This is a genomic window from Roseomonas sp. USHLN139, from assembly GCF_037145735.1.
Lineage (GTDB): Bacteria > Pseudomonadota > Alphaproteobacteria > Acetobacterales > Acetobacteraceae > Pseudoroseomonas.
The window spans coordinates 1-57173 of sequence record NZ_JBBCWY010000004.1; the positions used below are offsets into that span (position 1 = coordinate 1).

Here is a 57173-nt window from a genome sequence, read left to right on the forward strand (position 1 = left end):
ACGACAGCGCTCTGCTCATCACCACCGGCCTCCTCCCGGCCAACAGGGTGAATCAGATTTCCAGCCGCCCGGGAATCCCCGTCCGAGTCAAACAGGTCGGATCATGCTCTAGGAGGCGGCCCGACTTGCTGGTCGCTCCCTCGGCCTGCAGCCGCCGGACCGTCTCCACGCCGGAGCCGGTATCAGCAAACAGCTCGAACACCCGCTGGACGCGGGCTGCCTCGCCCTCATTCACCACCAGCTTCCGGTCTTGCACGTCATAGCCGAGCGGTACCTTGCCCCCCATCCACATCCCCCTCGCGCGGGAGGCGGCAAACTTGTCGCGAATCCGTTCACCAATGACCTCCCGCTCGAACTGCGCGAAGGACAGCAGGATGTTAAGCGTCAGCCGGCCCATGGAGGTGGTGGTGTTGAAGGACTGGGTGATCGAGACGAAGGTCACGCCATGAGCGTCCATCACCTCGACCAGCTTGGCAAAGTCCATCAACGAGCGAGACAGTCGGTCGATCTTATAGACGACGATGATGTCGACCAGGTCGCGCCGGATGTCATCCAGCAACCGCCCGAGTGCCGGCCGCTCCAGGGTTCCGCCCGAGAAGCCGCCGTCATCATAGCGATCGCGGACCAGCACCCAGCCTTCAGCGCGTTGGCTGGCGGTATAGGCCTCACAGGCTTCCCGCTGCGCGTCGAGCGTATTGAACTCCTTATCCAGGCCGTCATCGGTGGATTTGCGAGTGTAGACGGCGCAGCGGAGCTTCTTCACCGTCGCCGGTATGGCCAGGTCGGGACGGACACGACGGCTCATGGCCCAGGCTTCCTAAGCCCGAAGAATGTCCAGCCGTTCCAGCGTGTGCCCGTGATGTGTCGGGCAATGGCGGACAGCGACCGGTAAGGTCGACCCTCGTAGTCGAAATTGTCCGGTCGCACGGTAACCACGTGCTCAACGCCATCATACTCCCGCAGCAGCCGGGTACCCGGGAGGGGGCGGCTGTCAGCGCGGATTCGACGCAGCACAACATTGCCGCCATCGAGCTGCTCACCCAGCGCCTGCAGCCGGGCGCGGGTTTCCCGCTTCAGGCCACCATAGGCCAGTTCCTGGATCCGGTAGGCCAGGCGGGACTGGATGTAGGCGCGGTTGAACGGTGGCGGCTCCTTGCCGAAGAGCTCCCGCCACTGCTGTTTAAGGAGGGCAATAGGGGCGCTCTGCAGCGCCGCTAAGCGGCCGAGGACGTCCGCTGGTGGGATGGCAGGGATGGTTGGCGGCGTAGGTCCAGTGCCGGCTTCCTGAGGGGGTACCCTACGCCGGCGGGCGGCAGATTTCTGGGTCACGGGGATCTCCGAGTCGTGGGAGACACAGGACCGCTCTGGTCGGCGGTGAAGTGTAGCGAAACCTCTCCTGAGGTTGGGGCTGCCTCGTCCTTTTGCGCCAGATCCTCAGCAGTGCCGCTGCGGAGCCGCAGCAGGCCGGCAGCCAGGAGGGCGCAGAGTTCCCGAAGGTGGGGAGGAAGGTGGGAGTTCAAGCCGGTGACTTGCATCACTCCTCTACTACTCAGGCAGCAGCCCATCTGTTCCGCTGGCCCATGCTCTTTTGAGTTGCCATCCGCTCACGAGAACGAAACATGAACATTGTTGTATGCTGCGGTACGCTGGTGCGGCTCAGCTATGCCGGCCCGAACGCCCCGATCGCTCGCGTCGGACAGCCTTGCGATTGGTCGCAAAAAACGTACGGAGTGCCCATGCCGACGCCCAGTCCACCAGGGCTTGACCTGCACCTTGATAGCGACAGAGCAGCCCATCAGCTGATGGCGTTCCTGGTCGCCCCGTTCGATCGACAGCGGCAGCAGGAGTTCCTGGTCATGCTAGCCGCCGACCTTCTGGACAGTGCTCCAAGCTATGTCGCCCGTCGCATGGAGCAACTGCGTGCCGTGACGCTGGTGCACGACCATCCGCAGGTCGCCTTACAGCGGTACAACAAGTATGTCGAAACCAGCCTGTTCTTGCCGTCTGGTGGTCTCCGTCGCCTGAGAGATGCAAGCCCTCCGGCAGTCTGGGCCAAGGAACTACAGCAGAGTCAGAGAGGACCTCTCTTAGCTGCTGGCCGGCTGCTTCTGTTCATCGTGCAGATGGCTGTCCATCATCCGAAGCTGACAGCCTCCACCAAGCGCGCGCTGGCCGTGCTGGATGCCTGGGGACAAGCAGGCGGTCCGGTGCCAACCCAGCGACAGATGCCGCTGATCTGGAGCCAGTGCGGTGGTGTTGCGCCGGTCTACGCGGCAATGATCCTGGCTCAGGAATACTGGCTTCAACACGGCCTCACGCCAGAGCACGCGATCAGGCAAAAGCGCCTTTTCCGCCAACTGCTATCTTGGATGGCCTGGCTTCGTGACTTCAGTCTCCAGCACAAGCCGCTCGGAGCATCAGCACCGCTGCTACTATCCGAGAAGGTCGTTCGGCTCCCGGCCGGCCTTGCTCCTGAGCAGCCCCCCATCGGTCCCTTGCCGCCGCATCTGCTACAGGCGGCCATGCGGTACAGGGCTCCCGTTCCCCAGAGCTGATCACCAACCGGTAACGCCTGGCCGTTACTAGCTACGCTCGCCTGCATCTAGATACGGCGCTTCACCACCACGGGGGGTGATCACCGATGTTCGCTGCGTCCACACGAGGGAACGCAGCACCATGCCGTTGCACGAAGAACCCGAGGTTGCCCCACTGTCCCATCGCGTCGATCGGGTGGTGGAGCTGACCGGCGCGAGCCGGACCAATGTCTATGACGCACTCCGTAAGGGGCAGCTCGAGGCCGTGAAGCTCGGCCGGGCGACGCTGGTGCTCGATAGCAGCCTGCGCCGCTGGGTGACCTCCCTGCCCCGCTACAGGGCCTAGAACAAAGCAACCCGCCGCGGCAAAGCCGGGCGGGCTGCGGGAGCACTTGCGCTGCCAATCAACGCGGACGTCGAACACCCGCAGTCTTAGCAGCCTCTCGCACGCTTTGCCACGTCTTCCGCGGTCCTCACGGCCTGAAGGACCCACCATGACGCGACCGATGAACTTGGCCTCCCGCCGCCCGATCAGCACGCCCGACGTCTTGAACGCTGCCCCATTGATCCGCCTGCACCTGCTGGTTGACGCGCCCGATCCTGACGGGCTGCCTCGTGCTGCCCTGGAAGTCCCCCCAGGCGCCGCGCCGAACCGTCGGCCCGTGTGGCTGCTGTTCAGCAGCATTGCCGCCGCACTGGCCGCCAAACAGCGGATGGAGGCCGGCCAGTGACCATGCATCGACCGGCTTTGGACGTGGAGCTTCTGTACCGGGATGCCGACCGGATGACGTGCCGGACCCTGCGCGCGGGACGACTGCCTGCGATGGAGCGCGATGATCTCCGCCAGGAGCTGATGCTTGATCTGCTGCGCCGGCTGCAACATCTCGATCCAGCGCGCGGCAGCATCGGCGCCTTTGCCCAGGTCTGCTTCCGCCACCGTGCTCAGCGAGCAGTGTGGCTGCAGCGCCGGGAGGCACGCGACCGGCACATCTACGCCCACTTGGGCGAACAGGTCTCCGCGGGTCACCACGATCCTGCAGATTCCTTGACCCTCCGGCTCGACCTCGGTCGCGTGCTGAGCCGCCTCAGCCCGCCGCAGTTGGCCACCGTCATGACACTGCTGCAACAGGATGCATCACCGGCACCCCGGACCACCCGTCACCGTCATCTGCAAGCCGTGCGAGCCCAGCTGGCGGCTGCTGGTCTGCAGGAGGCCGCCTGAATGGAACGCAACCACACCCACAAGGCCGAGGCTAAGGGCCTGCTCGATCAGCCCTTCGCGGTGACCTTTTTCGACAACTACGCGGCCATCCAAAAGCATGAGGAGGCCTACTCGCTTAGGAGCTTGGCAAGCAGGATCCAGAACGTGACGGCCCTAGAAAAGAGCCGTTTGCCCTGGCTCAAGCTGGCCCGCTTTGGGGAGGCGCGAACCGAGAAGCAGACCCTTCGCCACGATGCCAATGTGCTCACGATCACCGGCGTCGAGGCCGACTACGATGGAGAGGAAGTGCCGTTCGAAGCGGTAATGGAGACGGCCAGCAAGTCGGACCTCCTCTGCCTGCTCTACACTTCGCCCTCCCACACGCCTCAGAAGCCACGCTGGCGGGTTCTCTGCCCGACCTCGGTGGAGCTGCCCCCTGTCCAACGATCGCAGCTCCTCGGGCGCTTGAACGGGCTGTTCCGCGGGATCTTCAGCGGAGAAAGCTGGACGCTGTCGCAGGCCTATTACTTCGGCTCCGTGAAGGCGAACCCAGCCCATCGCGTGGAGCTCAACGAGGGCACCCCGATCGATCAGCTGCACGAGCTCGACCGGATTTGGCAGGGCAAGCCCAACGCGAGCTCCGGGCAGGGCAAGGATGGCAAACCCCGGCAGGGGCCGATGGATGAAGCGGCACTGCTGCAGGAGATCTGCACCGGCCAGGCCTACCACTTCGCCTCCGTGCGGCTGCTCGGCAGATGGGCCAAAAATGGTATCCCCTACATGGATGCCCGGCAGCGCCTGATCGATGCCATGGAGGCCGTTTTCCCGCCGGACCGCGATGCCCGCTGGCTGGCGCGACGCAACGACATCGATCGGTGCCTGGACGACATCTACGGTCGTCAGGCCAAAGCTCGGGACGCGAGCAGGTCTGCTGCCTCGCCTCCCCCTAGCGCTGGGCACAACCAACAGGATGACGCAGGGAAGCTGATCACTGAGGATAGCGTCGCCGCGGCGTTCGTCGAACGCCACCGGGATACGCTGCGCTTCTGCCATCATGCCGGCAAATGGTACCGCTGGTCAGGGGCTATCTGGCAGCGCGAGGAGACCCGCCTCGCCTTCGACTGGGTCCGTGTTCTGGCGCGGCAACAGGCGCTGGTGACAGGAGACAGCAAGACCATCGCCTCAGCCGGTAAGGCGGCCTTTTCCAGTGGCGTTGAGCGCTTCGTACAGGCGGATCGCAGCTTCGCGGTGACGAGCAGCGCGTGGGACTGCGATCCTTGGCTCCTCGGCACCCCTGACGGCACGGTCGATCTGCGCTCCGGAGAACTGCGCCCGGCCCGGCAAGAGGACATGATCTCGCGGAGCACGGCCATTGGACCGGCTCCGCTGGCGGCCTGCCCAACCTGGCTCGCCTTCCTCAATCAGGCCTGTGCCGGGGATCAGGACCTGATCGGCTTCTTACAGCGTTGGCTTGGCTACTCCCTAACAGGGGTGACGCAAGAGCATGCCCTGCTGTTTGTCTACGGCCCTGGCGGCAACGGTAAGGGGGTCCTTCTGGTCACGGCGGCTGGCATCCTCGGCACCTACGGAACCAATGCCGCTATGGACACCTTCACAGCATCTCAGGGGGACCGGCATCCTACCGACTTGGCCATGCTTCACGGGGCCCGCATGGTCATGACGACGGAAACGGAGGAGGGCCGCGCCTGGGCCGAAGCACGGATCAAGGCGCTGACCGGAGGGGACCCGATCACCGCTCGTTACATGCGGCAGGACTTTTTCACCTTCACGCCGGCCTTCAAGCTGACGATCAGCGGCAACCACAAGCCCGCCTTGCGCAACGTCGACGATGCGGCACGCCGGCGCTTCAACGTGGTGCCCTTCCTGCACAAGCCCAGCCGGCCTGACCCGACCTTGCCCGAGCGGCTGCGGCAAGAGTGGCCGGGTATCCTACGCTGGATGATCGACGGCTGCCTGGCGTGGCAGGTCAGTGGGCTGGCGCGGCCGAAGGCGGTGCTGGACGCGACGGCCGACTACTTCGAAGAGCAGGACGTGCTGAAGCAATGGATCGAGGAGTGCTGCGATCAGGCGCTGGATTGGGGCGAGACCAGCACAGCTCTGTTCGCGTCCTGGCGGAGCTATGCCCTGAGCCGCGCTGAGGATCCACGAAACGGCAAATGGTTTGCCACGATGCTGGAGCGGCAGGGCTTCGCCCGCGCGAAGGACTGCCGGCAATTCCGCGGGCGCGGCTTCCTCGGCATTCGGGTCAAACCGGAGAGTGTCCGCGCACATTGGCAGGATGGCGAATCCTGAACAGCATCTCAGCGACGCCAGCGACACGTTGCGACGCGTTTTCCGGTTGGTCGCTACGCGCGCGCGTAGGGCGATTATACGGATTACGTGTCGCACGCGTCGCTGGCGTCGCTGGTCCACTGGCTACACGCCTAAGCCCGCCGTCTCGTTGCATCCGCCAGCGTCTGCCCGCGTCCAGCTTTTTCTGAGCCGAGGAGTGCCCCTGTGGGCTTTGCATCACGATGCCTCTCCCCTCGCTACGATCAGATGTTCAGGTCCAGCACGATCAGTCATGCCCAGTGGGAAGCATGCCGCCGCTATCTCGCGCTCACTGAAGCAATAGGCGGCGGCATGTCATCCAGCCTGAGCGGGCCTGAGGTCTCCGCACGCATCAGGACCGAGCAGCAGGTGCGCGCCAGACTGTCTTTGCAAGCCGCCCATGTGGCACTTGGCCCCAGCGCACGAGGGCTCTGCGTTGCATTTATCCTGGATAACTTGGCTGTCCGCTCTATCGCGGAACGTCATGGTATGCGGTCGGAGATCGTCATGGGTTTGGTCCTGGCCGCGCTCACACGCCTAGCAGAGCATTGGAAACTTGCATGAGCTCTGAATAGAAATTTTTCGGCCTGGAACTGCATCCTTATTGATTTCCCTTGCCTATATCCGTCAGACAGAACATAGTCATCCCATGATGAATATCTGCGCCTCGGCTCTTGCCGGGGCGTTTCGCGTTTCAGGGGTTTGGATGCCGACACGTCCCGCTCTGCACCGTCCTGCGCACCACGATCCGCAAGCGATGCGGCGTGCCCAGCTGCAAGCGCTGGATCGGCAACGCGGATCAGCATTTGCCCGCGGCTATGACACCGCGTGGCGGCGGTTGCGTCTCGTCGTTCTGGGGGAGGAGCCACTGTGTCGGTTCTGCCGGGAGCGTGGTGTGGTGAGGGCTGCGACCGAGGTCGACCACATCGCGCCCATTGCCTCGCGCCCCGACTTGCGCCTGGCCCAGGCTAATCTGAGGTCGCTGTGCCGCTCCTGTCATGCCGCGCTGACGGCAAGCGGCATGCAGCGGCGGGGTGGATCGCCATGACCCCCCGGGGGCGGGTCAAAACTTGCCGGCTTGCGCCCGGGGACCGCGTCCCCCGTAGATTTTCCACGATTGCACATTCGGCCGATTTGCGGCGGAGGCTCTGAGCATGCAGCAGATGACGTGGCCGGCTGATCAGGTGGAGCGCTGGTCCCTCACCCGCCTGACGCCATATGCCCGCAACGCCCGCACCCACTCCGACGCACAGGTGGCGCAGATCGCCGCCTCGATCCGCGAGTGGGGCTGGACCGTGCCGGTGTTGGTTGATGAGAGCGGCACCCTCATCGCCGGACATGGCCGCGTGCTGGCGGCGCAGCGCCTCGGTCTGACCGAAGTTCCGGTGATGATCGCTCGCGGCTGGTCCGAGGCCAAACGTCGAGCTTATGTGCTGGCCGACAACAAGCTGGCGCTGAATGCCGGCTGGGACGAGGCAATGCTGCGGGCCGAGCTGATAGACCTTGCTGACCTGGGTGCCGATTTGTCGCTGACCGGCTTCAGCGCCGAGGAGGTGGCGGCGCTCACCGCGGAGGAAACCGCCGGGCTCACCGATCCAGATGAGGTGCCCGAGGCGCCGGCAATTCCTGTCAGCCGCCTGGGCGACGTTTGGCAGCTCGGACGGCACCGGTTGGTCTGTGGTGACAGCACCAACGGGGATGACGTCGCCAAGGCCCTCAACGGCGTTCACCCCCACCTGATGGTCACCGATCCGCCCTATGGCGTCGCCTACGCCCCAGCATGGCGCAATCAGGCAGGGCTCTCGGGTACCAAGCGGATTGGCAAGGTGCTGAACGACGACCGCGCCGACTGGCGCGAAGCCTGGGCGCTGTTCCCTGGTTCGGTCGCTTACGTCTGGCATGGCGCCCTGCACGCCACCGCCGTGGCAGAGAGCCTGCAGGCGGCAGACTTTCACATCCGCGCACAGATTATCTGGGCCAAGGATCGCCTAGTGCTGAGCCGCGGCCATTATCATTGGCAGCACGAGCCCTGCTGGTACGCTGTGCGCGACGGTGCCAAGGGGCACTGGTCCGGCGACCGCAAGCAGACCACCCTCTGGTCGATCCCCTCGCGTGACCAGGACGCCGCCACCATCCATGGCACCCAGAAGCCGGTGGAGTGCATGCGCCGCCCCATCGAGAACAACTCTTCGGCCGGTCAGGCAGTCTACGAGCCGTTCTCCGGATCGGGCACCACTTTGATCGCTGCGGAGATGACTGGCCGAGCTTGCCATGCCCTGGAGCTCGATCCGGCTTATGTCGATGTGGCGGTGCTGCGCTGGCAGGCCTTCACGGGCCAGCAGGCGGTGCTGGAGTGCGATGGCCGAAGCTTCCCGGAGATTGCCTCTGCGCGCCAGCCCGAGCCGGTGGTGGTCACCTGATGCCTCGCCCTGGCCCCAAGCCTATCCCGACCGAGTTGCACCAACTGCGCGACTCCTTCAACGCCACCCGCCATGGCCGCGACCGCGCCGGTGAGCCCCTGCCGGAGGGCGAGCTTGCTGCCACCGCCCCGGACTGGATGAGCATCGGCCAGCGGGAGAGCTGGGCCTATGTGATAGGGCATGCGCCGAAGGGCCTGCTTAAGCCGCTCGACCGGGGCGTGCTGGCGGTTTGGGTTGAGGCGGAGGACCGGCACCGCACCGCGGTGATGCAGCAGGCTAAGCTGGACGCCAGCTCCTCCCTGCCGCTAATGACCCGCGGCAAGGATGGCCAGCCGATCCCCTCCCCCTATCTCCGCATCATCCGTCAGGCGGCCGAGACCATGCTGCGGGCGGCCAGCGAGCTGGGCTTTTCGCCAGCGGCCCGGCCGAGGCTGGCAGCGGGCCAGGCGGAGGCGCCTGCCCAGGAGAGCCCCTGGACCCGGCTGCAGGTGATCCATGGCCGCAAAGACGCTTCCTGATCCCTGCCCCGGCGTGGCTGCGGCGCTGGCCTATGCCAAGGCGGTGGTCGGTGGCACCATTCCGGCCTGCCAGTACGTCCGCCAGGCGGCTGAGCGCTTCCTGACCGACAAGGCCACAGCGGATGCTGGCAAGGGGCCTTGGGCATTCCGCCCTGATCTCGCCGAGGCGGCGATGCTGTTTGCCGAGCAGCTGCCTAACATCAAGGGGCCGGAGGCGGGCCGCCCCCTGCGGCTGATGGGCTGGCAGCGCTTTGTCTTTGCCAATCTGTTCGGCTTTGTCGAGCGGGGCACCACCACCCGACGGTTCCGCCAGGCGGTGGTCTACGTGCCCCGCGGCAACGGCAAGACCACCTTTGCCGCGCCCATCGCGCTCAACCTGACCTTTATCGAGGGTGAAGGAGGCGCTGAGGGCTACGCCGCTGCGGTCACTCGGGACCAGGCGCGCATCCTGTTCGACGCCGCGCAGCAGATGGTCCGCCGCAGCCCCGAGTTCCGCCAGGCCTTCGGCGTCGCCGAGCGGGCCAACGCCATCTACCAGGAGCACACCGCCAGCAAGTTTGTCCCGGTCTCTTCGGATGCCAAGTCACTCGACGGCTTGAACGTGACGGTGGCGGTTTGTGATGAGCTGGCCAGCCACCGCACGGCCTTAGTCTACGACGTGCTGCTCACCGCCATGGGCAAGCGCCGCCACCCCCTGCTGCTCTCCATCAGCACGGCCACCGGCAACACCAGCGGCATCGGCCGGCAGATGTGGGACTACTCGGTCCGAGTGCTGGAGGGGCTGCAGCAGGATGAGCGGCTGTTCGCGCTGATCTACACTGTCGATGAGGCGAATGATCCCTGGCAGGAGGCCTCCTGGATCAAGGCCAACCCGTCCTGGGGGCAGGCCGTCCAGCCCGACGCGATCCGCGCCATCATGCGCCAGGCCAGAAACAACCCGGCGCAGGAGGCGGCGGCCAAGACCCGGCACCTGAACATCTGGGTTGGGGCGGACGAGGCGCTGTTCAGCACCCGCGCCTGGAAGGCCTGTGCGGATCCTGCCCTCACCCTGGAGGCGATGGCTGGCTGCGACTGCCATGTGGCCGTGGATTTGGCCGCTACCACCGACCTGACCGCGCTGGCCCTGGTGTTCCCCAGCAGAGGCTCTGACGGCAAGCCACACTACGACGTGCTGGCCCGCTGCTACCTGAACGAGGCGGCGGTGCTCGAGGCCAGGAACCCGTCTTACCCTGGCTGGGCAGCAGAGGGCTGGCTCACCGTCACGCCGGGCAACGAGACCGATATGCGGGCCGTCGAGGAGGATCTGCGCAGCTTGGCGAAGCGCTTCCAGGTGAAAAGCTTGGCTTTTGACCCATGGCAGGCTCGGCAAATGCGCCAGTCCTTGGCTGCTGATGGGCTGCCGGTGGTGGAGTTCCACATGCGCACGGGCAACCTCTCGGAGCCCACCAAAGAGCTCGGGGCCGCAATGCTGGCCGGCCGGGTCCGGCACGACGACAACCCCGTGCTCGGGTGGTGCCTCAGCAATGTGGTCGGGCATTACGACGCTCGCGGCAACGTCTACCCGCGCAAAGCCCGCCCAGAGCAGAAAATCGACGCCGCCATGGCGCTGATCATGGCGCTGGGATGTGCCACCAACGCGGCGGAGGAAGAGGGCAGCTTTTGGGAGTTCCTGAAGGATCCGCTCTTTGTGTGAGCTGGTCGTTGCCAATCCCCTCAGGGAGAGCGAACTCCTCTAGGCGCCGAGCAGCCGCTGATCGATGTCGGCGTCATCGGCCTGGGCGGCAATCGGGATACCGCGGCGCCCTTCCTCGACACCGTGACTGTCGCTGGCTCGACCGTAGTGCCGGTCGACCTGATCAACATCGGCCCCTGGCTGCGGCTGCGGCTACTGCTCGGCGCGCCGGTGATTATCAGCACAACCAACTTCATTCACACCTTCGGCTCTAGTGCAGCCTCGCTGCTGAGCAACGCCATGGAGATCGGCTATCCCGACGTGCCTTCCTTCGACGTCTGCACCGGCATGCGCGCCACCACGCTGGAACTGGACTTCACGCCGACCGGCGCGGCGATGGCCACCTTTGGGCTGCTCGGCCAGGGCTCGGTGCGCACAGGTGCCACATTAGGCGGCACGCCGACCAGCGCGGCCTACACGGCCTTCAACAAGGCGCAGGGGTCCGTCACGCGGGGCGGCTCGGCGCTGGCGCAGGTGACCGGCGCGCGGCTCACCTATGCCAACGGCATGGAGGCGGTGCGCACCATTCGCGCCGACCGCCGCGTCGAGGGCGTGGATCGGGGCATTGCCCGTTGCACGGGACAGATCACGGTCCGCTTCGAGAATACCACGCTGCTCGCCCAGGCACAGGCCGACACATCTGCCGAATTTGCCCTGACCTTCACGATCGATAAAAACCGCAGCCTGACCCCCACACTGCATGGAGTCTACCTGGCGCTGGCCAAGACGCCGATCGAGGGGCCGGCCAGGGTGGAGGCCAGCTTCGATTTCAGGGCGGCGTTCAACGCGACGGCGACGCGGATGATGACGGCGGTGCTGCGGAACCAGCAGGCTGGGACAGAATATGCTTGAACTCTGTCCCGCAAAAAAGACCTATTCAGTTCGGAGGTGTCTGGTTGTGAGATGTCCTTGGCGGTTTCAGCGATGAGGCGCGCCTACGCAGTATCGAGTTGCTCGCAATGCTCACTCGATTCGGGTTCGAAAAGTTGCGTCGCTCGTTCAGCGGTCGAAGTAGGCGCACCGAAAGCATGCAGCGCCACCACGCCTCCGTTCGACGGACGTCGGGAGGGCAGCGGACATAAGCGAACTATTCTCATAGCCGAAAGGTAGGTCTGAATCTCGGCTCGCCGGGCGCCGCAGACGCGTTCCCGCCAGCGCAAATACGCTCGCTAGCGAGTTTATACGCTTCGGGGAAGCGTTCACAGATCCTAGCTGAAAGCGGGTCTTCCGAGATACGGGGATAGACCTCCTCAGGCCGCAGACTCTCAGGCAATTCGAAGTCGATCTCGATGCGTGCCACCACATGCCTGAACGCATAATTGCGGCAATATGAGCTCGATCCGAACAGTATCCCGCATTTTTGCTGCTCGATCCGGTTGGGGTGGTTTGCGCCCTTAAACATTGCCTCTGAGCACAGGAACGGATCGCGAGCCTCGTGAAGCAGCATAAGGTAGACGACGGGTTTAGCAGCGCCGCGCTTAACCCGCACAAAACGCCCGTCTGCATCCACCGAAACAGAGCCAGCGGCAAATGCCAGCGCGACGTCGCGGTCGCGCGTGATGTCGAGACCGCCCGTGGGACAGCCGTAGTGCTGCAACAACAACGAACCCGAGGCAGCCAGCTTATCGAAGCGATGTCGCCTTCGGAACAGTAATTGGTCTTTACCGTCGATGATCGCATACTGGGTGGCCTCCGGGAGCAGGATGCCGTCCTGCTCATACACCCCAGCGGTCATCTTCGCTTGGAACGACGTGCCAAAGGGATCCTTATCCAGCTGCGCCAACAGGTCCCTAACCTGCGGCGTGAGGACCTCGGGCAGGATGACCTCTGGAGCGACGGGGAAGAGGTCGTCATTTTGCATCAGCTCCTGGGCAATCAGTTGCCATGCCCCGAGGCTCGCAAACACCGAGCCGATCTGCTCCGGCGACTGCCAGAACTCCTCATACCTGCGAAAGGCTGACGCAATTAGAAGATCATCATCCTCGAGATGTGTCAGTCGCTCGCCGATACGGCGGCGGCAAACGGTCCACCCGCTTTCTGTCAAGCCGAGTACGTCCGGAAACCGATAGGAGCGGCCCTGACCTCGGAACCAAAGCGAAAGGCCGGTATTGGATTTCGCGCTGGCGGCCGCCTCGTAGCGCTCGCAGATCGCGTTGAACATCTCGAGGGAGGTCGCTTGATGACGGGCCGGTCTGACGCCACCGTCGGTGGGGAGGGCCGGCGCCGCACCCGACAGCAGCTCCAAGGCTTCGATGCGGCCCAAATCGAGGTCAAACCCCCGCCCGCGCGCTAGGTGCAGGTCGACCCGATGCGAGCCGATACCGATGTCTGGCAGCGTGCCAGCCCGCTTCGCCGCAAGGTAGAGTTCCACACCAGGCCGCGAGCCTCGGCCCCGCGGGAAGTCGCTGATGCGGGCGTCGTGAAAAGGGTCAAGCAGCGTGTAGCGATTGTCGTGCTCCCCGCGCAGCTCCTGGTGCAAAGCACCCAGCTCGGTAGCTGGGCCGGAGCGCTCGATCTCCTGGTCAAGGACCGTGAAGAACTTGAGTAGTGCCGTCCGGTCAAAGGTCCGCACTGTCTTTGAGATCATGCTCTCAGCGACAGGCATTGGGTCAGCGAGGAAGTTCGAAGGCCGCCAAGTTGCATTCAAGCCGACGAACGGGTCGGAGAGACTGCACTGCGATTCGAAATGCCCAAGGGCCAGGGCCATGGCACGCACCGCGCCCGCGTCTCCTGAATACAGACGCGGGTCTGCCGCTGCCTGACCAATCTGCGTCAGAGTTCCCAAGAAGCCAAGGAACTGTCCCGCGTGGGCCATCTGCAGAGAGCGTGCAGCATAGCTCCTGACGAGCGCCTCGTCGGACGGTGAAAGCATGGCCGAATCATCCCTGTTAGACCTTAGATGAATCCATTCCGATTGCGGGATCAAGGCTGGCGCGCCCTTCTCGGCCGCTTTGGTCTGGGCGGATCAACTTGAAAATCACGCAAATGGAGAACTCCATGCTTACCCTCGACCTCCCGGTCGAGCCGTACTGGCTCGAGCTGCCGCGCGGCGTCCGCGTGGAAATCCGCCTCGTCACCACCTCCGTGATGGCCGCTGCCCAGGCCGGTTCCGCCCGTCGCCTCGGCGCGCTGCGCGCCGCGGAGGCCGACCTCGACCCCGACATGGCGCGGGGCCTGGCCTTTCGCCTCGGCGCGCTGCGCGCCGCGGAGGCCGACCTCGACCCCGACATGGCGCGGGGCCTGGCCTTCGCCTTCCTGGTCAAGGCGCTGGCGCGGCACGCCGTCACCGCCTGGGAAGGCGTCGGCGATGCCGCCGGCAAGCCGCTGCCGCTCTCGCCAGAGGAGGTCGAGCGCCTGATGGGCATGGACGAGATGGCGGCCGCCTTCTGGGATCGCGCCACCCACCTCATTGCCGCCGTGACCCTGAAAGGAAACGGCTAAGGGCCCGAGCCAAATGGCATTTCGGCTCGGGTCAAGATTATTGCCGCAGCTGCGCGGCGCTCGATCGCGACTGTAGCCTCGCCTGTTCCCACGCCGCCCCCGCGCCCACCAGCGTCGAGGCCGTCGCAGCTTGGGCCGCTGGCACCACCTGCTCCACCGCGACGATGATGGGCCTCGACGTCGACATGCCCGCCGCACTCGCCACCGCCCGCGAGATGGACGCCGCCGGCTAGGCCGCGGCCAAACTTCTGCTTGCCATGCGCATAAGCCTCGCCACCGGTAGCGCCGCGCGCCGCACTGATCCCCCCGGGATTCTGTCCACCCCATCGACGCAGGAGGTGTGACCTATGGCAGATAGCACGAGCCGCGTCTTGGTCCGCCTGTCGCTGGACAATGCCGCTTTCTGGCAGAGTACGACCGAGATCGGCGTGGAGAAACTGGCCACCTCGACTACCACGGCTACCCTGTCCGGGCTGTCCTTCAACGGGCTGAACAGCATTACCCGATCAGCCGGGGCCTGCAGCTGGACGCCCAGCGCGGCGCGGTGTTCGTGGTCGACACCACCGCGGCGAAGGAGCTCGCCCTGGCCCACTGGCTGGTGGGCGGCGCCGATGGCGGGCGGCTGTTCGTGCGCTGCTTCGACGCCGGCATGGCCGTCCGGGAGAACATCGCCGGCGATGTGCTGGCCTCGCTGACCACCATGCAGTGGAACATCCCCTCCAAGGCCTGGACCGGCGGCGCGGTGATGGCCGACGCCTCGCTGAACCGCCGGATGACGGTGCGGCTGGCAGAGGCGGTCGCCTATGCGCAGATCGGCATCGTCGGCTTCGACGGGCAGATCGAGCTCGAGGCGCTGCGGCTGTTCGGGCTGCCGAAAGCGGCGCCGGCGGTGCTTTATGCCTGCCCCTCGGTGCCGATCGGCACCCGCAGCCTGGCACTCTAGACGACCTGGGATCTGCCGAGCCTCACCGCAGGCTCGACCGCAAACATCGATGTGACTGTGCCTGGCGCATGGCGGGGCGACTTCGCGGACACCTCGCTGGACACCAGCGGCATCGCCTTCGTGCTCGACTGCCAAGTGTTGTCCAACAACAGCGTGCGCATCACGGCGCGGAACGTCAGCGCGTCGACGGTGGACCTCGCCGCGGGCCGATGGCAGTGCAGGTGACGAAGCGGCGCGTGCCGTGAGATTTGCAGCTTGCCAACCAGCGCGCAGGCCCGCAGAACCAGGCTGCTGGTCGTGATTGCGTTGCCGCGCAAGGCGATTTCCGCCGCCCTCCGTAGCTCCGAGACCGGCAGCACGAATCGTAGGCCGGTAGCGTCGAAAGCGCGATGCAGCGCCAAGGCCGTTGCGGCGGCGTCGGCTATGGCGCCCGACCAACAAGATGGCTCATCGTCGGGCATGCTGCGCAATCTCATCGTCAGCCCGCCAGTCACAGCCATCCCGGCGAGAGACCGGTGGCGCAGCGTCTCCGCGCTGAGCAGCGGAGGCCACTGCCTTGGCCCACGCGGCCAACTGCCCCAGCGTCTACGTCATGGGGATGACAGCGATTGAACTAGCAGTTTCCCTGGCGGCGAGCACACGCTAGACTCAGCAGGTCTAGGAATTCTTGGCCCAACACAGAACTTCCCTGGACCAGCGGCTGATTTGACACGAAGCCGTATGAGGTGACGCCGACAATTCGGTTTGGATTCGCTTCCAGCCCCCCGGTCTGGCCGATCGCCCGTACGCCGAAATTCTCAATCCAAGGCCCCCCGCTGGAACCGCCGGTCATGTCCGAGCCATAGAGCCATGAGCTTAGCCCGCCGTCCCTGTGACTGCCGGAATCCACCTGATGCATAATCTGACCATTGTCGAAGCCGACAGGGTAGCCAATAATTTTAGCTTGGTTGCGGCTCAGTGCGTTGGTCCGGTGGCCGAGGATCCCAGTGACCGATCCGACTGTCCTCATCGCCGTGCCGAAGTGGCGTTCCTCCAGCTCGATGATGGCTAGGTCTGCTCGGTTGGGAACTCCTCCACCGCCAGTCATCCAGGATTTGGTCGTCGCTACCCAGGTCGCGCTCCAGCGCTGAAACGGGGCATTACCCTCGTGATAAGCAGGAACGAACTGAATGTGTCGGAAATAGCCCCCCTCCCCACCGCTGCCCTGATGAACGCAATGGCCTGCCGTCAAGATCAGCCTCGGCGCGATGACCGCTGCTGTGCAGACAAAATCCTGACCCTGTGCGTTTTGGAAAAAGAGCTTGCCCACCGCGCGGTAAGGATACTCCAGCCGCGCATCGACAGGGATCAGCCGTGAACTGCTGAAGTGGGCGCCTTCCGTTCCGGCAGCTTCGCCCCTTGGGCCGCCGGGACGCTCAACCGGATCTGAGGGCTGCGGCAAAGGCAATCCGGGATCGTGGGTCGGTGCAGCTCCGGGCGGGAACAGCCGATTGTTCAGGTCGGGCAGGTTCATCGCCGTAGATGTTGGCAGCTGACCTCTGCGGATGGGCTGAACGCCAGGTGCCGACGGCGGATCCTGGCTGAGAAATCCTGCTTCAGGGACACCCTGCGGTTCCTGATATTGCGGTAAGGTTCTTGGCTGGGCCCGCGCTAGCCGCTCAGGGGTCCAGTAACGCTCCGCCTCAGCCACAGTGTCCTGTGCAGAGACAGGCGCCGGCCAAATCAATGCGCCCGTCAAAAGCAGCAATACCGTGCTGCACTGGCCCGCAATCCAATGGAGCCTAGGTGGTGACACGTTCATGAATCCTCTCCACGATGAAGCCGATGTTCGCACTCGAACTGCGGCATTGGATAGTAATCTATTGGCAGAACGACGCGCCTTCTATCACGGCGGTAACCCCGCTATGATGACGGCGATAGAAATCCCGTAGTTTTCTGTCTCTACCGCCCTACGATACTCCTGCGGTGTCGAGTTACCGACCGAGAAGCGATCTGCACAACAGGTGTGCATTCCCACGACGACCCAAGCCGTGTTGCGGAATTGCAGAATAGGCGATCCCGAACTGCCAGGCGAAGTGCTGCATCGGTGCCGCATCAGCCTCTGCGCAGCTTCCAGTGAGACCTCGCATTCAGAAGCAACGCGTTGGAAGTCGCCCCAAGGGTGCTGAATCACTGTTGCCGTCCCACCGGCCAGATTGGCGTCCAAAGTCAGCGGACTGCGCCCGGCGGCGGCGTCTTGAGCGATGCGGATCAGCGCCAGTTCGGCGATGTCAATTCCACCGGGCGGAAGCGAGGTGAGAACAACCGAACGACCTTCGCGATCCAGGTCGACGATCTCGGTGCATGATATCGCGCGCCGAACATTCTCCGGCATCACGCCTTCGAAGTAGTCGAATACGATCCCGATTCGAGCGCATGCGGTTCGGCGCCAGTGCGCCTCCGGCTCGGCGGCCACCGCGGCTCGGAGGCAATGAGCTGCAGTGGCGATGATCGTCGGAGTGACGAGGAAACCCGTGCAGGGTGCAATCACTCCGGGGTTGGCGATATGGATGAACGCTACGGAACGTCCAATCTCCGGCAGCAATCGAGATGAAGGGACGCTACTGTTTAGCAAGGACCGGATCGGAATTCCCACAATGACGGAGCCCAGGGCCTGCGCCTGCGACAACGGTCTTGCAAGCGCTCTCACGACCGAAACGCGGCCTTGCGATCCGGCATCGCCCAACAAGCGAACTCGGATGGATCGTCCCATCAGCGGCAGGCTTTGCACGGTCTGCGCTGCGACGCCCGACAGAAGGTTAATTGTCGCCATCACTTGGCTGGTCGAACCATCGACCAGTTCCAACAGCACCGGCCCTGCGAGGCGTTCGGCCTGAACCTCGACGATGACGTGCGGGAAAGGGTTATCTGCCAGCACCACAGGCTGGTCGTCATGGATCGTTGAACCGTTCAGTGACCAAGCACCACCAGCAAAGACGAGCGCTCGAACTGTGGGAACAGCGTCAAGGTGTTTCGCGATCGCCGTGTCCTGCGCCGCAGCCAAGGCCGGCAGGACAAGCCAGACGAACAACACTGCCCGGCTCAGCATCCGTAGCTTCATGGCTGACACTCTGGCCCCACGAAGGAGCAGCGGGTGAAATCTTGCACGTACAACATTGGCAGTACGACGGGACTGGGTGGCTGTCCCTGTTTAATGCAATGGAGTTGAAGCATGATGTCACGGCCATCCACCGAAAAGATTTCAAGCCCCGCTCCTCGACCGGTGCGATTGATCGCCTGAATGCCGGTCAGATCAGGCAGGCGGCGGAGCCGCTGCACAGTCGCAATTTGGATGGAGAGCCCGGAGCCACTGCCTGCCGCATCCAGGAGAGGCAACGTCAACGCCTTGTCGCGGCGTAGGCGAAGATGCCCACCCTGCTCGAGGCAAGCGGCGGCGCTCCTCAGGTTCAGGTCATCCCTCCAAACTTCTGCATCCTCCGGCGACCGCCGGAGCTCGATGCGATCCGTCTGAAAGCCGAGTGCTCGTTCTGCGTGGATCCTGCCGAACCGCGCTGCTCCGCTCTCTAGGTATTCTGCCGTGAACCTAATCCGGTCGGCGACGAGGTTGGCCGCCACCATGCGCGCGCTAACCCTGATATCCCTCGTAGCGTCGCCGATGATCTGCGCTGCGAGGCCGGCAACGTATGGCGCCGCGAAGGAACTGCCCCACATTAGGTTAAGCGCCTCCGGCTCGGCGCCAGCGGGACCAATGCCAAAGCCGATGGCCCCCACGTCGAAGGCCTCCCCATAAAGGGCAAGGAATTGCTGCCTGTCATCATCGGCACCGGGTCTCATCGGGGACCTACAGAACTCCTGGAAATTAGGAGTTGTGGGCGATAGGTTACCGGGCTGCTGTTTCTCGATTTGACGGAGCAGTTCCTGAACATGTCCACAGGTCAGGACATCGCGTTCCGAACCCATCGCTACCACCGAGATGAAACCCGCTGTGGGCGGCGACCGCGCTAGATGGGCGTACCCGCCAGCGTCGCCAATGCCCAAAGGCACTAAGCCCTCGTCCCTTAAATTGCGGTTCCCGGCAGCGACCGCGACCACGAACGGGGCCAGCCCCACCGGTGACGCGTTGGTCGGTCGCCCGGCGATTGCTTGACTGAGCTGGCTGCCGTCGTCAGAAGGCGGTGCGCCGCAGGACAAGTTTACAACCCTGGGTGACCCGACGGTTTGTAAGTAGTTGGGGAAGCTTTGATGGTATTTCGAAATAAATTCGAACTCGGCACGCGGGTTATGCTCGGGACTCCGGACTCTCGCAGTAGAAAAGACGTGCGACCAGATCCGTCCGTTGGGCAAAAGCCCGTAGGTCCCGCTCGCAAGCATGCCTGTGATAAGGGTTCCGTGGTCGTAGATACTCAGCCCATCTGGCGTCGATTCACCGCAGGGTCCTGTCGGCGCTGGCGTTAGGTGCCCGGGATGGTCATCTATCCAGAGCACCGCGCTATCCTGGGGAAAGCGATAGACCCTATTTCCCAGTGTCGCCCGGGGCAAATCCGCCAGGTAACCGACAGAAGTCCGCGAGAGGCTCGACTGCAGCGCCACTGGTCCATCCCACACGCCGACCAGGGTTGTAGCCGGGTGGGCGGCACCGATCGGCCAACCCATGGCCTGGCGCCACTCGTCGCTCAACATCTGCCTTGTCTCGTTGTTCACCCGTACGTACGAGAGGCTGGCCTGTTCTGGCCGAGCGGAGGGCTGCGAAGCGGTATTCACGATAGACTGGCAGACAGTTGAGATTAGGCGCGTCCGCTCTCTGCCAAGTTGCGGCCGCTCCCGTCGTAGTGCGATGTCGCCTGCCACAACAGCCCGCTCGATGGAGGCGCATTGCGTCCGCAGATCGGCATGCGGATCCGAGGGCGTGATCCTCGCACCGAGAAGTGCCGCAGGCAGTGTGACGGGTCCGCGCACCGCCGCCCACCAGTTGCCGCTGCTGCTCGAACCGGGCGAGAAGAGAATTCCCCTTTCCGCTCTCAGCCAAGCTTCGCCTTGATCAGGATTGCGTTCCAGAATCCGAACTTGGCAGATCCGGTCAAACTCCACGCATCCCCGCGTATTGTTGAGTACCACCCTGTCCAACCCGGGCGCTTCGGACGCACTAAAACTTCGGGCTACGAAGGTTGTATCTTGGCCAATGACAATGTCGGGGATGCAGATATAATTGCGAGGTAGGCGCTGCACCTTCCGATTCGCTTCTGTACATTGATCATGTGAGAGATCGGCAGACGCCCCTTCTGCCCAGTTCCAAGCGGTCCGGCTACGGTTGCTCCGGCAGATGTGGTCATTGATCGAGCAGAGCTGCGTTTCGAGAACGCTCGGATTCACCCAGGCTGGAAGGCTGTAGATTCGCCGCAGGAGCCCGTTCAGGTTCGCGTCCTGACGGAGGATGAGTTCAGGTCGCATTCGAACTGCATCTCTCGCCATGAGGTCGGAGATCGCGAAGACGAGAGCGATGCCCCCATCCTCTCCGATCACCGTGAAGCCGAGGGGGGGCGTTGGCCGCTGCGCGGCGGTCGGCGGAGACATCACCATGAGCGTAAGGAGTGTAGAAAAGTACACCCAACGCATGAGCGCGTACCATCCCTTTCCCATGTCAGCTCGTTCCCGACACGCCAGCTGCACAAATATTGTCCGGGCAAGGGTGCCAGCCCGGCGGCCGCCAATCGAACGCGGCATGAACCACAGCCCGTTTCGACGCCTCGTCATCTCACGACTCTCACATTGGGTATCAGTGGGGACTCTGCTCGGCCTCTTGTGAGCGGGCCGAGACCAACGGCCGGGGCCACGCCGGTTTCGCCGGCCGTGGCAAGCGACCCGGTCAAGGCGTTCACACGGGAGCGGAAGGCGGGCGAGATGGTCGCAATCGACCGTAGCACCCCGATCGCTCGCGTCCAGCGTTCGCTATTCGCCGGCACCAGCCCGCCGTCTTGCTGACGCAGCACCCGGCTGAGTTGCCCACCGAGTTCTTGCCGTACCATTTGCTGACGGGCGGTGGAGGTTGGCTCCTCAGCGAAGACGAGAAGAGCCGCAGCTGCATCTGGCCCGAGACCGGAAAGCCCGAGGTCGCGCCCCACACTATCGAATTGGAGGCGTTCCATTGGCGTGAGTTCGGTCGTCGTCTCTGCCCTGGTGCGGGCGGTCGCTATTGCCTCCCGCACGAGGAACCGAATGCCCGAGAGTGTGCAGATCTGTGCGTAGCCCGCGACGAGCGAGGCTGCTTGGCCCCCGGTCGATGGCGTCCCAGCTGCGCTTCGGTAGGTCGTCAGTGCCTCCCTAACAAGCTGCTGCGTCTCGTCCGGGTATTCGGTGAGCAAGGCGGTGCGGCGGAACTCGTTTAATGTGAAGGCCGCAAAGCCAAGTGCCGCAGCGGTAACGCCCGTGGCCTTCGTTGACGCCTCAGCGAGCGCCAAAATGGCGGTCGCCGCGGCCGTAGCCCCGGCCAATGCGCTCGAGGCGAATTCGCCTTGGCTCCGCGCGCGCTGGAGTGCCGCGAAAAAATCGACGCATTGCCGATCGATGTACGCGTAGCCCCAGTCCCGCATCTCTGTCGGATTGAGTGGACTCGTCGCTTCGCTCGTGCCCGGCGCATAGCCTGTCTGTTCATTGCGAATTCTTATTATTTCTCCGGCAGGAGGCGTTGTGACGGCGCTTGGTAGCCCGCACGCCTGCAGGGTGCAGAGCGAAAGGATTACGAGCCCCAACCGGGCAAGCGTTCTACTGTGGCCCACGAGCTGCCCCCTCAGACTGCTTAAGCAATGATACCCACGGATGCACCGTTCATTGCAAGCCCGATATAATGGAGCCACTATCCGCGCCGTTTCAGCCGATGCTTTTCTCGCGGACGCACGCGGGGTTTGAGAGTCAGTCCTACAAGTTCTGCTTCATGCTGCAGCCTTTGCCGCGAGCCGCCGCAGCAATATCGCTGGGAGTCAAGGTAGAGGCGGCAATGGTGGCCGATCCAGCCGAGTGTTCGCTCGACTATCCAGCGCTTCGCTTCGACCACGCGACGCATCGGTGTCGGTCGCAGGAGCGCACGATCTCGACCTTCTGAACCGCCCCGGGTTTGTCGGAGGCTCCAACTCCTGAGAGGCTGGAGCGATGGCGAGCAAGACGACGAACAAGTTTTCGCCTGAGGTCCGCGAGCGTGCGGCGCGTATGGTGCTGGAGCATGAGGCGCAGCACCCGTCGCGCTGGGCGACGATCGTCTCGATTGCGGCCAAGATCGGCTGCACGGGCTAGACGCTGAACGAGTGGGTGAAACAGGCGGAGCGCGACACCGGCCGCCGGCCCGGGCCGACGACGGAGATGGCGGCCCGGCTCAAGGCCCTGGAGCGCGAGAACCGCGAACTGCGGCAGGCGAACGAGATCCTGCGCAAGGCGTCGGCGTAATTTGCCCAGGCCGAGCTCGACCGCCGGTTCAAGCCATGATCGGCTTCATCGATAATCATCGCGGGGCGCACGGGGTCGAGCCGATCTGCAAGGTTCTACCGATCGCCCCGTCGACCTATCGAGCGCAGGCCGCCCCGCGGTGCGATCCGGCCAAGCTGCCGGCCCGGGTGCAGCGCAATGCGGTGCTGATGCCCGAGATCGCGCGCGTGTTTGAGGAGAACTTCCGTGTCTATGGCGTGCGCAAGGTCTGGCGGCAGTTGAAACGCGAAGGCCATGACCTGGCGCAGTGCACTGTCGCGCGCCTGATGCGCAGCATGGGCCTGCAGGCGTGATCCGCGGCAAGCCGGTCAGGACCACGATCAGCGACAAAGCCGCCCCTTGCCCGCTGGATCACGTTAACCGGCAGTTCAAGGCACCGCGCCCGAACGCGCTGTAGGTTTCCGACTTCACCTATGTCGCGACCTGGTCAGGGTTTGCCTACGTCGCCTTCATCATCGATGCCTATGCGGGGCGGATCGTCGGCTGGCGCGTGTCGCGAACCGCGCACAGGCTTCGTGCTGGATGCACTGGAACAGGCCCTGCACGAGCGGCGTCCGCTGCATCGCGGCGGCCTCGTGCATCACAGCGACAGGTGCAGCCAATACGTCTCCATCCACTGCACCGAGTGCCTAGCCAAGGACGGCATCGAGCCCTCCATCGGCAGCGTCGGCTCCAGCTATGACAACGCCTTGGCCGACAGCATCAACGGTCTCTACAACGCCGGGATCATTCACCGGCGAGGACCCTGGCGCTCGCTTGAGGCCGTGGAATTCGCCACCCTTAGATGGGTGGAGAGGTTCAACCATCGGCGGCCGTTGGAACCCATCGGCAATATCCCGCCGGCCGAGGCCGAAGCACTCTACAACGCCACCCGGGAGAACCTGCTCCTGGCGGCGTGACTCAAACCAAACAGCCTCCGGCAATCCGCGGCGGTTCACTTCCTCCTTCGGGTGTGGGTCACAGCGCATGCGCTTTCCCACAAAATATAAATGCAGAAATGCTGAAGTCTCGGCGCTGCCACGCCGCATTCGCACAGACTCCGGGAAAACGCGCGCAATTGGAACGGGTCCGGTCGAGGCACCATCGTCACCACGGTGTGGCGGCCACGGCGTCCAAACGCCTGTCACTATGCCAGTGGCGGCTGGCGGCGCCGCGGGTAGCGTCCGCGGAGGTGGTGGAAATTCCGGCGTTGGCCGGGATGTAGGGCTGGGGTGGCCATCGGACCTGGCGGCTAGGGTGGAGTTGCGAAGCTCCTACCCCTGACCGGCCGAGGACCGGATGACCGACGACAGACTGCCGCTGGCGGACCTGCTGGCGAAAGCCGGAGACGGTGACTTCCTGCGCGGCGTCGCCGAGGCGGTGCTGCAGATGTTGATGGAGGCCGATGTGGAGGGCTGATCGGCGCCGGGCGGCACGAGCGCACCGGCGAGCGGCTGAACTACCGCAACGGCTTCCGCGACCGGAAACTGGACACGCGCCTGGGCTCGCTGCAGCTCCGGATCCCCAAGCTGCGGCAGGGCAGCTATTTCCCGTCCTTCCCGGAGCCCCGCAAGACGTCCGAGAAGGCCCTGGTCGCGGTGATCCAAGAGGCGTGGATAGGCGGCGTCTCCACTCGGCGCGTGGACGAGCTGGTGCAGGCGATGGGCCTGTCCGGCATCTCGAAATCGACCGTCTCCAAGCTCTGCAAGGACATCGACGAGCGGGTCGGGGCCTTCCTCGACCGACCGCTGCTTTCCGGCGAGTGGCCCTACCTCTGGCTCGATGCCACCTACCTCCGCCAGCGCGAGGGCGGCCGCATCGTCTCCGTTGCCGCCATAATCGCGGTCGCCTGCGATACCGAGGGGCGGCGCGAGATCGTCGGCCTGCACATCGGTCCCTCGGAAGCGGAGACCTTCTGGGCCGCTTTCCTCAAGAGCCTCGTCAAGCGCGGCCTGAAGGGCGTGAAGCTGGTCGTCTCCGATGCCCATGAGGGACTGAAGGCTGCGGCAGCAGGTCGCGACAGCCGGCGGCGTCCAGTTCCCCGTCGCGGGGGTGATGATTGAGACGCGCGACGAGGCCGGCCTGTCCGGCCCGCCGGACGAGCCGCTCTATTTCGAGTTCCGCCACGGCGTGACGGTGCGCAGCGCGGAGCGCCTCAACGCCACGGGGGCGCCCGTCCCGATCGAGCGGCAGGAGGCCGCGGCGCGCGCCCCTGGTCGCGGCGATGACCTATGCCCGGCTGGCCAGCGCGACGCGCGACGACTACCGGCGGGCGGGCGGGCGGGAATGGGGCGGTCGGCCGCGACGCGCGCGACGACGCCGGCGCACGCTGGCCGGCCGTGGCGCGGGAGAACGAGTTGCGCGCGCAGGACACCGGCATGGACCAGTTGATGCACGGCATGATGCGGCGGCCCGGCCTGCCCTTCTCAGCCGCGCCCGGCTCAGGCCGCGTCCGCGGCGCTGCCGACCGGGTGGTAGTCGCAACGCGAGATAGCTACGCAACGCATCGGCACCGAAGCAGCCCCCTGCTCGCGCACCGGAAGGTGACGCAGGCTGCGAGACGTTTCTCACAAGTGCCCGCGAAGGTTGGATTCCGGTTCCCACCGCTGCTCCAAAATACCCCCCTTCAAAATCAACTCTTTATAGCCAGATCGGCGGCTTTCTCGTGAGAGAATACCGGCGTTGCGGGGTCCGGATAGCGTGCCACGCTCGAGAGAATGCTGGCGGCGACTGGCGGCGCATCTCGGCCAGAAGCTGCTGCTTCCCCCTCCTCGACATTGCCCGAGGTCGCCATTCGAAGAAATGAGGCGCCTGCGGCAGGGATGGCGCTGATCATCGCCACCGCCTGCGGCTTTGCGGTCCCGGGCGGAACGCCAGCGGCCTGAGAAACGGGGCAGCCGGGCCTCCTCCCGGCACGCCTGCGCGAGAGGCACCTGCCCCTCCCGAGCACCACCAACGGGCGCGGGCCCGTCTTTCAATCATGAACTTTCGGCAACCTTCGGCCGCCCGACCGCTTTACCTCCTGAATGACGGGGGGCGATGCGATGCGCGAGCGGTCTGGCACCGTGGCCTATGAGGGCTCTTCGGGCGGCTGGGGGTCCCTGCGCGGGATCGCCGAGACCATGCTGCGGCAGGCCGCGACGCCCGCCGCGCTGGACACGCTGCGGCGGCAGAACAAGCCCGGCGGCTTCATGTGCACCAGCTGCGCCTGGGGCAAGCCCCAGCATCCGCACGCCTTCGAGTTCTGCGAGAACGGCGCCAAGGCGACGCTGTGGGAGCTGACCAGCCGGCGCTGCGGCCCGGACTTCTTCGCCCGCCACAGCGTCACCGCGCTGCGCGGCTGGAGCGACCATGACCTGGAGCAGCAGGGCCGCCTGACCCATCCGATGCGCTACGACGCCGCCAGCGACCGCTACCTGCCCTGCGGCTGGGACGAGGCCTTCCAGGCGATCGGCCGCGCGCTCAAGGCGCTGCCGCCGAAATCCTCGGTCTTCTACGCCTCCGGCCGGGCCAGCCTGGAGACCTCCTATCTCTACGCGCTCTTCGCCCGGCTGCACGGCCACAACAACCTGCCCGACAGCTCCAACATGTGCCACGAGACCACCTCGGTGGCGCTGTCGCGGCTGATCGGCTCGCCGGTCGGCACCTGCGTGATGGACGACTTCGCGCAATGCGACGCCATCTTCTTCTTCGGCCAGAACACCGGCACCAACAGCCCGCGCTTCCTGCACCTGCTGCAGGAGGCGGCGGAGCGCGGCTGCAAGGTCGTCACCTTCAACCCGATCCGCGAGAAGGGCCTGACCGAGTTCGTCAACCCGCAGCGGCCGACGCAGATGCTGGGCGCCGGCGCGACGCGGATCAGCGACCAGTATCTGCAGGTGCGCCCGGGCGGCGACATCGCCGCCCTCATGGGCCTGTGCAAGGTGGTGCTGGCCGCCGACGAGCAGCGCGGCGGCACGGTGCTCGACCACGGCTTCATCGCCGAGCATTGCGCCGGCTTCGAGGCCTTCCGCGCCCAGGCCGCGGCCACGCCGTGGTCCAGCATCGAGCGGGAATCCGGCCTGTCGCAGGCCGATCTGGAGGCGGCGGCCGGCGTCTATCTCGCCGCCGAGCGCGTCATCGGCGTCTATGGCATGGGCCTGACCCAGCATGTCCATGGCTTCGAGAACATCGCCATGCTGGTGAACCTGCTGCTGCTGCGCGGCCATATCGGCCGGCCCGGCGCCGGCATCTGCCCGGTGCGCGGCCATTCCAACGTGCAGGGCCAGCGCACCGTCGGCATCGCCGAGAAGCCGGAGCTGGTGCCGCTGGACAGGCTGGCCACGCAGTTCGGCTTCGATCCGCCGCGCGACACCGGGCTGACCACCGTCGAGGTCTGCGAAGGGCTGCTCGACGGCTCGGTGCGGGCCTTCCTCGGCCTCGGCGGCAATTTCCTGCGCGCCATCCCCGATCAGGCGCGGCTGGAGCCGGCCTGGGAGCAGCTGCAGCTGACGGTGCAGATCGCCACCAAGCTGAACCGCACGCATCTGTTCAACGGCCGCGTCGCCTATCTGCTGCCCTGCCTCGGCCGCAGCGAGGAGGATCTGCAGCAGGGCGGCCCGCAGACGGTGACGGTGGAGGACAGCTTCAGCCATATCCATGCCTCGCTCGGCCACCGCAGGCCGGCCAGCCCGCAGCTGCGCTCGGAGCTGGCGATCGTCGCCGGCATCGCCAAGGCGACCCTGGCGCCCAGCCCGCGGCTGCGCTGGGACGACTGGACCGCCGATTACGGCCTGGTGCGCGACCTGATCGCCGAGACCTATCCCGAAGAGTTCGCCCGCATGAACGAGCGGATCTTCGAGCCCGGCGGCTTCTATCGCGGCAACAGCGCGCGGCAGCGGGTGTGGCAGACCGAGAGCGGCCGGGCAGCCTTCACCGCGCCGGCGATGCTGGCCGCGACCGACGTGCCGGAGGCCGACGGGCGCTACCGGCTGATCACCCTGCGCTCCAACGACCAGTTCAACACCACGGTCTATGGCTACAGCGACCGGCTGCGCGGCATCGAGGGCAAGCGCGACGTCGTGCTGATGAACCCGGCCGACATCGGCCGCGCCGGGCTGTCGGCCGGGCAGCGCATCGCGCTGCTGGGCGACGCCGCCGATGGCCGCGCGCGGCGGGTCGACGCGCTGGAGGTGGTGCCCTTCGACCTGCCGGAGGGCAGCATCGCCGGCTACTACCCGGAGCTCAATCCGCTGATCGCCCTCGACCACCACGACCGGGAATCGAAGACGCCGGCCGCCAAGGCCGTGCCGGTGCGGATCGCCGCGGCCGGCTGAGGCGCGCCGGCCGGCCCCGCGCGGGGCCGCCGATGGGGAGGATGTCGCATGGATGACGCGCGCAAGGATCCGGCCGGCAGCGCCATTGCCGGGCTCGCCCCGGCGCTGCTGGCCGCCAAAGCCCAGCAGCCCTGGCCGCGCATGCTGCTGCTGGCCGGCTTCGCCGGCGGCTTCATCGCCTTCGGCTCGGTGATCTCGATGGTGGCGCAGTCCGGCGGCGGCGACGGCGGCGCGGTGCAGCTGCTGTCAGGCTTCGCCTTCTCGGTCGGGCTGATCATGGTGATGGTGGTCGGCGCCGAGCTCTTCACCGGCAACACCATGATGGTGCTGCCGGCGGCGACCGGCGCGCTGCCGCCGGCGCGGATGGCCGGCGCCTGGCTGCTGGTCTGGCTCGGCAACCTGGGCGGCAGCCTGGCGGTGGCGGCGCTCTACGCCGCGGCCGGCGGGCTGGACGACAGCATCGGCGCCGCCGCCCGCCGCATGGTGGAGGAGAAGCTGGCGAAGTCCGCCCTGGCCACCTTCTGCTCGGCCATCCTGGCCAATATGCTGGTCTGCCTGGCGGTCTGGATGTCGATGGCGGCGCCGCGGCTGCCGGCCAAGATCCTCGCCATCGTCGGTCCGGTGATGATCTTCGTGGCGGCCGGGCTCGAGCATTCGGTCGCCAACATGTCGATCATCCCGCTCGGCTGGCTGGCCATGCCGGCCGAGGCGGTCGCCTGGTCGGAGGGCGCGCGCAACCTGCTGTGGAGCAGCCTGGGCAACCTCGCCGGCGGCGCGCTGCTGGCGCTGGGGCTGGCGCAGGGCCATGGCGCGCTGCGGCAGGACGGCGCCGCAGCCGCGCGGGAGGCCAGACGATGACCAGCTATTGCGGCCTCCCGCCCGGGCCCTTCGAGCTCGGCAGCCGCTGGAACCTCGATCCGCTGCTGCTGGCGGCGCTGGGCGCGGCGCTGCTGCTGGCGCGCCGGTCGCGGCGGCCGGGCCTGGCGATGGCGGCGGTCGGCGTGCTGGCCCTGGCCTTCGTCTCGCCGCTCTGCGCCCTCAGCGTGGCGCTGTTCTCCGCCCGCGCCCTGCACCACCTGCTGCTGGTCACCGCCGCGGCGCCGCTGATCGCGCTCGCCTGGCCGGCCGCGCGGCCGGGCACGCCGGGCCTCAGCCTGGCCGTCGCCACCGCGGTGCTCTGGGCCTGGCACCTGCCGGCGCTCTACGACGCGGCGCTGGCGAACACCGGCGTCTACTGGCTGATGCAGGCGACGCTGCTGGGCAGCGCGGTCTGGTCCTGGCGGGCGGTCTTCGCCGCGCCGCCGCTGGCCGGCGGCCTGGCGGCGATCCTGGGCATGGCGCAGATGGGCCTGCTCGGCGCGCTGCTGACCTTCGCCGCCCGGCCGCTCTACGCGGCGCATTTCGGCACCACCGAGCCCTGGGGCCTGGCGCAGCTGGCCGACCAGCAACTGGCCGGGCTGCTGATGTGGGTGGCGGGCATCATCCCCTATGCGCTGGCGGTGGCCCTGATCGGCCGGCGCGCCTGGCGCGGCGGCCTGCCGGCATGATGATCGCCGCGCTGAAGTTCCTGCACATCGCCGCCCTGTCGCTCTGGTGCGCCGGGCTGGTCGGCCTGCCGCTGCTGCTGGCGCGGCATGGCCCGGAGGATGCGCAGGCCGAATTCACCCGGCGCCGGCTGCTGACCCACAACGCCTATGTCCGACTGGTCACCCCGGCCGCCGTGGTCGCGGTGGCGGCGGGCACGGCGCTGGTCTTCCTGCGCGGCGTCTTCGTGCCCTGGATGTTCGCCAAGCTGGCGGCCGTCGGGCTGCTGGTGCTGATCCATGCCTGGCTTGGCCATGTCACGCTGCAGGCCGGCGAGCAGCGCGGCGAATACGACGCGCCGTCCGGCGGGCCGCTGGTGGCAGCGGCCCTGCTGTGCATGACGGCGATCCTGTTCCTGGTGCTGGCCAAGCCGCTGCTGGCGGAATGGCCGGGGCCGGCCTGGCTGCTGCAGCCGCGCGGTCAGCCCCTGCCGGTCGGCGCGGTGCCGATGTGATAGTCGAAGACCAGCTTGCCGCCATGCCAGCCCGTCATGCCGGTGAAGAACGCCGCGAAGCCGGACAGCAGCAGCCCCCAGGGCAGCACCGCCTGCTGGTAGCCGTCCAGCCGCAGGCCCCAATTGGCGCCCAGGATCGACAGCAGCATCACGGCGAGGATGAAATGCGTCCAGCTGGCCGCGCGGATGCGGATGCCCTTGACCATCAGCAGCTCGACCGTGCCGGACAGGCCGGCGGCCAGCCCCATCAGGAAGGCACCGCCGCTCGACCACAGCGCCGCCCGCGCCCAGAAGGCATCGCCGGTCCACCAGTAGAAGCCGTCCGCCGCCAGGGTGCTCATGGTCAGGGCGATCGGGAAGGCGACCAGCATGGCGTGCACCGGATGGCCGACCACGGCGATGCGCGACTGGGTGCGGTGGAAATGCGGGTTGTCGGCGATCGGATCGGCCAGGCCCCTCGCCTCGCCGGCGGTCTCGGCACGGTCTGCGGTCATCGCGCGGCCCCCCTTTGGAAAATCTTCTGCGCCGCGACAACGATCCTGGCCATCGGGGGTTGCTCCGGGCCGCTGTCGACGCTGGACGCGGCGGGGCCCGCCGCGCAGGCCGCCGCGACCCTGTGGTGGGCGATGCTGGCGGGCGCCGCGGCGCTGACGCTGCTGGTGATGACGCTGCTGGCGCTGGCCTTCCGCCGCGGCGGGGCCGAGGCCCGTGGCGGCCGCCGCGCCGCGGCCGGCCTGTGGCTGGGCGGGCTCGGCGTCGCGATGCCGACCACGCTGCTGCTGCTGCTGCTGGGCTCCGCCCTGGTGGTCGGCGAGCGGATGGTGGCCCGCGCCGCGCCGGAGCGGGTGGTGATCGGCGCCAGCGGCCACCAGTGGTACTGGGACTTCACCCAGCCCGGCGCCGACGGCCCGATCGTGACGCGCGACGTGATGCATATCCCGGCCGGGCGGCCGGTGGATGTGCGGCTGCAGGGGAATGACGTGATCCACAGCTTCTGGGTGCCGCGGCTGGCCGGCAAGATGGACGTGGTCCCCGGCCATGTGAACGTGCTGCGCATCGAGGCCGCGCGGCCCGGCGTCTTCGAGGGGCAATGCGCCGAGTTCTGCGGCCTGGAGCATGCCCGCCACCGCTTCCGCGTGGTGGCGCATGACGCGGCGGGATGGGCCGCCTTCCAGCGCGGGCGGCAGCCATGACCGCGCCCCGCCCGACCGCCGCCACGCCGGTCGCCCGGCACCAGGCGCTGACCGCGATCTGGGGCGCGCCGCGCGGCTGGCGCGGCACGCTCTGCACGGTCAACCATTCCGACATCGGCCGGCGCTTCATCCTGGCCGCCTTCGCCTTCTTCGCCATCGGCGGCGTGCTGGCCATGCTGATCCGCGCCCAGCTGGCGACGCCGGGCAGCGCCTTCGTCGGGCCCGCGATCTACAACCAGCTGTTCACGATGCATGGCAGCATCATGATGTTCCTCTTCGCCATCCCGATGTTCGAGGGGCTGGCGCTGTACCTCCTGCCGAAGCTGCTGGGCAGCCGCGACATGGCCTTCCCGCGTCTCTCCGCCTATGGCTGGTGGTGCTACCTGTTCGGCGGCAGCATCCTGATCGCGGCGCTGGTCATGGGCGTCGCGCCCGATGGCGGCTGGTTCATGTACACGCCGCTCTCCTCCAAGGCCTTCACCCCGGGCATCAGCGCCGATGTCTGGCTGCTCGGCATCACCTTCGTCGAGATCTCGGCGATCGCCGCGGCGATCGAGATCATCGTCACCATCCTGAAGCTGCGCGCGCCCGGCATGCGGCTGGAGCGGATGCCGCTCTTCGCCTGGTACCTGCTGGTCACCGCGCTGATGATGATCGTGGCCTTTCCGCCGCTGATCCTCGGCTCGATCCTGCTGGAGGTGGAGCGCGCCTTCGACTGGCCCTTCTTCGACCCGGCGCGCGGCGGCAGCCCGCTGCTGTGGCAGCACCTGTTCTGGCTGTTCGGCCATCCGGAGGTCTACATCATCTTCCTGCCCGCCGCCGGCGTGGTCTCCACCGTGCTGCCGGTGATGGCGCGCAGCCGGATCCTCGGCTACGGCTGGATCGTCGCGGCGCTGCTGGCCCTGGCCTTCCTCAGCTTCGGCCTCTGGGTGCACCACATGTTCACCACCGGCATCCCGCACATGGCGCTGGGCTTCTTCTCCGCCGCCTCGGCGCTGGTGGCGGTGCCGACCGGGCTGCAGATCTTCGCCTGGATCGGCACGCTCTGGCAGGGCCGGCCGCAGCTCCGCCTGCCGATGCTCTACCTGCTCGGCTTCTTCCTGGTCTTCGTGCTGGGCGGCATGACCGGGGTGATGCTGGCGATGGTGCCCTTCGACTGGCAGGCGCACGACACGCATTTCGTCGTGGCGCATCTGCATTACGTGCTGGTCGGCGGCTTCATCTTCCCGATGCTGGCCGGCGCCTATTACTGGCTGCCGCATTTCACCGGCCGCGCCCGCGTGCCGCTGCTGGGCGAGGCGGCCTTCTGGCTGATCCTGGTCGGCTTCAACCTGACCTTCTTCCTGATGCACCTGACCGGGCTGCTGGGCATGCCGCGGCGCATCTACACCTATCCGGAGGAGATGGGCTGGACCTGGCTGAACCTGCTCTCCTCGGTCGGCAGCTTCATCATGGCCTTCGGCTTCGCGCTGTTCGTGATCGACGTGGCGCTGCAGGTCTTCCTCGGCCGCCGCAGCCGCCGCAACCCCTGGGGTGCGGCCAGCCTGGAATGGGCGATGCCGGTGCCGGCGCCGGCCTACAACTTCGCCAGCCAGCCGCATCTGGCAGACGACACGCCGCATGACGGGCCGCTCGCCGCCGATCCTGGCCTGCCGCAGCGGCTGGCCCGCGGCGAGGGCTACCTGGCCGAGGCGCGCCACGGCTGGCGCGAGACCATGGCCGTCGACATGGGCAGCGGCGCGGTCGACCACGTCGTCCTGCTGCCGGGCAACACCCGGCTGCCGATCCTGACCGCGCTGGTCACCGGCAGCTTCTTCCTGGCGCTGCTGGCCGGCCTCTACTGGCTGGCGCTGCTGCCGGTGGTGGCGGTGGCGGCGCTGGCCTGGCGCTGGGCCTGGGTGCTGGGCGGGCGCGCCGCCATCGGCCCGGTGTCGATCCGCCCTGGCCAGACCGCGCCGACGCATCGCGAGGCCGCCGGCGCGCCGGGCTGGTGGGGCAGCGTCTTCCTGCTGGTCGCCGATGCCACGCTGCTGGGCTCGCTGCTCTTCGGCTATGCCTTCCTCTGGGTGGTGGCACCGAACTGGCCGCCGCCGGCGATGATCCAGGGCGGCTGGGCCCCGGCACTGGTGGCGGCGCTGGCGGCGACGGCCGGCACGCTGCTGGCGCGCCTCGCGGCCGCGGCGGGCCAGGCCGGGCGCCAGCCGGCAGCCCGGCGCGCGGCGGCGGCGGCGGCAGGCGCGCAGCTGCTGGCCGCCGCCGCGCTGGCCTGGCTGGGCGCCGCCGGCCTGCCGCCGCCCGACAGCCACGCCTATGCCGCGGCCTCCTGGGCGCTGCTGGCCTATGCGGCGCTCCATGCCCTGCTTGCCGCGCTGCTCGCGGCCTTCGTGCGGGCTCGCCTGGCCTCCGGCCATATCCGCCCGGGCTGCGGGCTGGAGCCGGCGGTGGCGCGGCTGTTCAACGACTACGCGGCGGCGGCGGTGCTGATCGTGCTGGCCTGCGTGCTCGCCCCGGCGCTGCTGCCATGAGGCTGCTCGCCCGCGCCTCGGCCGGCCTGCTGGTCTGGGCCTTCGGCTTCTCGCTGCTCTACGGTCTGCATGGCCTGGGCTGCGCCCTCGGCTGGCAGGACGTCGGTGGCGCCGGCGTCTCGCTGTTCCGCCTGGTCCTGGTCGGGACCTGGCTGACTTTCTGCGCCGGCGGGCTGGCCGTGGTGCTGGTGGCGGCGCGCATGCCCGCGGGGCTGCAGCGGCGCCTGGGCCTGGCCTCGGCCCTGGCGGGCTGCGGCGCCACCCTTGTCACCGGACTGCCGACGGTCATCGCCTCGGAATGCCTCTAGGCGCGCCAGGCGGGCCGCCGCGGATCGGGGCGCATCAGCCGCGGCCCTGCGCCCCTGCCGTGGCCTGCGCCGTCGCTCGCCCGATCGGACCTGCGGCATCCCGCCCTCGTCGCAGAGTTCCGCACCGGCGATGAAGCCCGCCCCGCCATTCGGCGTGGCTGCGCGGCCTCGTGCTCTTCCGCACAGCGCGCGAACCCCAAGGCCGCGTCCTGCAGCGGGCCTTCACGCCGCTGAAGGCGCGGCCGGTTCTGCCCGACGGCCCCTTCCGGCCCGGCTGGCGGCATGGACAGGGTTCTCAGCTCTCCGAGCCTGCTGCCTCAAGCCCGCTGCGCCTGGCCTGCCGCGTCGCTGCTGCCCGTTCCAGCGCGGCCGCCCGGCGGCGTTCCTCCCGCAGCACCGTGATATCCGGCTGCCACCAGCTGCGCGCCAGCTCGGCGGGGGCGACCCCGGCTCGGGCGGGCCAGGCCTGGACCAGCTCGGCGTGGCTCGGCCGGCGCCAGGTCGCCCAGATCGGCGTGGCGGAGTCGGTGGCGATGCCCGGGTAGAAGCGGGCCAGCGTCGCGGGATCGGCAAGCTCGCCGGTGAGCGCCTCGAAGACCACGCATCCCAGAGGGGTCATCAGCACGCGATCGAGCGGCGGCGGCGCATCGGCTGCCACGGGATAGCGGTTGCGGCGGCGCTCGGCGGCCTCGGCACGCCGGTCCGCCGCCTCGGGGGCGGTCCTGCGACTCTCCGCGCGCTGGCGCCGCGCCTCGGGCTCGGCCATGCGGGCAGCGGCCTCGATAGCGGGCCAACGCTTCTGCAGCGTCTCGAATGACAGGAAGGGCACGCGCCAGACCCTCGATGTCCCGTCCCAGCGGGCCCAGGGCACCTCCCGCAGCTCGGTGATGACCGTGCGGGAATAGGGCGTGCGGACCAGGAGGTCGTCGGCGACCTCCAGATAGGGGCTGGCGATCGGCTCGAAGGTGAAGGCATCGCGGCCGCGCTGATCCGCATAGGCCAGCACGCCGGACCATTCGCGGCCCATCCACCGCGTCAGGCGGCGTTCCGCCTGCGTGCCGGGAACGAACCAGGCGCCCAGATCGTCGCGCCAACGGGCCTGGGGGAAAGCCTCGCGGAAGCGTTCCACCGTCATGCGGTCATAGGGGAAGTGGGCCGTCGCCCCGGCCGGGCCGTCCCCCGGGCTCTGCTGCGTCACGCTGAACGCCGTTGCCGGCTCGGTCATGGGGCGCTTCCCCTTGTGGTCAGCGGAAGGCCCAGCGGAGGGTCTGCGCGACGCCCAGCGTTCCCGCCCGCACCAGCGGCCGGCCCAGCAGCGGATTGGGCAGCCCGTGCAGGCGGCGGGACCAGCCCGGCAGCAGGTCGATCGCCGCCTGGTTCGCCAGCACCTGCATCCCGGCGGTCACGCGATCGGCGTCGGCCGGCTGCAGCACCAGGCGGCGCACCTCCCGCGTGCGGGCATCGGCGCGCAGCTGCGGCCGGTAGGACTCGATCAGGCGTTGCGCCTCTGCCAGGCTGCACGGCACCGGCGCCGCGCCCAGGGCGCGCGCCACCTGCGCCATTTCCGCGAAATAGCGGTCCTGGTCGGTGAGCGACATGCCGGGCTCCGCATAGCGACGCCAGGCGGCCAGGAAGCTGGTGGCCTCCGTCACATGCACCCAGGCGAGCAGCGCCGGATCGCCGGCGGCATAGGGCGTGCCGTCGGGCAGGGTGCCGCGCACCCGCTCGTGGATCTGGCGGACCCGCGCCATCACCGTCTCCGCCTCCGCGCGCCCGCCATAGGTGGTGAGCGCGATGAAGCGGGCGGTGCGCCGCAGCCTGCCCTGCATGTCGGCGCGGAAGTTGGAATGGTCCCAGACGCCGGCCAGCACCGCCGGGTGCAGCATCTGCAGCAGCAGCGAGGCGATGCCGCCGACCATCATCGCGGCGACATCGCCGTGCACGCGCCAGGCCACCGCCTGCGGGCCAAACAGGCCGTCGGTCCGGCGCACCACCGGCGCCTCGCCGCGCGCGCGGTCGTTGAACAGGGCGACGACCCGGGCGCTGATGGCGGACTTCAGGGCCTGCGCCGGATCCGGCGGCAGGGCGCGGGGCGAAGGAATGGCCATGACCCCGGATATGGTCCGTGCCTGGCCTGCGGCAAGCCGAGGCCGGAGAGCTGGGCAGGGCCGAGGGCTCGCGCCGCGAGCCGGGCAGGGCGACACGGCCAGGCGCCGGGCTTTGCATCCGGCGTCGCGCCGTTCAGGATCGCCGCGCGGCGCCCCGGCCGTGGCGACAGGCGCGTCCGCGCCTGCCGGCATCGCGGGCGGGGCCGACGACCGGCAGGCGGCGCCATGCCGCCGCGATGCCCGAGAACAACCAAGAACCCCGTGAGGAAACCCCGAATCGTGACGCCTCTCGACGCTGCCCTGCTGCCTGCCGGCCTCCGCAGCCGCCTCCTCGACGGGGTGAACGGCCTCGCGGTCCATCTGCTCGAGGCCGGCCAGGCCGGGCAGCCCGCTGTGCTGCTGCTGCATGGCTTCCCGGAGCTCGCCTTCTCCTGGCGCAAGGTGATGCCCGCCCTGGCCGCGGCCGGCTTCCACGTCATCGCGCCCGACCTTCGCGGCTATGGCCGGACCACCGGCTGGAACGCCGCCTACGACGCGCCGCTGGCGCCCTTCCAGATGCTCAACATGGTGCGCGACCAGCTGGCCCTGCTGCAGGCGCTCGGGCTGCCGCAGGTCGAGATGGTGGTGGGGCATGACTATGGCTCGTCGGTCGCCGCCTGGTCGGCGCTGATCCGCCCCGACGTGTTCCGGCGCCTGGCGATGATGAGCGCGCCCTTCGCCGGCCCGCCGCGCTTCGGCGTGGCGCCGGCGGGAAATCCGGATGCCGGCCTGGCCGCGCTGCAGCCGCCGCGTAAGCACTACCAGTGGTACTATGCCGAGCGGCACGCCGCCGCCGAGATGGACCATCCGCCGCAGGGGCTGCACGCCTTCCTGCGCGCCTACTACCACCACAAGAGCGCCGACTGGCCGGACAACCGGCCCTTCCCGCTGACCGGCTGGACCGCGGATGAGCTGGCCAAGCTGCCGGACTACTACGTCATGCCCCTGGGGGCGACGATGCCGGAGGCGGTGGCGCCGCACCCTCCGGCCGCCGAGGCGCCCTGGCTGCCGGATGCGGAACTGGCCGTCTATGCCGCGGAATACGCCCGCACCGGCTTTGCCGGCGGCCTGCAATCCTATCGCTGCAACACCAGCGGGGCGAATGCCGCGGACCTGACCCTGTTCGGCGGCCGGCGGATCGAGGTGCCGGCCGTCTTCATCGCCGGCAGCAGCGACTGGGGCATCCACCAGGCGCCCTTCGCCCTGACCCGCATGCAGCAGGAGGCCTGCGCCGATTTCCGCGGCCTGCACCTGATCCCCGGCGCCGGCCACTGGGTGCAGCAGGAGCAGCCGGCGGCGGTGGCGCAGCATCTGATCGCCCTGGCCAGCGGCTCGTAGGGCACAACGGCGAATGGCAGCGGAAGGGCCGGGATGCCCGCAATCCCGCCGGCCCTGACGACAGGTCCCCTCATCTGGAAACCGGCAATGGCACACGCAGGCACCCTCGATGGCGGTCCTCGCTTCCGCATCCCTCGCATCAAGATCGAGGTCAAGTTCGAGGTGCGCCGGCACGGCGGCGGTGGCCCCGAGCCGGATGACGACCGGCCCGGCTTCTGGCGTCGCCTTGTCCAGGCGATCCGCGCCTATCTGAGGTGATCCTGGACGCAGGCCGGTTCGACGCGCCGCTGGCTGGCGCCGGGCCAGCAGCAGCCGGATGAAGCCGCTGCCCCCGGCAGAACGGCGGCATCCCGGGCGAGATGCAGGTGCTGCCGGCTGCGCTGCGTCGTCCCAGGGCCCAGAAACGCGCCACGCCCCGCTGGCTCTCCAGCGGGGCGTGGATCGAGGGTTCCGGCATCGGGCCACCGATCCGGCGGCGGCGCCAGGATCAACCGCGGATATCAGCCGCGGATGCTGCCGGCAGGCCCGGTGCCGGGGCCGCCGAAGGCCGAGGCCGAATTGCCCACCACCAGCGGCAGGCTGCCATGCGCCCGGCTGGCCGTCGCCGGGGCGGCCTCCGCCTGCGCCAGGCGGGAGGCGCCGGCCGAATTGCCGACGCGCAGCGGCAGGCCGGCCTCGGCGCTCTGCGTCACCGGCATCGCATAGGCGAAGGGGCTGCCCACGGCCGAGGCGTTGTTGGTGTTCTCGTAGAGGTCGGCGGCGCTCGCCAGGCCCGGGGCAAGGGCCAGGCCGGCGGCCACCAGAAGGGCGGAGATCTTGGTCATGGTCAGCATCCTCATGCGTCATGGTGCAGGGCCTGCCCTGCGGTTGACCAGAAGATGGCACCGCGATCGATCAACGGGAAACTTGCAATCCTGATGTCTATCATCAGCCAGGGTGATGCAACTGGATCGGTGTCAGCGGAAATCGCGGCTGCGCGGCAGGCGGGCGCCCTCCGGCCCCTGGACCCTCCCCTGGACCCTCCCCTGGGCCCTCCCCGGGCGGCGCGGCGGATGATCGGGGGGGCCGCCGGACCGCACCTCGTCGCCGGGGCCGAGATTGCGGTCGGCCCAGCCGGGATCCCAGTGGCGGGTGCCGTCCGCGGTCTCGCCCAGCATCAGCCCGTCCAGCAGCGCCGTGCGGTCCTCCAGCCGGCTGGCCAGCAGGTGGATGATCGGCACGGCCGAATGGGCGTCCTCGCGCTCGACCCGGCCTTCGGCCAGCAGCAGCCGGGCGCCGACCAGCGCCGCCCGGTCGCGCGCCGCGACATCGGTGTAGACGACCAGGTTGGCCTCGGCATGCTCGTCCTCGAGCGTCAGGAAGATGATCCCCTTGGCCGAGCCCGGCCGCTGCCGCATCAGCACCAGCCCGGCGACCCGCAGCCGGCTGCCATGCCGGGCATGCCGCAGCGCGCGCATGTCGGCGCAGCCCAGCGCCTGCAGCGCCGGCCGCAGCAGCGCCAGCGGGTGGCGGCGGAGCGTCAGGCCGGTGGCGACGTAGTCCTCGACGATGGCCTCGCCCTCATCCTCCTCCGGCAGCGGGGATTGCGGCTCGGGCAGCAGCGGCGCCTCGCCCGAGAGCACGCCGCCGGCATGGGCGGCGCGGAACAGCGGCAATTCCCCTGGCCCGCTGCCGACACCGCGCGCATCCCAGGCGGCGCGCCGCCGCCCAAATCCGCCCCCTGGGCCACCCCCTGGGCCGACCCCGGCGAAGGCATCGGCCCCGGCCAGCGCCACCAGCGCGGCGCGGCCGAGGCCGGCGCGCCAGGCCAGTTCCTCGACGCTGGCGAAGGGGGCGCCGTTGCGCGCCAGCCGGGCATCGAGGATGCGCGCCGCCTCCGCCTCCGCCAGGCCGCGCACCAGCCGCAGCCCGAGCCGCAGCGCCAGCCCGTCGCGGCTGGCCGGCGCATCCTCCATGGCGCAGTCCCAGAGGCTGGCATTGACGTCGACGGGCCGGGTCAGCACCCCGTGCTCGCGCGCATCGCGGATGATCTGGGCGGGGGCGTAGAAGCCCATCGGCTGGCTGTTCAGCAGGGCGCAGGCGAAGAGGCCGGGATGGTGGCATTTCATCCAGGCCGAGGCATAGACCAGCTTGGCGAAGCTCGCCGCGTGGCTCTCGGGGAAACCGTAGGAGCTGAAGCCGCGGATCTGCTCGAAGACGCGCAGGGCGAAGTCTTCCTCGTAGCCGCGGCCGACCATGCCGCCAACCAGCTTCTCCCGGTAGCGGTCGATGCTGCCATCGGCGCGGAAGGTCGCCATGGCACGGCGCAGCTGGTCGGCTTCCTCCGGAGAGAAGCCGGCGGCGACGATGGCCAGGCGCATCGCCTGCTCCTGGAACAGCGGCACGCCTTCCGTCCGGCTCAGGACATCGAAGATCTCCCGCTGGTTGCCGCCCTTCGGCCCTGGATAGGTGACGGGCTCCAGCCCCTGCCGCCGGCGCAGATAGGGATGCACCATGTCGCCCTGGATCGGGCCCGGGCGCACGATCGCCACCTGCACCACCAGGTCGTAGAATTTCGCCGGCTTCAGCCGCGGCAGCATGTTCATCTGCGCCCGGCTTTCCACCTGGAAGACGCCCAGGCTGTCGGCCCGCTGCAGCATGGCGTAGGTCCGCGGACAATCCTTCGGCAGGCTGGCGAGATCCAGATCGCGCCCGTGATGCCGCCGCAGCAGGTCGAAGCCGCGGCGCAGGCAGGAGAGCATGCCGAGGCCGAGCACATCGACCTTCAGGATGCCGAGCGCGTCGATATCGTCCTTGTCCCATTCCAGCACGGTGCGGCCGTCCATCGCGGCGCGGCCGACCACGGCCAGCCGCACCAGCGGCCCGCGGGTGATGACGAAGCCGCCGACATGGGTCGCCGTGTGGCGCGGAACATCCAGCAGTTCTTCCGCGAGCTGCAGCGTCATCGCCAGGCGGGGATCGGCGAGGTCGAGTTTCTCCTCCGCCGCCAGCCCGGCCATCGACATCTCCCGCCCCGGCCCCCAGCTGGCCTTGGCCAGCCGCGCGGTGACATCCTCGCTCAGCCCCATGGCGCGGCCCGCCTCGCGGATGGCGCTGCGCGGGCGGTAGCGGATCAGCGTGGCGCAGAGCGCCGCGCGGTCGCGGCCATAGCGGTCGTAGAGATGCTGGATCACCTCCTCGCGCCGCTCATGCTCGAAATCGATGTCGATGTCGGGCGGCTCGCCGCGCGAGGCGGAGACGAAGCGCTCGAACAGCAGGTCGTGCTCGGCCGGGTCGATGGCGGTGATGCCGAGCACGTAGCAGACCGCCGAATTCGCCGCCGAGCCGCGCCCCTGGCAGAGGATCGGCGGCACCCGGCTGCGGGCGAAGCGGACGATCTCATGCACCGTCAGGAAATACGGCGCATAGCCGAGCTCGCCGATCAGCCGCAGCTCATGCGCGATGCGGCCGCGCAGGTTTTCCGAGGCGCCACCGGGAAAGTCGCGGGCCAGCGCCGCCTCGACCCGCCGCGCCAGGCTCTGCTGCGCGTCGAGCCCGTCATCCAGCACCTCGTCCGGATATTCGTAGCGCAGCTGGTCGAGCGAGAAGCCGCGCGTCGCCTGGAACAGCTCCACCGTCGCCGCGATGGCGCGCGGATGCCGGGCGAACAGCCGCGCCATGGCGGCCGGCGATTTCAGCCGGCGCTCGGCATTCGGCTCGGCGGCCAGGCCCAGCGCGTCGACGGTGGTGCGCAGCCGGATGGCGCTCAGCAGGTCGGCCAGCGGCCGCCGCCCGGCCGCGTGATAGCGGATGTCGTTGCCGGCCAGCAGCCGCGCCCCCGCGCCCTCGGCCAGTGTCGCCAGACGATCCAGCCGCGCGGCATCGTCGCCGGCGAAAGGGCAGCTGGCGTAGAGGAACAGCGGCATGACCAGGCGGCGGCGCAGCGCGCGGGCCACCAGCTTCAGCCGCCGCGCGAAGGCCGCGTCCGGATCGGCGGGCGGCACCGCGGCGAGCGCCCAGCCGCCGGGATTCTCGCCGGCGGCGGCCACCATCTGCTCCAGCGTGACATGGCATTCGCCCTTCGGCGCCGCCATGCGTCCGGCCGAGAGCAGCGCGGTCAGCGCGCCATAGCCGGCGCGGTCGGCCGGCCAGGCCAGCCATTCGCTGCCATCCAGCAGCCGCAGCCGGCAGCCGGGCATGAAGCCGATCTCCTGCTTCTTGGAGACCTCCCTGGCCGCGACATGGCCGCGCACCACGCCGGGCAGCCCGTTCAGGTCGCAAAGGCCGATGCCGGGATGGCCATAGGCGGCGGCGGTCGCCACGAGCTCGTCCGGATGCGAGGCGCCGTCGAGGAAGGAGAAATTCGAGCGCGCCGCGACCTCGACATAGGTCACGGCAGATGCCCGTGCAGCAGCCAGCGCCCGCCGGCCCGGCAGAGCCAGAGCCGTTCGCCCGAGGCCAGCTCGACCCGGTGATAGTCGCGCGCGGCGGTTCCGGGCGGCGCGCGCCACCATTCGGGCTCGCGCCGCATCGGCCCCTGCCAGGCCGCCACCGCCTGCAGCCCGCCGCGCCAGGGCAGCTGCAGCGGCAGCTCGGGCGGCAGACCGGCGGGCAGGTCGAGCGGGAACGGCTCGCGCCGCAGCAGCACCGGCGCCGGCGCCGCGCCCCAGCCGGGCGGGCGCGGCGGCGTCGCGGCCTGGACCGGCAGGGCGCGCTGCATCCGCTCCGGCCAGTGGCTGGGCTGCGGCCCGGGGCGGCGCAGCCGCAGCCGCTGGCCCAGCCGGTCGAGCAGCTGCGCCAGCGCCTCCGCCGCCGCGGCGTCGTCCACCTCGCCCAGACGCACGCCCAACCCCAGCCCGGCCTGGCGGCCCATGGACAGCGGATCGGGGGCCCAGGCCTCCAGCGCCATGCGCTCGAAGCCGAGCTCCGGCCGCAGGCTGCCCAGCGGCTCGGCGAAGAGGCGCCGCAGATGCGCGGGCTCGCGCGTCGCCAGGCCGGTGCCGATCGCCAGGGCCTGCAGCGTGCCGTCGCCGCGCCAGGCGGTCAGGCCGAGCCGCCGCGCGCCCAGCCCCGCCTCGTGCAGCCGCGCGCAGAGGGCGGCCAGCAGCCGCTCCAGCACCGCCTCGATCCCGCTCCGGGTCAGCACCGGCTCGAGCAGGGAGAGGGTGACGCGCAGGTCGGGCGGCGGCACGGCCGGGGTCAGCGGCAGGCTGCGGCGGCCGGTGGCGGCATCCAGCGCCTGCAGCAGCGGCAGGCCGAAGCGGCGCTGCAGCGGGGCGCGCGGCTGGTTCAGCAGATCGTCCAGCCGGCGCAGGCCGAGGCGCGACAGCGCCGCCTGCAGCCCCGCCTCCAGCCGCAGCGCCGGGCCGATCGGCAGCGGCGCGACCATCCGCGCCTCCTGGCCGGAGCGGATCACCGGATTGTCGCGCCGGGCACGGGCCAGCGCCCCGGCGCTGCCCGGCTGCCCCGCCACCGCGCCGCGCGCGGCGATGCCGGCGGATCGCAGCCGGGCGCAGGCTTCCGCCAGCAGGGCGTGCTCGCCACCGAAGAGCGGCGCGCAGCCGGTGATGTCGAGCAGCAGCCCGTCCGGCGGATCGGCCGCCGCCAGCGGGGTCCAGCGCCGCGCCCAGAGCGCCAGCGCCTCCAGCGCCGCGGCATCGGCCGCCGGATCGGCGGGATGCAGCAGCAGGCCAGGGCAGATCGCCTGGGCATCGGCCAAAGCCTGGCCGGCCAGCAGCCCGATGCGGGCGGCGGCGGCATCCACCGCGGTCAGCAGGCGGCGGCTGCCCTGGCGCTCCCAGGCGGCCAGCGGCCGGTCGCGCGGCCATTCGGGCCGGGCGCGGCGCAGCCGGTCGGTGGGCAGCTCGGGCAGGTGCAGCGCCAGGAAGCGGCGGCCGCCCTCGAAGGGAAGTCCGGGGCCGTCCTGGGAGGAGGTCATGGCTCGCGCACCAGCCCGGCCGCGGCGCCATGCCAGGCCACCGGCCAGGGCCCGCCGGGGGCACCGCCGCGCTGGCGCAGCAGGGTCAGCGACCAGCGCGGGCTGGCCAACCCGTCAGGCCGCGGCGCCACCCGCCAGCGGGTGGTGGCGGCCGAGGGGCCGGGCAGCACGCCCTGCCCCATCCCCTCCCCTGCCTGTCGCGGCACGGGACGCAGCAGCAGGCCGATGCCGCCCCCCGCCTCAGCGGCCAGCTGCAGCCGGCGGGAGGCGGTCAGGTCGAGCGGCGCCGGCTCGCCGTCCCAGCCGGCCACCAGCAGGGTGGCGGCCAGCCCCGGGCAGCGCAGCGCCTCCTCCATCGCCCAGAGCGCGTCGGGCCAGTGCGGCGCCTGAGCCAGCAGCAGCCGCTCCGGCGGCAGGCCGCAGCCGAGCAGGCCGGGGGGCCAGGGCTGCAGCGCGCCGCTGCCGGCGGTGATCCACAGCACCCTGCCGCCGCTCGCCCCGAGCAGGGTGGCGCAGAAGGCCGCGCCGCTGCCGGGGGCATCGGCCAGCACCTCGTGGAAGGCGGCGCGGGCCAGGCCGCCGGCGGCCAGCGGCAGGCCGGCCAGCGGCAGGGCGCCGGGCATGGCATCGCCCGGCCGGGTCTGGCGGCCATGGCCTTCCAGCCGGGCCAGGCGGAGCCGCAGATCGGCAAGCGCCACGGACATGGGACAGCCTCGGGGGGAGAGGCCGCCTCAGCGGGCGGGACGGGGGGGGTGGGAGGGTCGGGGCATCGGCCAAATCAACCCGACGACCTGGAACATAGCAAGAACATTTTTGCCTTGACCCAGGGCCGGGCCTGGTTCAAGGAAAGCGGCGCCGCGGCGGTTCCGCGGCGCGACGGCCTTCACATTCCGGCTGTCCAGGACAGTGATCGGGGAGAATCAGGCAGCCGGCGGGATGGCCGCCTCGATCAGCGTGCGGCCGGCTTCCTCCAGCGCGGCGGCGGTGGCCTCGCCGCCCAGATAGGGAACCGCGGCGAAGGCCCCCTCCATCAGCAGCAGCAGGCCGTCGCCCAGGCATTCGGGCCCGCCCGCCTCGGCGCAGATGCGGCGCAGCAGGCTGCGGATCTGGTGCTTGCGCGCATCGGCCACCTTGCGCGCCGGATGCTCGGGGTCGGGGAATTCGACGATGGCCAGCCCGGTCGGGCAGCCGCGGAAGCCCGGCGCGCGCAGCTCGGCGGCGGCCGCGGTCAGATAGGCCATCGGCCGTTCGCGCGCGGGCACCGAGGGGTGCAGCGCATTGGCGTACCAGCAGGCCTCGGCCTCGCAATCCTCCATCAGGATCGCCTCGACCAGCGCGTCCTTCGAGGGGAAGGCGCGGTAGAGGCTCATCTTGGTGGTGCCGGCGACGCGGCAGACCTCCTCCACCCCGGTGGCGCGGATGCCCTGGCGGTAGAACAGCTCCTTGGCCGCGTCACGCACCCGCTGCGCCGCCGGGCGCGGGTCGCGAGTCGCAGGCGAGGGGCGCGGCCGCGGCTCGCCGAAGGGGCGGTCGGTCCCCGGCTGCTCCGCCGGCGACAGGTCGGGAGGCAGCACCACCGGCGATTCGCTGGGCCATTTTCCCGGGGCATCGGCCAATGGCTGGTCTCCTCTGGCTGTCATTCTCGCAATTGCGAAGAAACCCCGATCGAGGGGGTCTTGCAATGATACCGACCGGTTCGTATCAATAGGGACGAACCGGTCGGTATCATCCGGCCCCGGAGATTGGCCATGCCGACCCCCTTCCGCAAGACCCTTCCGCTGCTGGCCTTCGCCGTGGCGGCCCCGCTCTCCCTCGCCAGCCCTGTCTTCGCCCAGCCCGCCCCCTCGGTCACCGTCGCCCAGCCGGTGCAGCGCCGCGTCACCGAATGGGAGGAGCATATCGCCCGGCTCGAGCCCTCGGCCCGGGTCGAGCTGCGCGCCCGCGTCTCCGGCCAGGTCGAGCAGGTGCATTTCCGCGACGGCCAGGTGGTGAAGGCGGGCGAGCTGCTCTTCACCATCGATCCGCGCCCCTTCGAGATCGCCGTCGAGAGCGCCCGCGCCGAGCTGGCCAAGGCGCAGGCCCGGCTCGACCTGGCGCAGCAGGATATCGACCGCACCGCGCCGCTGGTGCGCGACCGCATCGCCCCGCAGGCGCAGATGGACACCCGCCGCGCGGCGCAGCGCGACGCCCAGGCCGCCATCGCCTCGGCCCGCGCCCAGCTGCGCCAGGCCGAACTCGAACTGAGCTGGACCGAGGTGCGCGCCCCCCAGGGCGGCCGCGTCTCCGACCGCCGGGTCGATGCCGGCAACCTGGTGCAGCAGGGCAGCACGCTGCTGACCACCATCCTGGCGCTCGACCCGATCTACGCCACCTTCGACATCAGCGAGGCCGATTTCCTGCGCCTCTCCCGCGCCGGGATCACGCAGGCCGGCAATGAGGGGGCGCGGGTTTCGCTGCGGCTGGCGGATGAGAACAACTGGGAGCGGGTCGGAAAACTCGACTTCGTCGACACCGCCATCGATCCGCGCTCCGGCACCATGCGGGCGCGCGCGCTGCTGGCCAATGCCGACATGTTCCTGACGCCGGGCAGCTTCGCCCGCCTGCGCCTGCGCGCCGGCGAGGGCGAGGCGCTGCTGCTGCCGGATGCCGCCATCGCCGCCGACCAGGCCGCGCGCATCGTCATGACGGTGGCCGCCGACGGCACGGTGGTGCCGAAGCCGGTGGCGCTCGGCCCGGTGGTCGATGGCCTGCGCGTGGTGCGCAGCGGGCTGACCGCGCAGGACCGCGTCATCGTCGCCGGCCTGCACCGCGCCCGCCCCGGCACCAAGGTGACGGCCGAGACCGCGCCGGCCCAGCCGGGCGCCCCCTCGCGGCTCGCCGAAGCGCGCTGAGCCGAACCCCCTTCCAGCGGGACATTCCCCATGCGCTTCGCGCAATTCTTCATCAAGCGGCCGGTCTTCGCGGCCGTCATCTCGATCGCCATCACCCTGGTCGGCGGCATCGCCGGCTTCGGCCTGCCGATCAGCGAATATCCCGAGATCGCGCCGCCGACGGTGACGGTCGCCGCGACCTATCCCGGCGCCTCTGCCCAGACCATCGCCGAGACGGTGGCGACGCCGCTGGAGCAGGAGATCAACGGCGTCGACGGGATGCTCTATCTCGGCTCGCAATCGACCGGTGACGGCCGGCTGACGGTGACCGTGGTGTTCCGCCAGGGCACCGATGTCGACGCCGCGCAGGTGCTGGTGCAGAACCGCGTCGCGGTCGCCGAGCCGCGGCTGCCGGAGGAGGTCCGCCGCCTCGGCCTGCAGGTGCGCAAGGCCTCGCCCGACCTGCTGATGGTCGTGCACATGCTCTCGCCCGACGGCTCGCGCGACCAGCAATACGTCTCGAACTACGCGACGCTGAACGTGCGCGACCGGCTGGCGCGGCTCGATGGCGTCGGCGACGTGCAGATCTTCGGCGCCCGCGACTATTCGATGCGGGTCTGGCTCGACCCGGCCAAGGTCGCCGCCCGCAACCTGACGCCCGGCGAGGTGGTGGCCGCCCTGCAGCGCGCCAATCTGCAGGTCGCCGCCGGCGGGCTGAACCAGCCGCCGACCGGCGCCGGCCATGGCCAGGCCTTCCAGGTCAATGTCGAGGCGCTGGGCCGGCTGACCACGCCCGAGCAGTTCGGCGAGGTCGTCATCGCCACCAATCCCGGCGGCGCGCCGGTGCGGGTGCGCGACATCGCCCGCGTCGAGCTGGGCAGCCAGGACTATACGGTCAACGCCTACCTGAACAACCAGACGGCGACGGCGATCCCGATCTTCCAGCGCCCCGGCTCCAACGCGCTGGCCACCGCCGACGGCATCCGCGCGACCATGGAGGAGCTGTCGCAGCGCTTCCCGCCGGGTCTGCAATACAGCATCGTCTATGACACCACCCGCTTCATCGCCCAGTCGATGGAGGCGGTGCTGCACACCTTCATCGAGGCGATCCTGCTGGTCGTCGTCGTCGTCATCCTGTTCCTGCAATCCTGGCGCGCCGCCGTCATCCCGCTGCTGGCCATCCCGGTCTCGATCGTCGGCACCTTCGCCGCCATGTCGATGCTCGGCCTGTCGCTGAACACGCTGTCCATGTTCGGCCTGATCCTGGCCATCGGCATCGTCGTCGACGACGCCATCGTCGTGGTCGAGAATGTCGAGCGCCACCTGGCCGAGGGCATGACGCCGCAGAAGGCGGCCGAGCTCACCATGGACGAGGTCGGCTTCGCGCTGCTGGCTATCGCGCTGGTGCTCTGCGCCGTCTTCGTGCCGACGTCGTTCATCTCGGGCATCGCCGGCGCCTTCTACCGGCAGTTCGCGGTGACCATCGCGGTGGCGACGCTGATCTCGGCGCTGGTCTCGCTGACCCTGTCGCCGGCGCTCGCCGCCCTGCTGCTGAAGCCGCACAGCCACCACAAGCCGACCGGCTGGCGTGCCGTGCTCGGCGCCCCGGTCGGCCTGTTCTTCCGCGGCTTCAACCGGATGTTCGACGCCATGTCGAACGGCTATGGCGCGCTGACGCGGCGGCTGGTGCGGCTGGGCGCGGTGATGCTGGTGCTCTTCGCCGGCCTGCTGGTGCTGACCGGGCAGACGGTGCGCACCACGCCGACCGGGCTGATCCCGCCGCTCGACCGCGGCTACCTGATCGCCGCCTTCCAGCTGCCGCCGGGCGCCAGCCTGGCCCGCACCGACGCGGTGGTCCGCCGCGCCTCGGAGACGGTGATGACGGTCCCCGGCGTCGAGGGGGCGGTCGCCTTCGTCGGCTTCGACGGCGCCACCTTCACCAACGCGCCGAATTCGGGCGTGATCTTCGTCACCCTGAAGCCCTTCGAGGAGCGGATCGCCCAGCACATCGAATACGGCGCCATCCTCGGCCAGCTGCAGGCCAAGCTCGGCGAGGAGCGCGAGGCCATGGCGCTCGTCATCCCGCCGCCTTCGGTCAGCGGCATCGGCACCGGCGGCGGCTTCAAGCTCTACGTCCAGGACCGCAGCGGCCAGGGCCCCCGCGCGCTGGAGCAGGCGACCAACGAGATCGTCGGCGCGGCCAATGGCCTGCCCGAGATCGCCATGGCCTTCACCCTGTTCAACACCGCGACGCCGACCCTGCATGCCGAGGTCGACCGCAGCAAGGCGGAGATGCTGGGCGTGCCGCTGTCGCGCGTCTCCGAGGCGCTGTCGGTCTATCTCGGCTCGGCCTTCGTCAACGACTTCAACATCCTGGGCCGCACCTACCGGGTCACCGCCCAGGCCGAGGAGGCGCAGCGCCTGACGCCGCGCGACGTCGCCCTGCTGCGCACCCGCAACGACGATGGCGACATGGTGCCGATCGGCGCGCTGGCCAGCTTCAGCGACGGCACCGCGCCCTATCGCATGCCGCGCTACAACCTCTACCCGGCGGCGGAGATCCAGGGCGCGGCCAAGCCCGGCGTCTCCACCGGCCAGGCGCTGGCCGCCATGCAGCGCCTGCTGGCCGAGAAGCTGCCGGACGGCTTCGCCTATGAATGGACCGAGATCGCGCTGCAGGAGACGACGCAGGGCGACACCGCGCCGATCGCCTTCGGCCTGGCCGTGGTCTTCGTCTTCCTGCTGCTGGCGGCGCTCTACGAGAGCTGGCTGCTGCCGCTGGCTGTCGTGCTGATCGCGCCGATGTCGGTGCTGGCCGCGCTGGCCGGCGTGCTGTGGCGCGGGCTCGACAACAACGTGCTGGTGCAGGTGGGCCTGGTGGTGCTGGTGGGTCTCGCCGCCAAGAACGCCATCCTGATCGTCGAATTCGCCCGCAGCGCGGAGCAGGAGGGCATGACCCGCTGGCAGGCCGCCGAGGCCGCCGCCCGCACCCGGCTGCGGCCGATCCTGATGACCTCGCTGGCCTTCATCCTGGGCGTGCTGCCGCTGGCCATCGCCACCGGCGCCGGCGCCGAGATGCGCCAGAGCCTGGGCACCGCCGTCTTCGCCGGCATGCTGGGCGTGACCATCTTCGGCCTGGCCTTCACGCCGCTCTTCTACGTCGTGGCGCGGGCCATGGCGGGGCGGGAGAAGAAGACAGGCCAGGTGGTGGCAGCAGAGTAAGAGAAGGCCGGGGGGATAGTATCCCCCCGGACCCCGCCTTCAATGGGCGCCAGGAGGCCAGAGGCGGGACAAAAATGAATGTGGGGGTCCGGGGGCATTCAATGCCCCCGGATTCTTACTTCTCCTGAAGAATCTGCTTCAGCGCGCTGGACAGGATCCGATCCGACAGTTCCGGATCATCCACCGCCCGCGCCAGGGTCAGCGCCCCGGTTAGCAGCGCCACCGCCGCCAGCGCCTCCTCCCCCTCGGGCAGCAGCGCCGCCAGCCGGCCCGCCATCCCCTTCACCCCCGCCGTATAGGCCTGCCGCACCCCCTCGCCCTGGCGCGGCACCTCGCCGCCCAGCCCCGCGATGGCGCAGCCCTGCCCCGGCGCGTCGCGGTGCCGGGCCGAGAGATAGCCGGTGGCGAAGCGTTCCAGCGCCTGGCGCGGCGTCTCGCCGTCCCGCGGGGTGCTGCGGCCGGCGCGGGCCTCGATCATCGCCGCCACCGCCGCCTCGGCCAGCCGCTCCTTCGAGCCGAACTGGCTGTACAGGCTGCCATGCGTCAGCCCGGCCGCCTCGGCCAGGGCATCGACGCCGGTCGCGCCCAGGCCGCGCTCGCGGAACAGCCGGCCGGCGGCCTCCAGGATCTTCTCGCGGTTCTCCGCCGCCTTCGCGCGCGACACCCTCATCGGCCTCACTCCTTCGAGGCCAGCGCATAGCACGCCCCGCGACCCTGCGGGATTTTTTGATGACGACCGCCATCTGAACCGATAATCATGGCGGCCGCCATCAATAAAGGCCCTGCCATGTCGCCCGATCCGGATCCCGTCGTCATCGCCGCCGCCGCCCGCACCCCGCTCGGCCGCTTCATGGGGGGGCTGGCCGGCGTGCCGGCGCCGCAGCTGGGGGCCGCCGCCATCGGCGCCGTGCTGCAACGGGCCGGCCTGGCCGCGGACCAGCTGGACGAGCTGCTGATGGGCTGCGTGCTGCCGGCCGGCCAGGGCCAGGCCCCGGCGCGCCAGGCCGGCCGGGCGGCGGGGCTGCCCGACGCGGTCGGCGCCACCACGGTGAACAAGGTCTGCGGCTCCGGCATGAAGGCGGTGATGCTGGGGCACGACGCGATCCTGGCCGGCTCGGCCCGGCTGGTGGTGGCCGGCGGCATGGAGAGCATGTCCAACGCCCCCTATCTGCTCGACCGGGCGCGCGCCGGCTACCGTGCCGGGCATGGCCGGCTGCTCGACCACATGCTGCTGGACGGGCTGGAGGATGCCTATGCCGCAGGCCGCTCGATGGGCAGCTTCGGCGAGGCGCTGGCCGCCCGCGACGGCTTCGACCGCGCGGCGCAGGACGCCTATGCGATGGAGACGCTGCGCCGCGCCCAGGCGGCCCTGGCCGAGGGCGCCTTCGCCGCCGAGACCGTGCCGGTGGGCGAGGTCACCGCCGACGAGATCCCGCCCCGCCTGAAGCCCGAGCGCATCCCGAGCCTGAAGCCCGCCTTCGCGCCCGACGGCACCATCACCGCCGCCGCCAGCAGCGCCAATGCCGATGGCGCCGCGGCGCTGCTGCTGGCCCGCCGCTCGGTGGCCGAGGCCGCCGGCCTGCCGGTGCTCGCCGCCCTCCGCGGCCACGCCACCCACGCCCAGGCGCCCGACTGGTTCACCACCGCCCCGGCGCCGGCGATCGGGAAGCTGCTGCAGCGGGTCGGCTGGGGCGTCGCCGATCTCGACCTGGTCGAGATCAACGAGGCCTTCGCCGTGGTCGCCATGGCGGCGATCCGCACGCTCGGCCTGCCGCCCGGGCGGGTGAACATCCATGGTGGCGCCTGCGCGCTGGGCCATCCGATCGGCGCCACCGGGGCGCGGCTGATCGTCACCCTGCTGCACGCGCTGCAGCGCCACGGGCTGAAGCGCGGCGTCGCGGCGCTGTGCATCGGCGGCGGCGAGGCCACCGCCATCGCCCTCGAGCGGCTGGACTGAACCCGTGAACGCCCTCGCCCCCGCCGCCGCGCCGCCGGTCACCGCCGCCACGCCGGCGATGAACCCGCGCACCCGGCTGCTGCTGCACGGCCCGATCCTGCCGACCCTGCTGCGCCTGGCCTGGCCCAGCACCCTGGTGATGCTGGCGCAGGCCTCGGTCGGGCTGATCGAGACCTGGTGGGTCGCCCATCTGGGCAGCGACGCCTTGGCCGGCATGGCGCTGGTCTTCCCCGGCTTCATGATGATGCAGATGCTGTCCAACGGCGCGCTGGGCGGCGGCATCGCTTCCGCGATCGCCCGCGCGCTCGGCGCCGGGAAGCAGGAGCAGGCCGATGCGCTGGTGCTGCACGCCCTGGTCATCAACGGGCTGCTCGGCCTGGCCGCCAGCGCGCTGTTCCTGACGAAAGGCGAGGCGATCTACCGGGCGCTCGGCGGCGAGGGCGCCGCGCTGGAGGCGGCGCTGCGCTATTCGGATGTCGTCTTCGCCGGCTCGCTGCTGGTCTGGCTGGGCAATGCCCTGGCCAGCGTGCTGCGCGGCGGCGGCAACATGCTGCTGCCCGCCACCGCCATCATCGCCGGCGTGGTGGTGCTGGTCCCGCTCTCGCCGCTGCTGATCTTCGGCTGGGGCCCCGTCCCGGCGCTGGGCATCGCCGGCGCCGGCTGGGCGGTGGTGGCGGGCTCGGGCCTGACCGCCATGGTGCTGGCCTGGGCGGTGCTGTCGGGCCGCAGCCTGGCCCGGCTGCGCGCCGCCCGGCTGCGCTGGCCGCTGTTCGCCGATATCCTGAAGGTCGGGCTGGTCGCCTCGATCAGCACGCTGCAGACCACGCTGACGGTGGCCATGACCACGGCCCTGGTCGCCCGCGCCGGCGGGGCGGATGCGGTGGCCGGCTACGGCACCGGCTCGCGGCTGGAATACCTGCTGGTGCCGCTGGTCTTCGGCCTGGGCGCGCCGCTGGTCGCCATGGTCGGCACCAATGTCGGCGCCGGCCAGCGCGCCCGGGCGCTGCGCATCGCGCTGACCGGCGGCGCCCTGGCCTTCGCGGTGACCGAAAGCCTCGGCCTGGCCGCCGCCTTCTTCCCCACGGCCTGGCTCGGCCTGTTCGGCGACGACCCGCGCATGATCGAGGCCGGCACCGCCTATCTGCAGCATGTCGGCCCGGCCTATGGCTTCTTCGGCCTCGGCCTGTCGCTCTATTTCGCCTCGCAGGGTGCGGGGAAGCTGTTCTGGCCGCTGGCGGCCGGCATGCTGCGGCTCGCCATCGCCGTGCTCGGCGGCTGGGCGGCTTTCGCCATCACCGGGTCACTGGACTGGGTCTTCGTCACGCTGGCGGCGGGGCTGGTGGTCTATGGCGCCCTGGTGGCGGGCAGCATCGCCTCGGGGGTGTGGTTCAAGGAAGGCAAGTAAGCGCCGGGGGCATTGAATGCCCCCGGACCCCCACATCAGTCAGCATAGACGCCCGCCGCCTCGATCACCGGGCGCCAGCGGGCCACCTCATCGGCCAGGAACTGGCGGTGGAACTCCGGGCGCGCACGGTCGGGCGAGGCCGGCTCGGTCAGCAGATCGGCGAAGCGCTGCTTCAGGCGCGCCTCGCCGAGCGCCGCGCGCAAGGCGGCGGACAGGCGCTGCTGCACCGGTTCGGGCGTGCCGGCCGGCGCGTAGAGGCCGTGCCAGGTGCTCATCGCGATGCTCGGCTCGCCGGCCTCGGCCGTCGTCGGCAGCTCCAGCCCGGGAACCCGCCCGGCGCTGGTCACGGCATAGGATTTGATCCGGTTCTCGCGGATGAAATTGGCGGTGTTGGTGGCCTGGTCGCAGAAGATGTCGATCCGCCCGCCCATCAGGTCGGTGATCGCCGGCGCGCTGCCGCGGAACACCACCGTCGTCACCGCCTTCCCCGCCGCATGCTGCAGCAGCATCCCGCAGAGCTGGTTGGCGCCGCCCAGCCCGGCATGCGCCAGGTTCAGCTTGTCGCCCTGCTCGCGGATCGCCCGCATGAAGCCGGCAAGGTCGGTGGCCGGGAAATCCGGCCGCGCCACCAGCGTCATCGCCGCGTCCGAGGCCAGGCCCAGCGGCGCGAAACTCTCCAGCACGCTGAAGGGCAGCTTGCGATACAGGGTGGCGGTGCTGGCCAGCCCGATATGGTGCATCAGCAGCGTGTAGCCATCCGGCCGCGCCTGGGCGACGCGGGCGGCGGCGATGGTGCCGCCGGCGCCGGTGACGTTCTCGACCACCACCGGCTGGCCCAGATCGCGCGCCATGCCCTCGGCCACCAGCCGGCTGATCACGTCGGTCGGGCCGCCGGCGGCGAAGGGCACCGTGATGGTCACGGCGCGGTTGGGGAAATCGGCCTGCGCCAGGGCCGGGGCGGCGAGGCCGGCGGCCAGAGGCGTGGCGAGCGTGGCGGCCAGCAGGCCGCGGCGGCGGATCGGCATGAACGGAACCTCCTTGGTCGACGGCCGGTTCGTCCGGCTCGCCCCATGTTCAGCAAAGCGTGTTCAGCAAGGCACGCCCGCACGGCGCGGGGGGGAAAGCCCCGCGCCGCGCCGGTCACAGATTCTCGGACCGGATCGCCTCGCAGACCGCATCCGTCACCTGCTGGGTGGTGGCGGTGCCGCCCAGGTCGGGCGTCACCAGCCCGCTGCCCGAGACCTTTTCCACCGCCCGCATCAGCCGCTTCGCCGCCTCGGCCTCGCCCAGATGCTCCAGCATCTGCGCGCCGCTCCAGAAGGTGGCGATCGGATTGGCGATGCCCTTGCCGGTGATGTCGAAGGCCGAGCCATGGATCGGCTCGAACATCGAGGGGAAGCGCCGCTCGGGGTCGATATTGCCGGTCGGCGCCACGCCCAGGCTGCCGGCCAAGGCCGCCGCCAGATCCGAGAGAATATCGGCATGCAGGTTGGTGGCGACGACGGTGTCGATGCTCTGCGGCTTGAGCACCATGCGCATGGTCATGGCGTCCACCAGCATCTTGTCCCAGGTGACGTCGGGGAAGTCCTTCGCGACCTCGGCGGCGATCTCGTCCCACATCACCATGCCGAAGCGCTGGGCGTTCGACTTGGTGACCACAGTCAGCAGCTTGCGCGGCCGCGACTGCGCCAGGCGGAAGGCATAGCGCATGATCCGGGTGACGCCGACGCGGGTGAAGATGGCGGTCTCGGTCGCCACCTCCTCCGGCAGGCCGCGATGCGCGCGGCCGCCATGGCCGGCATATTCGCCCTCGGAATTCTCCCTGACGATCACCCAGTCGAGGTCGCCCGGCCCGCAGTCGCGCAAGGGCGGCGTGACGCCCGGCAGGATCCGGGTCGGCCGGACATTGGCGTATTGATCAAAACCCTGGCAGATCGGCAGCCGCAGGCCCCAGAGGGTGACGTGGTCCGGCACGTCCGGCGCGCCGACGGCGCCGAAATAGATGGCGTCGAAGGCCTTCAGCGTCTCCAGCCCGTCATCCGGCATCAGCACGCCATGCTGCTTGTAGTAGTCCGACCCCCAGGGAAACACCTCGACCTTGAGCTCGAATTCGCCGCTGCGGCGGGCCAGGGCTTCCAGCGCCTGCAGCCCGGCGGCGATGACCTCGGGGCCGATGCCGTCGGCGGGGATGGCGGCGATCGCGTGCTGGCGCATGAAGCCTGGCGTCCTTGGCTGTTTCGGCCAGCCTAGACCCGTGCCACCGCCCTGGATGCAGGCATAGAATTATACAAGAAATCGCTATAATCCTGCGGCCAAAGGGGGATCGCGCCATGGAGCTGCGGCAGCTCGGCTGTTTCCTCGCCGTGGCCGAGGAACTGCATTTCGGCCGCGCCGCCGCCCGGCTGCACATGCTGCCCTCGGCGCTCGGCCGCCATGTGCGGCTGCTGGAGGAAGAACTCGGCGCGCCGCTGTTCCGCCGCTCGACCCGGCAGGTGGCGCTGACCGCGGCCGGCGCCGCGCTGCTGCCCGATGCCCGCGCCCTGCTGCAGCAGGCGGCGGCGGCGGCGGCCCGCGTCCGCGCCGCCGCCCGGGCGGAGACCTGGCCGCTGCGCATCGGCGCCATCGACGGCGCCGCCTCCGGCCTGCTGCCACCGCTGCTCTACGCCTTCCACCAGGCGCATCCGCAGGTCGAGACGCGGCTGTGGGAGGAGAAATCGGCGCGGCTGCTGCCGATGCTGGCGGCCGGAAGGCTGGAGCTGATCTTCATCCGCCCGCCACCGCCCAGCCCCGGCCTGGAATTCCTGCCGATCCGCCAGGAGGTGCTGCTGGCCGCCCTGCCGCGCGGCCATCGCCTGGCCAGCCGCCGCCGCATCCCGCTGCGGGCGCTGGCCGCCGAGCCGCTGATCCTGCCGCCGCAGCGCAGCCGGCCGCACAGTTTCGCGCTCGTCGCGCATGCCTTCGCCGATGCCGGGCTGGCCCTGCCGCAGGGCGGGCAGGAGGCGGCGGAGAAGCAGACCATCGTCAACCTGGTGGCGGCCGGCCTCGGCGTCGCGCTGGTGCCGGACTGGACGGCGCAGCTGCGCCGCCCCGGCGTGGTCTATCGCCCGCTGGCCGAGACGGCGCCCGCCCGCCCCGAGGCCATGCTCGGCGTCGCCTGGATGCCGGGGCGCGACAGCCCGGCCCGCGACGCCTTTCTTCAGGTCCTGCGCGAGCGGCCTCAGGGCGCGGCGATGAACAGCCGGCGCGAGGCATAGGACAGCCAGACCCGCCGGTCGCGCATCCAGTCATGGCCGAGCACCATCTCCTCCGAGCCCACGGAGTCGCGCAGCACCACGACCGGGAAGTCGCGCAGCACGACCTCACCGAACGCGAACTCGCGGAGGATGTATTCCTGGCCGCGCGCCGTCTCGGAGGACGTGCCGGAGGCCCGCGTCGTGCTGCCACGCACCGCGTTCTGCAGCAGGCCCAGCCGCTCGGCGGCGCGGCGGCTCAGCAGGGTGCGGTTGTTGCCGCTCTGCAGCGCGGCGCGCACCGGCTGGCCGTTCACCCGCAGGGCCAGCACCGGCACGCTGTGCTCGGCCAGCACCACCGGCAGGCTGGCGGCCGGCGTCCAGCCCGGGCCGCCGCCCTGGCAGTCCTGCCGGCGGTGCAGCCCGAGGCGGCGGCCGGGCAGGTCGAATTCCAGCTCCGTCTCGCGCAGCAGGTCGGCGGCCAGCATGACGTCGAAGGGCGCGTCGCCCTCGCTGCGGTAGCTGCGCACGGCCAGGCTGCGGTCGCTCCACTCCTGGCCGCCGGCGACGATGCTGCGCGCCAGCAGGTTGCGCTGCGCCACCCCGCCGCTGTCGGAGAAGCTGGACTGCCGGCGCGGATCGGTGGGCAGGCCCAGCCGGTTGGCGACGCCGGGCAGCAGCGCGGTGATGCCGAGCCCGGTGTTGACGTCGAAGCGCAGCGGCGTGCCGTTGATGGCGCCGGCCACCGCCAGGCCGCCCGCCCCCTGCAGCGGCACCAGGCCAGCATCGGTGAAGACGCATTCCGGCTGCGGCGCCCGGGCGGCCAGAGGCGGCGCGGAGGTGGCGCAGCCGGCGAGCAGCAGGCCGAGGGCGGCCGCGAGAGGCAGGCGGAGCATGGGCGATCCTGTCCAGGCGATGACCAAAGCTTCATACGCCATCGCAACGGGCCCGCCTATCGGGCGGCCTTCTCCAGCGCCTGCAGCACCAGCCGCAGGCCGCGGTCGATCACCTTCTCCCGCCGCAGGACGGTGCCGATCTGCCGCGACAGGGCCGGCTTCAGGGCCAGGGCGCGGGTGCCGGGCGGCGGCGGGCGCAGCGCCATGCCGGGCAGCAGCGCCGCCCCTAGCCCGGCGCCG

General features: G+C 69.5%; 46 protein-coding genes, 3 pseudogenes and 1 other annotated feature (1 of these 50 running past the window's edge). Of the genes and pseudogenes, 28 read left to right on the forward strand and 21 right to left on the reverse strand.

Features of this window, described 5'->3' with window-relative positions; translation table 11 throughout:
- Window positions 1-52: 52 nt before the first annotated feature.
- Together WFI16_RS12785 and WFI16_RS12790 are read right to left on the reverse strand one after the other, a co-directional pair.
- The gene (locus WFI16_RS12785; protein ID WP_442970685.1) at window positions 53-805 is read right to left on the reverse strand and encodes a recombinase family protein; all 753 of its coding nucleotides are present in this window, start codon (window positions 803-805) and stop codon (window positions 53-55) included.
- A complete protein-coding gene (locus tag WFI16_RS12790) occupies window positions 802-1329 on the reverse strand; it encodes a DUF2924 domain-containing protein (protein ID WP_442970686.1) in 528 nt (175 codons plus the stop codon). Before WFI16_RS12790 ends, WFI16_RS12785 begins: the two co-directional genes overlap by 4 nt.
- A gap of 473 nt (window positions 1330-1802) precedes the next feature.
- Between WFI16_RS12790 and WFI16_RS12795 the strand changes: the two genes are divergently transcribed.
- The 10 genes and pseudogenes from WFI16_RS12795 to WFI16_RS12840 form a co-directional block, all read left to right on the forward strand.
- Window positions 1803-2555: a hypothetical protein gene (locus WFI16_RS12795; protein WP_419898207.1), complete on the forward strand. Its 753-nt coding sequence runs from the start codon at window positions 1803-1805 to the stop codon at window positions 2553-2555.
- A 121-nt stretch (window positions 2556-2676) separates the two neighbouring features.
- Window positions 2677-2880, forward strand: coding sequence for a helix-turn-helix transcriptional regulator (locus WFI16_RS12800; protein WP_419898208.1), 204 nt, complete (start codon window positions 2677-2679; stop codon window positions 2878-2880).
- 148 nt (window positions 2881-3028) lie between these two features.
- On the forward strand, window positions 3029-3265 hold the full coding sequence (locus WFI16_RS12805; protein ID WP_419898209.1) for a hypothetical protein: 237 nt from the start codon (window positions 3029-3031) through the stop codon (window positions 3263-3265).
- Window positions 3262-3756, forward strand: coding sequence for a hypothetical protein (locus WFI16_RS12810; RefSeq protein ID WP_419898210.1), 495 nt, complete (start codon window positions 3262-3264; stop codon window positions 3754-3756). Before WFI16_RS12805 ends, WFI16_RS12810 begins: the two co-directional genes overlap by 4 nt.
- Window positions 3757-6048: a phage/plasmid primase, P4 family gene (locus WFI16_RS12815; RefSeq protein WP_419898211.1), complete on the forward strand. Its 2292-nt coding sequence runs from the start codon at window positions 3757-3759 to the stop codon at window positions 6046-6048.
- 775 nt (window positions 6049-6823) lie between these two features.
- Window positions 6824-7114: an HNH endonuclease signature motif containing protein gene (locus WFI16_RS12820; RefSeq protein ID WP_419898597.1), complete on the forward strand. Its 291-nt coding sequence runs from the start codon at window positions 6824-6826 to the stop codon at window positions 7112-7114.
- Window positions 7115-7220: 106 nt separating this feature from the next.
- The gene (locus WFI16_RS12825) at window positions 7221-8486 is read left to right on the forward strand and encodes a site-specific DNA-methyltransferase (RefSeq protein ID WP_442970687.1); all 1266 of its coding nucleotides are present in this window, start codon (window positions 7221-7223) and stop codon (window positions 8484-8486) included.
- Window positions 8486-9004 (forward strand): phage terminase small subunit P27 family, encoded by a 519-nt coding sequence (locus WFI16_RS12830; RefSeq protein ID WP_419898212.1) that lies wholly within the window; start codon window positions 8486-8488, stop codon window positions 9002-9004. The genes WFI16_RS12825 and WFI16_RS12830 overlap by 1 nt, the downstream gene beginning before the upstream one ends.
- A complete protein-coding gene (locus WFI16_RS12835; RefSeq protein WP_419898213.1) occupies window positions 8982-10697 on the forward strand; it encodes a terminase large subunit in 1716 nt (571 codons plus the stop codon). The genes WFI16_RS12830 and WFI16_RS12835 overlap by 23 nt, the downstream gene beginning before the upstream one ends.
- A gap of 51 nt (window positions 10698-10748) precedes the next feature.
- Window positions 10749-11588: pseudogene (locus WFI16_RS12840) on the forward strand (phage tail tube protein); the annotation flags it as partial.
- Between the two features lie 241 nt (window positions 11589-11829).
- Here the strand turns inward: WFI16_RS12840 and WFI16_RS12845 are convergent.
- Window positions 11830-13608 (reverse strand): hypothetical protein, encoded by a 1779-nt coding sequence (locus WFI16_RS12845; RefSeq protein ID WP_419898214.1) that lies wholly within the window; start codon window positions 13606-13608, stop codon window positions 11830-11832.
- Window positions 13609-13733: 125 nt separating this feature from the next.
- Between WFI16_RS12845 and WFI16_RS12850 the strand changes: the two genes are divergently transcribed.
- Together WFI16_RS12850 and WFI16_RS12855 are read left to right on the forward strand one after the other, a co-directional pair.
- On the forward strand, window positions 13734-14177 hold the full coding sequence (locus WFI16_RS12850; protein ID WP_419898215.1) for a hypothetical protein: 444 nt from the start codon (window positions 13734-13736) through the stop codon (window positions 14175-14177).
- Between the two features lie 550 nt (window positions 14178-14727).
- Entirely contained in the window at window positions 14728-15120 is a 393-nt protein-coding gene (locus WFI16_RS12855) for a hypothetical protein (protein ID WP_419898216.1), read from the forward strand.
- On the opposite strand, the gene WFI16_RS12860 is transcribed toward WFI16_RS12855, so the two are convergent.
- The 5 genes from WFI16_RS12860 to WFI16_RS12880 all read right to left on the reverse strand — a co-directional run bounded on the left by WFI16_RS12860 (window position 15117) and on the right by WFI16_RS12880 (window position 21866).
- Entirely contained in the window at window positions 15117-15581 is a 465-nt protein-coding gene (locus WFI16_RS12860) for a hypothetical protein (protein ID WP_419898217.1), read from the reverse strand. The two genes, WFI16_RS12855 and WFI16_RS12860, sit on opposite strands and share 4 nt — an antisense overlap.
- 152 nt (window positions 15582-15733) lie before the next feature.
- On the reverse strand, window positions 15734-16633 hold the full coding sequence (locus tag WFI16_RS12865; protein WP_419898218.1) for a trypsin-like serine peptidase: 900 nt from the start codon (window positions 16631-16633) through the stop codon (window positions 15734-15736).
- A 372-nt stretch (window positions 16634-17005) separates the two neighbouring features.
- Window positions 17006-18220, reverse strand: a complete 1215-nt coding sequence (locus tag WFI16_RS12870; RefSeq protein WP_419898219.1) for a trypsin-like serine peptidase — start codon at window positions 18218-18220, stop codon at window positions 17006-17008.
- Entirely contained in the window at window positions 18217-20733 is a 2517-nt protein-coding gene (locus tag WFI16_RS12875; RefSeq protein ID WP_419898220.1) for a S8 family serine peptidase, read from the reverse strand. The genes WFI16_RS12870 and WFI16_RS12875 overlap by 4 nt, the downstream gene beginning before the upstream one ends.
- A gap of 134 nt (window positions 20734-20867) precedes the next feature.
- The gene (locus WFI16_RS12880; protein WP_419898221.1) at window positions 20868-21866 is read right to left on the reverse strand and encodes a hypothetical protein; all 999 of its coding nucleotides are present in this window, start codon (window positions 21864-21866) and stop codon (window positions 20868-20870) included.
- A 397-nt stretch (window positions 21867-22263) separates the two neighbouring features.
- Between WFI16_RS12880 and WFI16_RS12885 the strand changes: the two are divergent.
- The 6 genes and pseudogenes from WFI16_RS12885 to WFI16_RS12910 all read left to right on the forward strand — a co-directional run bounded on the left by WFI16_RS12885 (window position 22264) and on the right by WFI16_RS12910 (window position 29925).
- Window positions 22264-23492: pseudogene (locus tag WFI16_RS12885) on the forward strand (IS3 family transposase).
- Window positions 22548-22664, forward strand: a sequence feature (AL1L pseudoknot). (Overlaps the previous pseudogene by 117 nt.)
- A 379-nt stretch (window positions 23493-23871) precedes the next feature.
- A pseudogene (locus WFI16_RS12890) lies at window positions 23872-24578 on the forward strand (IS256 family transposase); the annotation flags it as partial.
- Between the two features lie 1038 nt (window positions 24579-25616).
- Window positions 25617-27887 (forward strand): FdhF/YdeP family oxidoreductase, encoded by a 2271-nt coding sequence (locus tag WFI16_RS12895; protein WP_419898222.1) that lies wholly within the window; start codon window positions 25617-25619, stop codon window positions 27885-27887.
- A 48-nt stretch (window positions 27888-27935) separates the two neighbouring features.
- Window positions 27936-28745 (forward strand): formate/nitrite transporter family protein, encoded by an 810-nt coding sequence (locus WFI16_RS12900; RefSeq protein ID WP_419898223.1) that lies wholly within the window; start codon window positions 27936-27938, stop codon window positions 28743-28745.
- Window positions 28742-29434, forward strand: a complete 693-nt coding sequence (locus tag WFI16_RS12905; RefSeq protein WP_419898224.1) for a cytochrome c oxidase assembly protein — start codon at window positions 28742-28744, stop codon at window positions 29432-29434. Before WFI16_RS12900 ends, WFI16_RS12905 begins: the two co-directional genes overlap by 4 nt.
- On the forward strand, window positions 29431-29925 hold the full coding sequence (locus WFI16_RS12910) for a CopD family protein (protein WP_419898225.1): 495 nt from the start codon (window positions 29431-29433) through the stop codon (window positions 29923-29925). The genes WFI16_RS12905 and WFI16_RS12910 overlap by 4 nt, the downstream gene beginning before the upstream one ends.
- On the opposite strand, the gene WFI16_RS12915 is transcribed toward WFI16_RS12910, so the two are convergent.
- Window positions 29892-30419 carry a DUF2231 domain-containing protein gene (locus tag WFI16_RS12915; RefSeq protein WP_419898226.1) on the reverse strand — a complete coding sequence of 176 codons (528 nt, stop codon included), beginning with the start codon at window positions 30417-30419 and terminating at the stop codon, window positions 29892-29894. The genes WFI16_RS12910 and WFI16_RS12915 overlap by 34 nt on opposite strands.
- Window positions 30420-30551: 132 nt before the next feature.
- On the opposite strand from WFI16_RS12915, the gene WFI16_RS12920 reads away from it, so the two are divergent.
- The 3 genes from WFI16_RS12920 to WFI16_RS12930 are packed head-to-tail and all read left to right on the forward strand — an operon-like array spanning window position 30552 to window position 33951.
- Window positions 30552-31118, forward strand: a complete 567-nt coding sequence (locus WFI16_RS12920; RefSeq protein WP_419898227.1) for a hypothetical protein — start codon at window positions 30552-30554, stop codon at window positions 31116-31118.
- The gene (gene ctaD / locus WFI16_RS12925) at window positions 31115-33643 is read left to right on the forward strand and encodes a cytochrome c oxidase subunit I (protein ID WP_419898228.1); all 2529 of its coding nucleotides are present in this window, start codon (window positions 31115-31117) and stop codon (window positions 33641-33643) included. Before WFI16_RS12920 ends, ctaD begins: the two co-directional genes overlap by 4 nt.
- On the forward strand, window positions 33640-33951 hold the full coding sequence (locus tag WFI16_RS12930) for a hypothetical protein (protein WP_419898229.1): 312 nt from the start codon (window positions 33640-33642) through the stop codon (window positions 33949-33951). The genes ctaD and WFI16_RS12930 overlap by 4 nt, the downstream gene beginning before the upstream one ends.
- A 295-nt stretch (window positions 33952-34246) precedes the next feature.
- On the opposite strand, the gene WFI16_RS12935 is transcribed toward WFI16_RS12930, so the two are convergent.
- A complete protein-coding gene (locus WFI16_RS12935; protein WP_419898230.1) occupies window positions 34247-35176 on the reverse strand; it encodes a hypothetical protein in 930 nt (309 codons plus the stop codon).
- 19 nt (window positions 35177-35195) lie between these two features.
- A complete protein-coding gene (locus tag WFI16_RS12940) occupies window positions 35196-36059 on the reverse strand; it encodes an oxygenase MpaB family protein (RefSeq protein WP_419898231.1) in 864 nt (287 codons plus the stop codon).
- A 279-nt stretch (window positions 36060-36338) separates the two neighbouring features.
- On the opposite strand from WFI16_RS12940, the gene WFI16_RS12945 reads away from it, so the two are divergent.
- Both WFI16_RS12945 and WFI16_RS12950 read left to right on the forward strand, forming a co-directional pair.
- Window positions 36339-37436 carry an alpha/beta hydrolase gene (locus tag WFI16_RS12945; RefSeq protein ID WP_419898232.1) on the forward strand — a complete coding sequence of 366 codons (1098 nt, stop codon included), beginning with the start codon at window positions 36339-36341 and terminating at the stop codon, window positions 37434-37436.
- A gap of 87 nt (window positions 37437-37523) precedes the next feature.
- Window positions 37524-37694 carry a hypothetical protein gene (locus WFI16_RS12950; RefSeq protein ID WP_419898233.1) on the forward strand — a complete coding sequence of 57 codons (171 nt, stop codon included), beginning with the start codon at window positions 37524-37526 and terminating at the stop codon, window positions 37692-37694.
- 242 nt (window positions 37695-37936) lie between these two features.
- Here the strand turns inward: WFI16_RS12950 and WFI16_RS12955 are convergent, their stop codons facing one another.
- The 5 genes from WFI16_RS12955 to WFI16_RS12975 all read right to left on the reverse strand — a co-directional run bounded on the left by WFI16_RS12955 (window position 37937) and on the right by WFI16_RS12975 (window position 44969).
- Window positions 37937-38260, reverse strand: a complete 324-nt coding sequence (locus WFI16_RS12955) for a glycosyl transferase family 39 (protein WP_419898234.1) — start codon at window positions 38258-38260, stop codon at window positions 37937-37939.
- 132 nt (window positions 38261-38392) lie between these two features.
- Window positions 38393-41809 (reverse strand): error-prone DNA polymerase, encoded by a 3417-nt coding sequence (locus WFI16_RS12960; RefSeq protein WP_419898235.1) that lies wholly within the window; start codon window positions 41807-41809, stop codon window positions 38393-38395.
- Window positions 41806-43353, reverse strand: coding sequence for a Y-family DNA polymerase (locus tag WFI16_RS12965; RefSeq protein WP_419898236.1), 1548 nt, complete (start codon window positions 43351-43353; stop codon window positions 41806-41808). Before WFI16_RS12965 ends, WFI16_RS12960 begins: the two co-directional genes overlap by 4 nt.
- The gene (locus WFI16_RS12970; RefSeq protein WP_419898237.1) at window positions 43350-44057 is read right to left on the reverse strand and encodes an ImuA family protein; all 708 of its coding nucleotides are present in this window, start codon (window positions 44055-44057) and stop codon (window positions 43350-43352) included. The genes WFI16_RS12965 and WFI16_RS12970 overlap by 4 nt, the downstream gene beginning before the upstream one ends.
- A gap of 216 nt (window positions 44058-44273) precedes the next feature.
- Complete coding sequence (locus WFI16_RS12975) at window positions 44274-44969, reverse strand: TetR/AcrR family transcriptional regulator (RefSeq protein ID WP_419898238.1); 696 nt, start codon at window positions 44967-44969, stop codon at window positions 44274-44276.
- Between the two features lie 132 nt (window positions 44970-45101).
- Between WFI16_RS12975 and WFI16_RS12980 the strand changes: the two genes are divergently transcribed.
- Together WFI16_RS12980 and WFI16_RS12985 are read left to right on the forward strand one after the other, a co-directional pair.
- On the forward strand, window positions 45102-46244 hold the full coding sequence (locus WFI16_RS12980) for an efflux RND transporter periplasmic adaptor subunit (protein WP_419898239.1): 1143 nt from the start codon (window positions 45102-45104) through the stop codon (window positions 46242-46244).
- Between the two features lie 30 nt (window positions 46245-46274).
- On the forward strand, window positions 46275-49445 hold the full coding sequence (locus tag WFI16_RS12985; protein WP_419898240.1) for an efflux RND transporter permease subunit: 3171 nt from the start codon (window positions 46275-46277) through the stop codon (window positions 49443-49445).
- Between the two features lie 115 nt (window positions 49446-49560).
- Here the strand turns inward: WFI16_RS12985 and WFI16_RS12990 are convergent, their stop codons facing one another.
- Window positions 49561-50115 (reverse strand): TetR/AcrR family transcriptional regulator, encoded by a 555-nt coding sequence (locus WFI16_RS12990; RefSeq protein WP_419898241.1) that lies wholly within the window; start codon window positions 50113-50115, stop codon window positions 49561-49563.
- Between the two features lie 117 nt (window positions 50116-50232).
- On the opposite strand from WFI16_RS12990, the gene WFI16_RS12995 reads away from it, so the two are divergent.
- Both WFI16_RS12995 and WFI16_RS13000 read left to right on the forward strand, forming a co-directional pair.
- The gene (locus WFI16_RS12995; protein ID WP_419898242.1) at window positions 50233-51402 is read left to right on the forward strand and encodes an acetyl-CoA C-acyltransferase; all 1170 of its coding nucleotides are present in this window, start codon (window positions 50233-50235) and stop codon (window positions 51400-51402) included.
- 4 nt (window positions 51403-51406) lie between these two features.
- Window positions 51407-52807: an MATE family efflux transporter gene (locus WFI16_RS13000; protein ID WP_419898243.1), complete on the forward strand. Its 1401-nt coding sequence runs from the start codon at window positions 51407-51409 to the stop codon at window positions 52805-52807.
- A 35-nt stretch (window positions 52808-52842) separates the two neighbouring features.
- On the opposite strand, the gene WFI16_RS13005 is transcribed toward WFI16_RS13000, so the two are convergent.
- Window positions 52843-53832: a tripartite tricarboxylate transporter substrate-binding protein gene (locus tag WFI16_RS13005; protein ID WP_419898244.1), complete on the reverse strand. Its 990-nt coding sequence runs from the start codon at window positions 53830-53832 to the stop codon at window positions 52843-52845.
- Between the two features lie 115 nt (window positions 53833-53947).
- Window positions 53948-55021: a tartrate dehydrogenase gene (locus WFI16_RS13010; RefSeq protein ID WP_419898245.1), complete on the reverse strand. Its 1074-nt coding sequence runs from the start codon at window positions 55019-55021 to the stop codon at window positions 53948-53950.
- Between the two features lie 116 nt (window positions 55022-55137).
- On the opposite strand from WFI16_RS13010, the gene WFI16_RS13015 reads away from it, so the two are divergent.
- Window positions 55138-56061 (forward strand): LysR family transcriptional regulator, encoded by a 924-nt coding sequence (locus WFI16_RS13015; protein WP_419898246.1) that lies wholly within the window; start codon window positions 55138-55140, stop codon window positions 56059-56061.
- On the opposite strand, the gene WFI16_RS13020 is transcribed toward WFI16_RS13015, so the two are convergent.
- Together WFI16_RS13020 and WFI16_RS13025 are read right to left on the reverse strand one after the other, a co-directional pair.
- Complete coding sequence (locus WFI16_RS13020; RefSeq protein WP_419898247.1) at window positions 56025-56933, reverse strand: retroviral-like aspartic protease family protein; 909 nt, start codon at window positions 56931-56933, stop codon at window positions 56025-56027. The two genes, WFI16_RS13015 and WFI16_RS13020, sit on opposite strands and share 37 nt — an antisense overlap.
- A 56-nt stretch (window positions 56934-56989) precedes the next feature.
- A protein-coding gene (locus WFI16_RS13025; protein WP_419898248.1) for a LysR family transcriptional regulator crosses the window boundary here: on the reverse strand, window positions 56990-57173 show its final stretch. 701 nt of this gene lie beyond the right edge of the window; 184 of the gene's 885 nt are visible here — the last part of the coding sequence; its start codon lies off the right edge, out of view; it ends in the stop codon at window positions 56990-56992.

Excerpts from the sequence above, each read along its gene's own strand:
- WFI16_RS12785 (WP_442970685.1), bottom strand. The coding sequence starts at position 805 with ATGAGCCGTCGTGTCCGTCCCGACCTGGCCATACCGGCGACGGTGAAG.
- WFI16_RS12795 (WP_419898207.1), top strand. The coding sequence starts at position 1,803 with ATGGCGTTCCTGGTCGCCCCGTTCGATCGACAGCGGCAGCAGGAGTTC.
- WFI16_RS12800 (WP_419898208.1), top strand. The coding sequence starts at position 2,677 with ATGCCGTTGCACGAAGAACCCGAGGTTGCCCCACTGTCCCATCGCGTC.
- WFI16_RS12805 (WP_419898209.1), top strand. The coding sequence starts at position 3,029 with ATGACGCGACCGATGAACTTGGCCTCCCGCCGCCCGATCAGCACGCCC.
- WFI16_RS12815 (WP_419898211.1), top strand. The coding sequence starts at position 3,757 with ATGGAACGCAACCACACCCACAAGGCCGAGGCTAAGGGCCTGCTCGAT.
- WFI16_RS12820 (WP_419898597.1), top strand. The coding sequence starts at position 6,824 with ATGCGGCGTGCCCAGCTGCAAGCGCTGGATCGGCAACGCGGATCAGCA.
- WFI16_RS12825 (WP_442970687.1), top strand. The coding sequence starts at position 7,221 with ATGCAGCAGATGACGTGGCCGGCTGATCAGGTGGAGCGCTGGTCCCTC.
- WFI16_RS12830 (WP_419898212.1), top strand. The coding sequence starts at position 8,486 with ATGCCTCGCCCTGGCCCCAAGCCTATCCCGACCGAGTTGCACCAACTG.
- WFI16_RS12835 (WP_419898213.1), top strand. The coding sequence starts at position 8,982 with ATGGCCGCAAAGACGCTTCCTGATCCCTGCCCCGGCGTGGCTGCGGCG.
- WFI16_RS12845 (WP_419898214.1), bottom strand. The coding sequence starts at position 13,608 with ATGCTTTCACCGTCCGACGAGGCGCTCGTCAGGAGCTATGCTGCACGC.
- WFI16_RS12850 (WP_419898215.1), top strand. The coding sequence starts at position 13,734 with ATGCTTACCCTCGACCTCCCGGTCGAGCCGTACTGGCTCGAGCTGCCG.
- WFI16_RS12860 (WP_419898217.1), bottom strand. The coding sequence starts at position 15,581 with ATGCCCGACGATGAGCCATCTTGTTGGTCGGGCGCCATAGCCGACGCC.
- WFI16_RS12865 (WP_419898218.1), bottom strand. The coding sequence starts at position 16,633 with ATGAACCTGCCCGACCTGAACAATCGGCTGTTCCCGCCCGGAGCTGCA.
- WFI16_RS12870 (WP_419898219.1), bottom strand. The coding sequence starts at position 18,220 with ATGAAGCTACGGATGCTGAGCCGGGCAGTGTTGTTCGTCTGGCTTGTC.
- WFI16_RS12875 (WP_419898220.1), bottom strand. The coding sequence starts at position 20,733 with ATGCGTTGGGTGTACTTTTCTACACTCCTTACGCTCATGGTGATGTCT.
- WFI16_RS12895 (WP_419898222.1), top strand. The coding sequence starts at position 25,617 with ATGCGCGAGCGGTCTGGCACCGTGGCCTATGAGGGCTCTTCGGGCGGC.
- WFI16_RS12900 (WP_419898223.1), top strand. The coding sequence starts at position 27,936 with ATGGATGACGCGCGCAAGGATCCGGCCGGCAGCGCCATTGCCGGGCTC.
- WFI16_RS12905 (WP_419898224.1), top strand. The coding sequence starts at position 28,742 with ATGACCAGCTATTGCGGCCTCCCGCCCGGGCCCTTCGAGCTCGGCAGC.
- WFI16_RS12910 (WP_419898225.1), top strand. The coding sequence starts at position 29,431 with ATGATGATCGCCGCGCTGAAGTTCCTGCACATCGCCGCCCTGTCGCTC.
- WFI16_RS12915 (WP_419898226.1), bottom strand. The coding sequence starts at position 30,419 with ATGACCGCAGACCGTGCCGAGACCGCCGGCGAGGCGAGGGGCCTGGCC.
- WFI16_RS12920 (WP_419898227.1), top strand. The coding sequence starts at position 30,552 with ATGCTGGCGGGCGCCGCGGCGCTGACGCTGCTGGTGATGACGCTGCTG.
- ctaD (WP_419898228.1), top strand. The coding sequence starts at position 31,115 with ATGACCGCGCCCCGCCCGACCGCCGCCACGCCGGTCGCCCGGCACCAG.
- WFI16_RS12930 (WP_419898229.1), top strand. The coding sequence starts at position 33,640 with ATGAGGCTGCTCGCCCGCGCCTCGGCCGGCCTGCTGGTCTGGGCCTTC.
- WFI16_RS12935 (WP_419898230.1), bottom strand. The coding sequence starts at position 35,176 with ATGACCGAGCCGGCAACGGCGTTCAGCGTGACGCAGCAGAGCCCGGGG.
- WFI16_RS12940 (WP_419898231.1), bottom strand. The coding sequence starts at position 36,059 with ATGGCCATTCCTTCGCCCCGCGCCCTGCCGCCGGATCCGGCGCAGGCC.
- WFI16_RS12950 (WP_419898233.1), top strand. The coding sequence starts at position 37,524 with ATGGCACACGCAGGCACCCTCGATGGCGGTCCTCGCTTCCGCATCCCT.
- WFI16_RS12955 (WP_419898234.1), bottom strand. The coding sequence starts at position 38,260 with ATGACCAAGATCTCCGCCCTTCTGGTGGCCGCCGGCCTGGCCCTTGCC.
- WFI16_RS12965 (WP_419898236.1), bottom strand. The coding sequence starts at position 43,353 with ATGACCTCCTCCCAGGACGGCCCCGGACTTCCCTTCGAGGGCGGCCGC.
- WFI16_RS12970 (WP_419898237.1), bottom strand. The coding sequence starts at position 44,057 with ATGTCCGTGGCGCTTGCCGATCTGCGGCTCCGCCTGGCCCGGCTGGAA.
- WFI16_RS12980 (WP_419898239.1), top strand. The coding sequence starts at position 45,102 with ATGCCGACCCCCTTCCGCAAGACCCTTCCGCTGCTGGCCTTCGCCGTG.
- WFI16_RS12985 (WP_419898240.1), top strand. The coding sequence starts at position 46,275 with ATGCGCTTCGCGCAATTCTTCATCAAGCGGCCGGTCTTCGCGGCCGTC.
- WFI16_RS12990 (WP_419898241.1), bottom strand. The coding sequence starts at position 50,115 with ATGAGGGTGTCGCGCGCGAAGGCGGCGGAGAACCGCGAGAAGATCCTG.
- WFI16_RS12995 (WP_419898242.1), top strand. The coding sequence starts at position 50,233 with ATGTCGCCCGATCCGGATCCCGTCGTCATCGCCGCCGCCGCCCGCACC.
- WFI16_RS13005 (WP_419898244.1), bottom strand. The coding sequence starts at position 53,832 with ATGCCGATCCGCCGCCGCGGCCTGCTGGCCGCCACGCTCGCCACGCCT.
- WFI16_RS13010 (WP_419898245.1), bottom strand. The coding sequence starts at position 55,021 with ATGCGCCAGCACGCGATCGCCGCCATCCCCGCCGACGGCATCGGCCCC.
- WFI16_RS13015 (WP_419898246.1), top strand. The coding sequence starts at position 55,138 with ATGGAGCTGCGGCAGCTCGGCTGTTTCCTCGCCGTGGCCGAGGAACTG.
- WFI16_RS13020 (WP_419898247.1), bottom strand. The coding sequence starts at position 56,933 with ATGCTCCGCCTGCCTCTCGCGGCCGCCCTCGGCCTGCTGCTCGCCGGC.